This window comes from Acinetobacter thutiue (genome assembly GCF_030385805.1).
GTDB classification, from domain to species: domain Bacteria; phylum Pseudomonadota; class Gammaproteobacteria; order Pseudomonadales; family Moraxellaceae; genus Acinetobacter; species Acinetobacter corruptisaponis.
Genome location: NZ_JAUDZE010000001.1, coordinates 580910 through 638580, shown reverse-complemented (window position 1 = coordinate 638580; position 57671 = coordinate 580910). Strand labels below are relative to the sequence as shown.

Sequence of the window (57671 nt, the reverse complement as noted above, 5' to 3'; positions counted from 1 at the left end):
ATTCCCAGGCATCTGCTGTCTATGTCACTATCAATGGAGATGCCTTATATCCATTTTGTCTGTTAAAAAGAGCAAGTTTGGCAGTACTGGAGCAACAGATCGCAGCCAATCGATTAAGTTTGCGTGACTGCTTTAAGCAACTGCATGCGCAAACAGTTGCATTCCAGAAACAAAGCTTATTTTGTCATAGCATCAATTCAATGGATGAATTACAGCAATACCAGCAAATGAAAGCATTTAGACAAATATTTATTTCGAATTAACTCCTTTTCTCTTTAAAGATTCTGACGAGCATTCTTGACCTTTGTTTAATTAAGTTCTATTTTGGAACTTAATAAGTGTGCAATCTAGCAATCATGTTGTGAGAAGATGTTCAAACAACATTAATGTAATGAAAACAAGGTTAGAAAAATAAAGGGAATAGGAGCTATATATGTTGGCATTGCGTTATCAGCAAATTCCATTGCAGTTTTTATTTGAGCATCAGGCAACTTTGGCAGGACTTGGGAAAATAGCAATACGAAGCTTAAAAAACACAAAAGGAAATCAAGCCGATTGGCGGGCGCTTGCGGCGATTAATGAAGTGATTGAAGCACCGAGTCATGAGTTGGTGGAACATTATGTACAGTGGAGTGGTGCGCAACCACATAAATATCAGGATTCTATTCCCCCACACATGGTCTCTCAATGGGGACTTTCATTTGCAACAGGTTTGCTCTTACAAACCAGCTATCCACTCAGCCAAGTCATCAATCAAGGTGTTAGCCTAAAGATTCATGGCAAGATTCCTCGTAATGAAAAGTTATTGATTCAAGCCAAGATTGTCCACGTTGATGAACGCAATGGTTTAGCACGTGTTTCCGTTCAGATCATCACGGGTACAATTGCTCAACCTAATCTGGTTGAGGCAGTGTTGCATATGGCATTTATTTTGCCGCATTTTGAAAAAACCAAACGTGCTGAAACTACCGATGATAAAAACTGGCAAATATTAGGGCAATGGTCAACAACATCAGATGATGGCTTTAAATTTGCCTTACTGACAGGTGATTTTAATCCAATTCATTGGGTTGGTTTCTTGGCAAAACTCTCTAGTTTTGGTCAAAAAGTACTACATGGCTTTGGGGTGTTTGCACGTAGTTTTGAGTTTTTACCTGATCCTATCGAACAAATAGATGTCCGATTTTTAAAACCTGTAAAATTACCATCGCAAGCCAATAAAGTTGAGTTGGCAATTGAGCAGGATCAAAAGTTGATTCGTGTTGTGGGGTCAGCAGGACAAATCTGTTTAATGGGTCAATATTCATAATAAGCATCAGGTGAAAACAATGACAACTCCAAACACAATGCTAAAACAGGATGTAACGGCCTGCATTTTATGCTCACGTAATTGCGGATTGAGTGTGGAAATCGAAAATAACCAGTTCAAAAAAATTAAGGGTGATGATCAGCATCCTTTCTCGCAAGGTTATATCTGTCAGAAAGCTGCACGTTTGCAGCATTACCAACAACATGCTGATCGCTTGACTTCTCCATTAAAACGTCAAGCCGATGGTTCGTTTAAGGAAGTGAGTTGGGAGCAAGCCATTCAAGAGATTGCTGATCAGCTTGTACATATTCGAAATAGCTATGGTGGAACTGCATTTGCTTCGGTTGGCGGTGGTGGACAGGGTAATCACCTTGGTGCAGCCTATGGTCGTCAGTTACTTTATGCCATGAAAAGTTTCTATGCCTATAATTCGTTGGCTCAGGAAAAAACAGGCGATTTTTGGGTCAATGGTCGTTTGTTTGGCAGTCAGGCCTGCCATACCACAGAAGATGTGGAGCATGCTGATTATGTGTTGTTTATTGGAACAAATCCATTTCAGGCGCATGGTATTCCCAATGCACGGGACACCTTAAAACATATCAAAAAAGATCCCAATCGAACCATGGTAGTGTTTGATCCGCGTGTCACCGAAACTGCCAAGCAAGCTGATATTCATGTGCAACTCAAACCAGGTACAGATGCTTATTTGATGTCGGCTATGATTGCGATCATGCTGCGTGAAGGTCTTTATGATCAGCAATTTATTCAACAGCATACACATGGTTTTGATGAGGTCAAACAGGCTTTTCTTGCTGTTCCAATCGAGGAGTATATTCAGAAAGCTGATGTTTCGGTTGAATTGATCTACCAAATTGTACGTGATTTTGCTCAGGCAAAACGAGGCTGTGTTCGGATAGATTTAGGTATTCAGCATACTTTAAATACCACGTTAAATGGTTATTTGGAAAAGCTTCTTTATTTATTGGCTGGGCATTTTGGTAAACAGGGAAGCAATAATCTACATACCATGTTTATTCCAATTTTAACCAATACCGATGAACGTAACTCTAAATACCGCCGTACTGTACATCATAAAATGTTCCCAATTTCAGGATTTTTCCCACCGAATATTCTGCCAGATGAAATTTTGAAAGCAGGTGAAAAGCGGGTACGTGCAGTCTTTGTTGATAGCTGTAATCCTTTACTGACCTATCCAGATACGGCTGCTTATGAACAGGCTTTTCAGTCACTTGATCTATTGGTGGTGGTCGATGTTGCCATGACCGAAACAGCGCGTTTGGCACATTACATCTTGCCAGCCCATAGCCAGTTTGAAAAATGGGAGTTTACGGGCTTTAATCTGGAATTTCCAAAAAATGGTTTTCATTTACGTCATCCCTTGTTTCAACCACAAGGCAATACCTTACCTGAAGCAGAAATTTACACACGTTTACTTGAGGCGATGAAAGCCATTCCTCAACAATTTCCAATCCTGAGTAAAATTGCGGAAAAAGATTCAGCAAATACCGCTTATCTTGGGTATTTTGCTGCTCTAGGTGCTAATTTTGCGAAAAACAAGAAGCTTATTCCATTTGCCGCCTCAATTGTCTATCGCACTTTAGGCAAGACTTTGCCAAATGATGCGGCTGCCACGGCTTTGCTATTGCCATTATGCATGCAATATGCTGCCCAGCATTATCAGGCAGTTAAACAGGCAGGCTACGAGGGGAATCGTCTCAATCTTGGGGTAAAGCTGTTCCAAACCATTCTAAAACAACGTTCAGGTGTCATATTGTCACAGCATGACTATGCTGATGTATGGAACCTGATTGCATACAAAGACAAAAAAATTCGTTTGGCCATTCCTGAAATGTTTATTGAACTTGCTCAACTAAGACAACAGCCATTGGTTGTAAAAGAGGATTATCCTTTTATCTTATTGGCAGGTGAGCGCCGTAGTTACAATGCCAATCAAATTTATCGTGATCCTGCATGGCGTAAAGTCGATGCAGATGGACGTTTAAGGATTAATCCAGAGGATGCCTTACAGCTCGGTGTGGAAACAGGTCAGATCTTGCAATGTATTTCTGAACATGGCGCAATTCAGGTCACGGTTGAACTTGATGATGGCATGCGTAAAGGTGTAGTGTCATTACCACATGGTTATGGACTGCGTTATGGGAATAGTGAACCGATTGGGCCGCAAATTAATCGTTTAACCTCTACGCGGCATTGTGATCCATTGTCCAAGACACCATATCATAAGTATGTCCCAGTACGATTGGAACGTTTAAGCACTTAAATGATAGGTCGTATTGAATGAATAGATGACTTGCACCAAATTCTTTCATTGCAAACAAGGGTGGTTGCAAATGGTGCAAGATGATTTCAACAAAAATATGCAAGACAGGCGCCATTTTTATTTGTAGATTGAAAGGGTTGCCTGTTTAAATATATGAATATCCTTAAGCCAGGATGTTTGTTTATAGTTGGAATAATTATTGCTGTAAAAACAGTTCTCTGTGATGAGTAAAGCAAGGATGCACAGAACCTGTGCTAAACCCAGTCAGAAGATTCACAAAATGAGTGCGTATGATGAAGCATGAAATACAAGAAACGGCGATACCGATCCTACAGGATCAGTATGGTCGTGTTAAGCGTAAGCTACGGATTTCCGTAACTGATCGCTGTAATTTCAAATGCATTTATTGTATGCCTGAGCATCCAGAATGGATGAAAAAACAAGAGCTGCTTAGCTTTGAAGCCTTGCTGGTTTTTTGTCGATATATGGTTGGGCAGGGGATTGAGAATATCCGTATTACGGGTGGTGAACCACTCATGCGTCAGGGTGTGGTGCATTTTATTCATGATTTACAACGTTTAAGAGCTTTGGGATTGAAGCGGATTTCGATCACCACCAATGCACACTATTTAGCCAAGTATGCTGAACAACTCAAACAAGCGGGTCTGGATGATCTAAATATTAGTTTGGATAGTCTGGACCCAGTTCAATTTAAGCAGCTTACTAAAAAAGAATTAGCACCTGTTCTTGGTGGAATCGAAGCGGCAAAAAAAGTAGGGCTGCCCTTTAAAATCAATTGTGTATTGATGAAAGGTCAAAATGATGAGCAAATTATCCCGATGGTGAAATGGGCAAAACAGCACAACATTCCATTACGTTTTATCGAGTTTATGCCTCTGGATGGTGATCAGCATTGGACTGATCAGGCTGTGGTCAGTGAAGCAGAAATTTTAGAACAACTGCAACCTTATTATGATATTCAAGTGCTACAACAGCAGCATGAGCCTGCACGTTTATATCAGCTTGATGGGCACTATCATCTTGGCATTATTTCAACGATAACCCATTCATTTTGTGGAGACTGTGACCGAATTCGACTGACTGCCCAAGGTGAATTGTATAATTGCCTGTTCGCACAACAGGGTTTAAATATAAAACCTTATTTACTACAAGTGATTAAACAAAATGCTGAATTAAAACAGCAAGCATTGTTGCAGCTTGATCAACAGATTAAGCCTTATATTTGGCATAAAGCCAAAGGCTATCATGCGATACAACATCAGCAAGCACGTAAAATTAGCATGCACATGCTTGGTGGTTAAATAGAAAGTGGTCTGGAGAAAATATGCAAACCATTGAGATAAAAATAGAAGCTTTTGGTGCGATAGAACGGTTATTACCCAAAGCACTTGCATTTGAGTTTGCAGAGGATCGAATGGTTAACGATGTATTGACGCATATTGTGACGCTTTATCCAGATGCAAGTAGCGCGATGGAAAAGTGTGCCTGTGCCATTGGTGAAGATATCGTGACACGTCAAACACCGTTGAATCAGTCATGTACTTTAGTGCTGTTGTCACCTGTGGCAGGAGGATAGACATGCGTGAATTTGCCAGAGTCCAGGATCAGGCACTCAGTTTAGAGAGCTTTGACCCAATCCAGTCTTTCCCAGAATGTGGTGGAATTGATATTTTTATTGGTACGGTACGAAATCACCACGAGCGTAAAGCAGTCAAGGCACTGAAATATACCTCTTATACACCTGTTGCTGAAAAGATGATTCGTGAAATTGAACAGCAAATTAAAGAGAAATATCAGGTGTCTTATGTTCGTGTTATCCATCGTATTGGTTATCTGGATGTCAGTGAAACTGCCATTATTGCAATTGCCTATGCGGCACATCGCCGTGAAGCTTTTCAAGCCTGTGAAGAAGCGGTTGAGCGGGTAAAGCATGAAGTGCCGATCTGGAAAGAGGAGTTCTTTATGGATGGAACCAGTCAATACGTTGAGGGTTGTTGTATTCGTAAAGATACTGCTGAGTCTCAAGCAAAGGCGCAGCAACATACACACCATCAACACGAACACTGCACACATGAGCATACACACGAATAAGCTTTTAGGAAGTTAAGATGAAAAATGTTGGGATGAAACCTGAGAGTTACCGTGTTGCAGAAGCGCAAGCGATCTTATATGCGCCAGCACATTGTATCCAGTTGCTCCGTGACGGAAATACTGAAAAAGGTGATGCCTTAAAAACAGCACGTATTGCAGGCATTCTGGCAGCAAAACGTACCGATGAACTGATTCCGCTGTGTCATCCCTTACCGATTTATCGGGCTGATGTAGACTATGATTTGCATGATGACCATGTGGTGATTCTTACAACGGTTGAAACGATTGGGCCAACAGGCGTGGAAATGGAAGCATTGACAGCGGCAAGTCTGGCGGGTTTAACCCTTTATGATATGTTGAAACCACATTGTGAACCTGAGGAACTCTGTTTAGACCAATGTAAATTGCTCAAGAAAAAAGGGGGGAAGTCGCACTTTAAGCGCACTTTACGTCAACCTGTTTCAGCGGCCGTGATTGTATTATCTGATACTGTAGCAGCAGGTCGTAAGCCTGATACCGCAGGTAAGTCTGTAGTAGACACATTAACTGAAGCAGGTTTTGACCCGATTCATTATCAGATTATGGCGGATGAGGCTGATCAACTCAAAGATTTGGTGTTAGAACTGACCAAATCTTATGCATGTATCATGACGGTCGGTGGTACAGGCATTGGTAAGCGAGATATTACCGTGGATACATTGGAACCGTTATTGGAAAGAAAGCTGGACGGTTTGATGGAGGCGGCACGTTCCTTTGGGCAAAAACGTACCCCTTATGCAGCCATGTCTCGTGGCGTGGCAGGCTTTATTGATCGTTCTTTGGTGGTGACTTTGCCAGGCAGTCGTGGTGGTGCCAGCGAATCCATGGCAGCAATTTTACCTGCTTTGGTGCATATTTTTGATGTCTGTCGTGACTTACCACATCCAGGAGGCTATGAATAATGTCAGGATGTGGTGCTGAAAAAGGTCTGATCAGTATTGATGAAGCGCTAGCACTGATCCAAACCAAAGTGAAAGCATTAGCGGTCGAGACGTTGCCTTTAGCAAAGGGGCTACATCGTTATTTAGCCAAGGCAGTTTATTCAGATGTAAATTTACCTGGCTTTTCACAAAGTGCGGTGGATGGTTATGCCATTAATACCACATTGGAAAATCTGCAAGATACTGTCTTTGATGTGGTGGGTGAGATTAAGGCGGGCAGTGGTTTGGATCATCAACTTGCAGATGGACAATCCATTCGTATTTTTACAGGTGGAAAAATACCTGAGGGAACAACCCATGTTGCCCGACAGGAAATTGTCGTAGTTGAGTCTGATAGCCAGATTCGACTGGTTGAACAGCTCAAACCGCAGGCTGATATTCGTTTTACTGGTGAGGAAGTTCAGTCAGGTCAGCTATTGGCAGAGGTCGGTCAGAACATCAATATTGGTGCGCTGGCTGCTTTGAGTATGGCTGGTGTAAAAACAATTGATGTATTTCAACAGCCTAAAGTAGCGATTGTCATTACAGGTGATGAGGTTGCTGAAACACCAGAAGATTTGCAAGCAGGCAAGGTGTTTGATGCAAATGGTCCATTGTTAAAAGCATGGTTGCAAGACTATGGGATTGATGTTGATATTTTGCATATCGAAGATGATGCTGAACAAGTCACACAATGCTTTGAACGTCTAAAACAGCACTATGATGTGATCATTACAACAGGTGGTGTTTCTGTGGGGGATTATGATTTTGTTCGTCCCTGTGCTTTTGAAAATGGTTTTAAGCAAATTTTCTGGAAAGTAAAACAAAAACCAGGTAAGCCATTATTTTTTGCTGAATATATAGGACAAAACCATCATTGCTATTTACTGGGTTTGCCAGGTAATCCTGCTGCGGTCTATGTCTGTATGCAGATTTATGGCAAGACATTATTGGATACACTACAAAACCAGCGTCAATCCTTAGCGTGGTTTAGTGGACTGCTCACCCATGATTTAAAATCAGATAGCCGTGAACGATTCCTAAGAATGCATGCCTATTTTGAACAGGGTCAACTCAAGCTACAAAGTCTGGCAAAACAGCAATCACATATGTTGAGTAATTTGATGCAGGCAAACTGTCTAGTGCGTATCCCAGCCAATATCAAACTGGAAGTTGGGCAAGAAGTTTCAGGTGTGTTTATTCACAATTAAATTGTTGATGGATTGATGCAAAATTGACTATTTTATCGTGTTTAGCTTAAAGCCAATTTGTATCTGGTGACCAAGATAAATTAGTGTATATTTTATATTGATTTGCTTTTTAGTATTACGGTTCAAGGTGTCGATTGCATACCTTATAAGCTTGAAAAATGATGGGTGATAATAATGAAATGGGATGAGATTGGCGATCAGCCATGTTCAGTGGCGCGAACGCTTTCAGTATTGGGTGATCGTTGGACCATGCTGATCTTGCGCAACGCATTTATGGGTATACGCCGTTTTGATGACTTCCAGCGTAGTTTGGGACTCACACGTCATGTCCTTTCAGAACGGTTAAAGCGTTTGGTTGAGCATGGGATTTTAACCAAAGTTCCTTATGTGGAGCGTCAGGAACGTTTTGAATATCAGCTTACCGATAAAGGTTTGGACTTGTACCCGATTATTCTGGCAATGGTGCAATGGGCCGATAAATGGATGGACATGGGCTTGGGTAAACCGATTGAATTTACCCATAAAACCTGTGGTCATAAATTTAACTCAAAGGTTGTTTGTTCAGAATGTAATGAACCCATTGATGTGAAAGAGGTAAAGGTGGCTGCTGGCCCAGGTTATTTTGCATTTGTTGAACAAAAGCAAAAAAGCGCCTGATTCATCATTCTGAGTGTTCTATCTCCTGTTGAATGGCATGGGATAGAACTTCAAAAATTCTTGAATCCTGGCATTGTGCAACATTAAAACGAATAAAGTTTTTAAAATTCTGGCTTTGGCTAAAGGCATTGCCAGGCGCCAAGATCACACCTCGTTCCAGACAGGTCTGGGCAATTCTCGCTGTATCTAAATGTTCAGGCAATTTACACCATAAAAACAATCCTACTTGTGGTTTCATCCAGATTTCGATCCCAAGTTTTTCTAACCGCTTGATGGTCGAATCCATGGCTTTCGCCAAACGTATTTTCAACTCTTCCAAATACTTACGGTAATGACTGTCGGTTAACGCAGCAAACAAAATTTCAGCAGATAAATGGTTTCCCCCAAAACTGGTTGCAATTTTGATATCGGTTAGGTCCTCAATCCATTCGGGTTTTGTCGCAATATAACCTGTACGCACTGAGCCTGATAAGGTTTTGGAAAAACTGCCAATATGAATAACCCGAGATAAACCATCCAGTGCAGCGAGTCGTGGAGCGGTATGTCGTTCCAGATCTGCAAAAATATCATCTTCAATCACAATTAAGTTAGACTGTTCCACAAGCTTTAAAACCTGATAAGCCGTTGAAGCAGTCAGTACCGCACCCGTTGGATTATGAATGCCTGAATTGGTGATATATAAACGCGGATTATAATTTTTAATCGCATCTGCAAATGCTGGCAAATCTGGCCCTGTTTGTGTGTAGGGAATACCAATGATTTGAACCTGATGAACCTTGAGTAAGGCATGGAAATTAAAATAACAAGGGTCATCAACCAGCACTACATCATTCGGTTTTAAGAAATAGCGACAAATGAGGTCAATGGCCTGTGTACCTGAATCCGTAAGTAGAATTTGATTGGGAACAACCTCAATGCCTTTAGCCAGAATTCTACGGGACAGTAACTCACGTAATGCGGGCAGACCAAGCGGGGTTGAGTAATCAGTCAAGATACTATTATTGGCCTTGGATATTTTTCGAATCGCCTTACGAATGTTTTCATGTGGCATCCAGTCATCAGGTAACCAGCCACATCCAGGCTTTAAAACGTCTTGTTTTGCTTCCAAAGCCTGTCTTGAAATCCATAACGGGTCAATACTTCGGTCAATCTTGGGATGAATCTCAGAAATTGATAAAGGTGCAAGTGGCCCAGCGACAAAGAAACCTGAACCCGTTTTTGCCTCAATCAAGCCTTGCGCCGCAAGCCGTTCGTAGGCTTCAACAATGGTGGAGATAGACAGGTTTAACAAGCCAGCCAAAGCCCGTACAGAGGGAAGACGAGAACCTGGCATCAATGAGCGATTCTTGATTTGTTGATTGATATGCTGGATAACGAAATCAATTTTTGTGGTTTTCATCTTGGCCTATTCTAACTGTGTGGGTATATATACCAGTACAGTTATTTAAAATTGTACTGTATTGTGTATGGTGAACTCACCATATCACAGTTTAAATTCTCCATACAAATTTGGAGAATGAAAATGAAGAATACGAGTCAGGGCTGGTTAAATGGTTTGATCGGGATCATTATCTTCTCTGGAACATTGCCAGCTACACGTGTGGCTGTGATGGATTTTAGCCCTACATTTTTAACAGCTGCCAGAGCTGCAATTGCAGGGATGCTGGGTTTAGTGTTGATTTTATTATCGCGACAGAAATTGCCTGAGAAAAAAGACTGGCTTGCTTTATTTTATGTTGCAATTGGAGTGGTAATTGGCTTTCCACTATTTACCTCTTTGGCACTTCAATATATGAGTTCTGCACACTCTATTGTTTTTATTGGTTTATTACCTTTGGTAACGGCAATTTTTGGTGTCTTGCGTAGTGGTGAGAAACCAAGTTTAGTATTTTGGCTATTTGCTATTTTAGGTAGTTCACTGGTTTTTGGATATATGTTGATTCAAGCAGGAAATTGGTCATTCAACTATGGTGATATTTTTATGTTGGTTGCAATATTACTTTGTGGCTTTGGCTATGCAGAGGGTGGAAAATTATCAAGGCATCTGGGCGGTTGGCAAGTCATTTGCTGGGCATTGATTATGACTTTGCCATTGATGTTGTTGATTTCATGTCTATATATGCCAGTTAATTTTGATCAAATTTCATTTTCATCAAAACTTGGGCTGGCTTATGTTTCGCTATTTAGTATGCTGATTGGTTTTTTCTTTTGGTATAAAGGCTTGGCCCAAGGCGGTATTGCGACAGTGGGGCAATTACAACTATTGCAGCCTATATTGGGCTTGATGATTGCCGCCATTTTGTTGAATGAGCAAGTCAGTCCAGCCATGTTCGCGGTCACCATAACCGTAATTGCCTGCGTTGCCTGTGCCAAAAAATTCGCTTAATTCGTAGATTCAAAAATTATAAACAATTGGCAGGTTTGGGAACGCCAGCCAAGCGACTTAAATGTCGGGCGACTAGACCTGTATTAAACTTTTGCTGTAGCTCAGCATTATTGATTTCAGGATCTACCGTCTTCATCAAAAACTTGATCAGGGGACGGGTTGCTGGTGAGTGTCCAAACTGCTGATAAAACTGCCGTACAGCATTGAGAATATCAAAATGCCAATCTGTCAGCTCTAAATTGAGTGATTTGGCAAGTTCCTGAGCAACTTGCTGATTCCAGATGGTGTAATCGACCAAATGACCGTCTTGGTCTAACTCTAACTGCATAAAATAGCCTAAGTAGGGGCGTATTGTTACGCCCAATGATTTATGGGTATCACTAAATTAACGATATATTCATTTCAACGTAATACAACGCTGAAACTGTAATACTAAATTTGCAAATTGAGCATATTCCAGAATGTTTACACGCTCTTTCAGGTTATCCTGCAATAGGCTTTGTTCATTGCTTAGAAAATAGATATTTGGGTAAGTATCCACAACTGCATCTGTGACTTGTAAGACTGAATCACCCATCATCACAATATGGTCATCCACTTTTGCCATGTGTGCTAACTCATCTAAAATTTTATTGACATTGTTATAAGGAGATTGGATGAGAAACAAGGTTGAATTTTTCATGAGCGAATCCCTTACCAATACAGTATATGATCAAATGACTGAATAAATTCAGGATGAATATCAATAAATTCAATGTCCTGATCTGTATTTTTGACGATAGTCAATTGTTGATTTTTGCTTTCAACCAAAATTGGGGTTAAATCGTAAAACTCAAAACTTTCCACCATATTGGCGGCAATTTTAAAGGCCTGCGTGAACTGGTCGAACGCTAATTGATTGTTCAGTAAACTCAGTGCGGCATCCTTTAATAATACTTTGACAGAAATACCAAAGGTTGCTAAAACCATAGTTGCAGACAAGCTTTCATTGACCTGCAAACTGGTTAAATTGGGCTGCGTTAGGATGACGAGTACAGTTTTCACACAATTTACCTTTTAAAAGCAACACGCTATATAAAGAACTTGATCTAGAATTGAATTAGACGAGAACAGCTTTGTACAGCATCGGCAAGTTCTCCAAGCCCAACCAGCTCAAAACCCTGTGCCAGGTTGTGCTGTTGAAGTGAATGACGTTGTGCATTGCTGGCATCAGTGATTCCCCGAGCAAGGGCAGCACTGACACAGACAGGGAGTCGAATGCCAAGCTTTTGCCATTCCAGTTTTAGGTTGCGCTGATCATCAGGAAACCACTGTAAATCGTTCGCAACCTGAACACCGTCCTGGTAAAAGAAGACACGAAATTCCTCGTGCTTATTTTGTAATGCCTGTGCTAAACCAAATGCATGCCAGGCCATCATTGAAGTAGGTGCTGAGGTAATTAACAGTAGTGTACTCATGGAACATTCACTATGGTCATAGGCAAAAATAAAGATGGACATATTAAAAAGAAGGTAATTATACAATGATTTTGGTGACAGGTGGTTTAGGCTTTATCGGTTCACATATTGCTTTGAGTTTACTGGCTCGTGGGCACGAAATTGTCATTGTTGATAATCTGGCCAATTCAACATTACAGACTCTGGAACGTTTGGAATATATCTCAGGCATGTATATTCCTTTTGCAAAGCTTGATGTACGCAACACGCCTGCCTTAAACAAGGTGTTTGAACAATATTCCATAGATGCGGTGATTCATACTGCAAGCTTTAAATCGCTGGAGGAATCGGTTTTAAAACCTCTTGAATATTATAATGATAATGTCAGTTGTATCATGAGCTTATTACGTGCCATGCAACGCATGGGGGTGAGACAGCTCATCAACCTATCCAGCGTGGCGGTCTATGGAAAGTCTGATTCGGAACTTTCCGAGGAGACTGAATTTAATTATCACTATGCCAATCCCTATATTCGTACCCAGCAAATGGTGGAGGATATTATTGCGGATACCTACAGGGTTGACCATGAATGGAAGATCATTAACTTGCGGTTGTCCAATATTGTCGGTGCCTTTGAACATGGGGTACTAGGCGAATATGTCGTGCAATTACCGAAGAATATTGTGCCTCTAGCCTTGCAGGTCGCCGCAATGCAGCGTGAGTGCATTGAGTTGCAAAATCAGGCACAGACTAAAGATGGTACGGTTGAACGAAGCTTCTTGCATGTACTGGATGTCTGCGATGCTGTACTGGCAGGCTTAAAGTGGCTGGAAACACAGGTTGGCTGTTTGGAGGCCTTTAATATCGCCCAGTCAAAAACCACCTCTATTCAAGGTTTGTTAGATGAAGTTGCCAAAGTAACCCAGTCCGAAATTCGGGTTCAGCCCGCAGTTTATCAACATGAGGAATTGGCTCAACTGGGGGCAAACATTGATAAGGCAGAAAAGGTGCTTGCATGGACGCCGAAACGATCCTTAACACAAATGATTGAAGATGAATGGCGTTTTTACTTGAATACGCTAAAAGGTAACTAAGTCTACTGTCACTTTATGACTACGAATACAGTCCATTAAAATTGGCAATAGATTTTAGATAATGATTATTATTTACATCTTTAAGCCATTTGGGGATAATACGGCGGTTTGTTGAATATCCTTGATGAACATCAATATGAGCTAGCCAAGGCATCTATTTGCTTCAGCCCGTGAAAATTCTTACCAAGATAGAGCAGAGGTTGCTATGCACATGCGAATTGAACACGATACCATGGGTGAAATTGAGGTTCCAAATGAAGCCTTGTGGGGTGCGCAAACGCAAAGAAGTTTACAAAACTTTAAAATAGGTCAGGAACGCTTACCCCGTGCGATGATTCGTGCAATGGGTCTTGTAAAAAAAGCTGCTGCCATCACCAATGCAGAACTTAAACAACTGCCTGAAGAGTTAAGTCAATATATTGTGGGTGCTGCTGAAGAAGTCATTGCTGGGCAATGGGATGCTCAGTTTCCATTGGTGGTATGGCAGACAGGTTCTGGTACGCAAAGCAACATGAACTGTAATGAGGTTATTGCCAATATTGCCAACCAGAAATTAGGGCAAGCTTTGGGTGCGCAAAAACCTGTCCATCCAAATGATCATGTCAATCGTGCGCAATCGACCAATGATTCTTTCCCAACCGCAATCCATGTTGCCGCAAGTCTACAAATCAATGAATTACTGATCCCTGCGGTTGAGAAACTCAAACAAACTTTACAACGTAAATCAGAAGAGTTTGATGATATTGTCAAAATTGGACGTACCCACTTACAGGATGCGACCCCATTAACGCTAGGACAGGAATTTAGTGGTTATGTGTCACAACTGGATCATGGCTTAAAGCGTCTACATCAGGCACTTGCAGGTTTGTATGAATTGCCTTTAGGTGGAACGGCGGTGGGTACAGGACTCAATGCTCATCCAGATTATGCCGTAAAAGCCGCAGAACAGTTAGCTGGGCTGACAGGCTTGCCATTCGTAACTGCACCCAATAAGTTTGAAGCCTTGGCAGGGCGTGATGCGGCGGTATTCGCTTCTGGTGCATTAAAAACTTTGGCTGCTAGTTTAAATAAAATTGCCAATGACATTCGCTGGTTGGCAAGTGGTCCTCGTTGTGGTTTCGGTGAAATCCGTATTCCTGAGAACGAACCAGGTTCAAGTATCATGCCTGGTAAGGTGAATCCGACACAAAGTGAAGCCATGACCATGGTGGTGGCTCAAGTATTGGGCAATGATACGACTATCAATATTGCTGGTGCGTCTGGTAATTTTGAGCTCAACGTGTTTATGCCAGTGATTGCCTACAATTTATTGCAATCAATCCAGTTGCTTGGTGATGCATGTAATAGTTTCAATGACCATTGTGCAGTAGGAATTGAACCAAATCGTGAGAAGATTGATTATTTCCTGCATAACTCGCTGATGCTGGTGACTGCATTAAACCCTGTCATTGGTTATGAAAACTCTGCCAAAGTCGCTAAAACAGCGTATAAGGAAAACAAGACACTAAAACAGGTTGCAGTTGAGCTTGGCTTGGTGACTGCGGAACAATTTGATGAAGTGGTTCGTCCTGAGCAGATGATTGCGCCGAGTAGTAAATAATTATGAGTGGTAGGGGCGTATTGTATACGCCCTTATTGTTTTGAGAAGCGTGGGATGGTTGCCCTTGCAAAGTGTACTTCTCGCCTGCAAATGCGTACAATATCCGTTTGATTGACTAGACCATTGCTTTATTATGCTTAATATTTATTTGACAGATACTCAAACTCATATTCAATATTCTGGTCTGTCTCATGAAAATCCTGTCAAGTTTTTGTTGAATCTAAAGAAAATTTTTCCAAGTACGGCGGACCTGTTGTTACCTGTGTTGCCAGAAGACAATAATCTGGAAAATGTGACATGGGAAGCAACTGCCAAAGATTTTGAAGTTTTTAAAAAATTACTAGAGGGTTGGGGCATTATTGAACTTCGTTTAAGTGCAATTACCACCTATAAAGATAAAAACTTTGCCAATGAATTGGTGAAAAAAGCTCAAGTTAGACGCAAGCAAATTTCCCAGAAACATCCTGAACTCTCACTTATTGCTTTGGATTATATACTCATGCATGAAATTCATGCCTTGATTGATGCGGAATTGGTCATGATCGGTGAAAAGTTCTATTTACCTACTTTACGTGAACAATGGAAAAGTCTGTTCTCAGAGCAAATTCTGCAATGTAAGTTATAAGATGGGTAAGCAGACATTAGGTCTGCTTTTTTATTGACTCATCTTTATAAAACCACATGGTTATTGTTCTACAAACAATTACAAGGTTTTAGTGGCTGTATGTTTAGGCGGCATATATATTGCTTATTATGAAATGCCTTGCATTTCAAGGAGTTTGCTATGCCTCATATTGTTGTGATCGGTGCGGGAATTACAGGCGTTACCTCTGCCTATGAATTAATAAAACTGGGTTATCAGGTCACGGTCATTGACAGACATCTCTTTCCTGCAATGGAGACTTCTTTTGCCAATGGTGGGCAGTTGTCCGCCTGCAATGCTGAAGTCTGGAATCAGAAAGCAACGGTACTCAAAGGTATCAAGTGGATGAGTAAAAAAGATGCACCATTATTGCTCAACCCATCTTTTAGTCTGCATAAGTACCGTTGGCTGGTTGAGTTTTTAACCCATATCAAAAATTATAAAGCCAACACCATTGAAACTGTTCGGTTGGCGTTATTGGCAAGACAACGGCTATTTGAAATTGCCGAAAAGGAAAATATTTCTTTTGATCTGGAAAAACGTGGCATTTTGCATATGTACCACACTGAGGCAGAATATCAAATTGCCAAGCAGGTCAATGATGTTCTGGTTGAGGGAAAGCTGGAACGTTATGCAATTACACCTGAAGAAATGAAAGCAATCGAGCCGACCTTGACAGGTCAGTATTTTGGCGGTTATTACACTTCAAGTGATGCAACAGGTGACATTCATAAATACTCAGTTGGGCTTGTGGAAAAAACGCAGCAATATGGTGTGATCTATCGTTTTGGCCTAGATGTGGTCAATGTTAAATATATGCAGGATAAGGTGATCATCCACTGTAAAAACAGCTCAGAAAATATGCATACAGATGCTGAGGAATATACGGAAATCGAAGCAGATGTAGTGCTGGTATGTGGTGGCGTTGGAAGTTATCAACTGGCGGATATGCTGGGAGATCGGGTCAATGTTTATCCTGTAAAAGGTTATTCGATTACAGTGCAACTTAAAGATGAGCGTAGTATCAATAATGCGCCGTGGGTTAGTTTGCTGGATGAAAGTGCAAAAATCGTGACCTCGCGTCTAGGGGTAGATCGTTTGCGTGTTGCAGGAACGGCTGAGTTTAATGGCTATAACCGTGATATTCGGGCTGACAGAATCCAACCGTTGATCAACTGGGTAAATCAAAACTTTGATATTTCAACTGAGCATGTTGTTCCCTGGGCAGGCCTACGTCCCATGATGCCAAATATGATGCCAGTCGTAAAACAGGGAAATCATCCGCGAGTATTCTATAACACAGGTCATGGTCACTTAGGCTGGACACTATCGGCTGCAACAGCAGTCATCATCAGTCAGGAAATTGCACAAAAATTTCCATGTTAAAGAATAAAAGCCGATGTATAAAAACATCGGCTTTTGAAATTCAATCATTCAAGTTTAGTCATATAAACGATAGATGCCTGTAAAACGTTCGCAGCCTTTTTGATCTGTTTTGACAATCAGCAAGGCCTTTTGAAAATCAAACTGGTATTGGCATTTCTTTTCATTATCAGTGATCTGATTTTTTTGTTCAGGTGTGCTGTAGGCAAGCAATGACAGTATTTGGGTTTCCAGCCGATTGTTTGGGTTGCGATAAGCAATACCCTCAATTTTAAGCTTGTCTTTATCCAGTTGATGAATCTGTAAATGAATGGGTTGAGCGGCTAATTTTCCCTGTTCATATTTCAGATAATGCTGGGTTAGTGTCTGGTTCATTGAGGTATAAAAATTCAGGTCATCCAAACGCGATTCAAACTGTTGTTGATAGCAGGTTTTGGATTTGCATTGCTGTAACTGTTTTAACCATAATCGCTGGGTATCATGTAATAGCTGTAAGGGGGCATCGGTCACCAAATAAGCAGTTAAAAACTTATTGTTGAGTTTAATTCGCTGTTCATCATATTGCTTGGAACATATCTTTTTAAGGTCAAGTGTACGATCTGAGCAATCGATTGATTTCGCAAATGTAAATGTTGAGCAAAAACAACTCAATGTGATGATATAACCGACGTTCTTTAATTGATTTCTTACCGTATTCAACAGCATAATGACGCATACTTTCAGTCTAATTTGCTCAATGTACTATAGCGAAATAGAAAGCCAGAATACAAGATTTGTTCAGTATATTGTAAAAGGAAAATCATATGGTTGCTCACATTCGTATTGGACAGGGAATGGATGTACATGCTTTTGAAGAAGGCAGCTTTGTTACCTTGGCGGGTATTCAGATTCCCCACACCCATGGTTTAAAAGCCCATTCTGATGGAGATGTGGTGCTGCATGCGCTGTGTGATGCATTGTTGGGCGCATTGGCTTTAGGCGATATTGGGCAGCATTTCCCTGACACTGATCCAGAATATAAGGGTGCAGATAGTCGGGTATTACTTAAGCATGTATATCAGTTGATTTTAGATCGTGGTTATCATCTCAATAATGCTGACATTACTGTGGCCTGTGAACGGCCAAAACTTGCCAGGCATAATCTGGAAATGCGTCAAAGCATCGCAGATGTGATGGATGTGGATGTTACACAAATTAGTATTAAGGCGACCACAACTGAAAAACTAGGTTTTACTGGCCGTCAGGAAGGCATTCTGGCAACGGCGACAGTGCTTGTTTCCCATCAGGCAAAATGATCTGCATTGATCAATGACTGCTGTAATTCCTGTGTTGCTTTACGACCTTGCAGTTGTAAAGTAATGCTGTGAATCAGGCCTGTCCAGGTCTCATTCGGTTCCCAAATTTGATGAAGCAACTCTTGGGCAATCGGCAATTCAATATTCATATAAAACTGCCGATATAAATACATCAAGCAACTGACACGCATATTCTGGGCACAATGTAGCCAGACAATTTCATTTTGAACCAGATGGTCAATTAAATCCAAAATAAAAAGACACTGTTCTGAGCAGGGAATATCCCAGTCAATCGGGATATGAATATAGTTTAGCCCCAAACCCAGACAAATTTGATCCTGTTGGGATAAGTGATTTTCAGACTTACTCGTCGCAAGGTTAATGACTGTACTACAACCATATTCTTTAATCTGCTGCAACTGCTCAACCGAGGGCTGGGCAGAGCTAAACAGGTGCTCATGCACCAAAGAAAAACCTGGTATCTGAGATAAAGCTTGTTCGAGTGAAGTCATAATGTTCGCTATACAATGATTGAAGTTCTCATGATATGAGAAACTTATTTTTAAAATGATGGCTTTACTATAAGTGTTTTTATTTCAGTGTTCAATTTAGATTGGATAAATAAAAACAGCATCACTTGGATGCTGTTTTTTGTATTTAGTCTTTGTTTAAATTCTCATTGAGCAGGAATTCCATTAATGCCTTTTGAGCATGCAAACGGTTTTCCGCTTCATCCCAGACCACTGCATTTTTATGATCCAGCATGTGTTCAGAAATTTCTTCACCACGGTGTGCTGGTAAGCAATGCATAAATAAACAGTCAGGATGAGCTAAATCCATGAGCTTTTCATTGACCTGAAAATCGGCAAAAGCTTTTTCACGCAATTTTTGTTCTTCTTCCTGTCCCATGCTTGCCCAAACATCTGTTACGATCAGGTCTGCATTAACCGCTGCATCTTCAGCCTTGTTGAACACTTCCACACAGTCCGCAAACTCGGCGAGAAACTCAGGTTTTGGCTCATAACCCTCAGGAGAGGCGATCTTGAGTTTAAAACCCATCAGATGTGCCGCTTCAACATAAGAGTTACACATATTGTTGCCGTCACCAATCCAGGCTACTGTCTTGCCTGCAATGTTGCCACGATGTTCCTGATAGGTTTGTAAATCAGCAAGTAACTGGCAAGGGTGGTGATCATCCGTAAGGCCATTGATGACAGGTACTTTAGAATAAGAAGCAAAACGCTCTACGATGTCATGCCCAAAAGTACGGATCATCACAATATCAAGCATGCTCGAAATAACACGGGCAGAATCTTCAATTGGCTCACCGCGACCCAGTTGGGTGTCACGTGGTGAAAGAAAAATCGCATTACCCCCAAACTGGCAGATGCCTGCTTCAAAAGAAATACGGGTACGTGTACTCGATTTTTCAAAAATCATTCCTAAAACTTTACCAACAAAAGGTTGATATACCGTATTGCTGTGCTGCATACGCTTGAGTTCTTGCGCACGATCTAAAATGCGTTGCAGTTCTAATGAGGATAGGTCACGTAAAGTTAGGAAATGCCGAAGCGCCATAGCTACTCCCACAATAATTATTGAATAAAAACAATAATTAATTGTTGTTTGACGAGTGGTGAATAAAAAGGAATTGACTACTATACTATACGCTCAGGAAAATGCAAAAGAATTAAGGGCCTGTTGCCATTTTATCTATGGTTGCGACAGAGGACGTTTTTTAGACGATACAAGGCATGTTTTGCGAAATTTAGTGATCTAAATGAGAGAAACATAACGCAGTAGCGGCAAAAAATGTCCCTGTCCCAAAGGGTTGTGGCTAAAAATCCCTCATACTTCGTTATGAAACTTGGCAAGGGAATAGCCATTGCCTGCATTTCATGCCTTGTCTGATGAATTTTTAGCCTACAACGCAACTCATTTATAAAGTGGCAACAGGCCCTGGATTTTGGTGAGCTTTTAGGAATAAATCTACAGAATAATAAATATAATCAAATATCTCAGTGTCATTGGCTGGCATATTCAGGCCCATTAAAATACGCCATTCAACATCACGTAAAATGCCAAAGTACATTGTGGCTGAAAATTGGGGATTGCTACAAAAGATATTCTGGTTTTGATGTGCATGTTCAAGCGCAAAAGCAATGGTGTTTTGAATGTTTAAAGCACATTGATCATAGAAGTAGTGCGCCAGTTGCATATCTTTCTGTGACTGCTCTGTGAACATGCGCATAAAGGCAATGTTCTCAGGTTGGATGATATGTTGATAGAAACGAATCAAGGTCTGGTTTAAATAGTTCTTGAGATCAATCTTTTCTGGAATATAGGGTACACAGACCCCCTTAAAAAAAACTTCTCGACGATAATCACAAATGGCGGTAAACAAGCCTTCTTTATTACCAAAATATTTATAGATAGACGTTTTTGATCCACCTGCATGATTGACAATATCATCCAGCGAAACAGCATCATAACCGCGTTCCAGAAATAGATCGGTTGCACAAATGAGCAAGGCAAGACGACGTTCCTGTCCACGGCGAGTTTGAGGCTGTTCACAACTTGGGTAACAAATATCAGTCATTGTATTCAAGAGAAGTGGGTTGGATGATCTGTATTATAGCAAAAACCATATACATTGTATGGCTATGAAGTTGATGAGTATTGCAAATCCTCTTGATAATAAAAAAGCGAGACATGATTTGCTCGCTTTTTTAATGACTTAGGGTTGTTAGGCTGAACGAACTTCCTCGTCATCATCATCTTCAGATGAATCCATGCCAAGCTCCTTGAGTTTACGTGTCAGGGTATTGCGTCCCCAACCCAAAAGCTCAGCGGCATGGCGTTTACGTCCACGTGTTTGCTGGAGTGCGGCATTAATCAATGTGCGTTCAAACATCGGTGTGGCAATATCCAGAATTTTCATTTCACCATTTTTGAGCTTTTGAATGGCCCATTGCCCCAACAACTCATCCCAATGATGCACTGCAATACGTTCAGACAGTGCTGGGCTGGCCGCTGTTGGCAGCACAGCATCACTTGTTGCTTTCTGGATCGAGACCTGTTTAAGCTCGGCAGGTAAATCCTCAGGATAAACCTCACGACCCGTGATCATCACTGTCAACCAGCGGCAGGTATTTTCTAGCTGACGAACGTTGCCTGGCCACGGTAGCTGTTGCATATAATCCGTTGTTTCAGTGCGTAGGATTTTTGGACTTACGCCGAGTTCCTTGCCTGCACGCGCCAGAAAGTGCTGTGCCAGCATCGGAATGTCTTCACTACGATGGGCAAGTTTAGGAATGTGAATACGGATTACGTTGAGGCGATGATACAAGTCTTCACGGAAACGGCCTTCGTTGACCAGCTTTTCCAGGTCCTGATGGGTTGCTGCGACAATACGCACATCGACTTTTACTGGAATGTGACCACCAACACGATAGAACTCGCCATCTGCAAGCACACGGAGTAGGCGTGTCTGGGTTTCAAATGGCATATCACCAATTTCATCCAGGAATAATGTGCCACCATTGGCTTGCTCAAAACGCCCTTGATGCTGGGTGTTTGCACCTGTAAATGCACCTTTTTCGTGACCAAACAACTCGGTTTCAATCAAGTCTTTTGGAATTGCCGCCATATTCAGCGCAATAAAAGGTTTGGCACGGCGTGGTGAATGCTTATGCAATGCATGGGCAACCAGCTCTTTACCTGTACCTGACTCACCATTAATCAATACAGTGATATGCGATTGTGATAAACGTCCAATGGCACGGAACACTTCCTGCATTGCAGGTGATTCACCGATAATCTCAGTGGATTGTAATGGTGCAGCCGCCGCCGCTTTGGTGGCTTCCTGTTGTTGAAGCTTGGTGATATGCAAAATGGCACGATTGACCAATGCCAATGCCTCATCAATATCAAAAGGCTTTGGCAGGTACTCAAAAGCACCAGTCTGGTAACTTGATACCGCTGACTCCAAGTCAGAGTGGGCAGTCATAATAATCACAGGCAGATCAGGATGGGTATTCTTCACTTTGGATAGAAAAGTTAAACCATCAATTCCTGGCATGCGAATATCAGTTAAAATGACATCAGGAGCGTCATCATGTAAACGTTCCATTGCTGTTTGTGCTTCTTCAAAATTGGTAACGTCAAAACCTTCTTCTTTAAAGGTCTTTTCGAGTACCCAGCGCATGGCACGATCGTCATCTATTACCCAAATTTTATTTCGTGACACGGTCTGACTCCCAAGGTAGATATAAGCTAAATACGGTTTTTCCTGGAACGGACTGACATTCGATCATTCCGTTATGTTGATGCATGATGTTTTGCGCGATACTGAGGCCAAGCCCTGTTCCCTTTGCCCGCCCAGTCACAAGTGGATAAAATACTGACTCCAGGATACTTTCTGGCACACCAGGCCCATTGTCCTCAATATCAACACGAACTGTAGAGCGATTGAGTACACCATTAATAGTGACTAAACGTTGAATACGTGTTCTTAGGATTAATTCAGGTTCTGAATCGACAAAAAAACTTTTATTTTCGGTCATGGCCTGTACCGCATTGACACTGATATTCAGCATGACCTGAATCAGTTGATCACGATCTGCCATCACATCAGGCAGGGAAAGGTCATAATCGCGGGTAATCTTAATTTTTTTCTTGGTCTGGTTGACAATAAGCGAACGAACACGTTCCAGTGGCTCATGTACATTGACCAGCTCATAGCTTGGTAACTGACGTGAACCAAGCATGGTGTCTGCCAGATTGGTTAAGCGATCCACTTCACTAATAATAATATCCGTGAATTCCCGATAGCTTTCATCACTTAAACTACGTGCCAGCAACTGTGTTGCACCACGTATCCCTGCCAAAGGGTTCTTGATTTCATGTGCCACACCACGGACAAGCTGGCGGGCAACCTGATGCTGCTGAACCAGATTTTCTTCCTTGGAAATTTTTAGCATCCGATCAATTGGGTTCAGCTCAATCAATAACAGGGGGTGGTAGTTCTTTCCTGTATTAAGCTGTGAAACTGTATAGTCCACATGAATCGGTTTGAAATTTACATTGATTACCGCTTCGCGACGTGTGTAATGTTGTCCACTTTCTAATGTGTTGAGTAAAGCTTCGTGGGTATTAAAGGTATCATCGTGGGCATGCAGTAAATTTAAGACAGGTTGACCTGATGCACGGAGTAAGCTGACATCAAATAACGCTTCACAAGCGGAGTTCAAATAAAAAATATTAAGCTTACTATCGACCAATAAAATGGCAGTCGTTAAATTATCTACTAGGAGTCGATAGTCGATAGTGTTGTGTTGATCCATTTGTGAATCGTCCTGTATTAAAATGGCGCAATAAATATATGTATAAATGAATAGCCATTCATGTCTAAGCTTTATGTAATGCAAAATATAAGCCAACTTTTGATAGGCTAAATTTCAATAACTTAGTTAAAAGATATGCCGTTTATGCTGTATTTTTCACATAGATGCGGTTTTATCTGGATTTTATAATGTTCTAAATTGGTGCAATGTAGGATTTTATTTAAAATATTGGTTGTATTTTGGTGCATTGATTAAACTGTGCAATCCCCACCTGTTTTTATCACTCGAAAAGTCATACAATACGCCGATTCAAGTGGAGCGCAGATTCATGAAGACCCCCAAAGTCGGTTTTGTATCTTTAGGTTGTCCTAAGGCATTGGTAGATTCTGAACGAATTTTAACCCAGTTAAAAACTGAAGGTTATCAAGTGGCATCAGATTATGACGGTGCGGACCTGGTTGTTGTTAATACCTGTGGTTTTATTGAGTCTGCGGTACAAGAGTCGCTGGATGCGATTGGCGAAGCCATGAGTGAAAATGGCCGTGTGATTGTCACAGGTTGTTTGGGCAAAGACGAAGATAAAATCCGCCAAATGCACCCAAATGTACTGAAAGTGACAGGCGCGGCGGCCTATCAGGATGTGATGGAGGCAGTGCATGAGTATGTGCCTGCACCACCGAAGCACAACCCGTTTATTGACCTGGTTCCTGAGCAGGGTGTGCGTTTAACACCGAAGCATTATGCCTATTTAAAAATATCAGAGGGCTGTAATCACCGCTGTACATTCTGCATTATTCCAAGCATGCGTGGAGACCTTGTTTCGCGTCCAGTTGGAAAGGTGCTGGATGAAGCGGCAGCACTAAAACGGGCGGGTGTAAAAGAAGTTCTGGTCATTTCCCAGGATACCTCCGCTTATGGTGTCGACACCAAGTACAAGCTGGATTTCTGGAACGGCCAGCCTGTTAAAACCAAGTTCTATGATATGTGTGAAGCATTGGGTCAGCTCGGAATTTGGGTGCGCTTACACTATGTCTATCCCTATCCGCATGTCGATGCAGCCATTGACCTGATGGCGCAAGGTAAAATTCTGCCTTATTTGGATATCCCTTTTCAACATGCCAGTCCGCGCATCTTAAAATTGATGAAGCGACCAGCCCATAGTGAAAACACCTTGGAACGCCTTAAATTGTGGCGTGAAAAATGCCCTGAATTGGTGATTCGTTCAACATTCGTGGTTGGCTTCCCAGGTGAAACTGAAGAGGACTTCCAAATATTGTTGGAGTGGTTGAAAGAAGCACAGCTTGACCGTGTCGGTTGCTTTACCTATTCACCTGTAGAGGGTGCGACAGCCAATGATCTTCCAGACCATGTGCCTGAAGAAATCAAGCAAGAACGCTATGAGCGTTTTATGGAAGTTCAGCAGGAAATTTCAGCGGCAAAACTGCAAAAGCGTATTGGCCAGACGATGACTGTCTTGGTGGATAGCCTGGAAGAAGAATTCCCAGTTGCGGTTGCCCGTTCTTATGCGGACGCACCAGAAATTGATGGCAATGTGTTCGTTGAAGATATTGATAAAAGCGTGATTAAGGCAGGTGACCTGCTTGAAGTCGAAATTACTGATGCGGATGAATACGATTTATTTGCAAGGTTAATTCAGGTTAAATCTGCTTAACACAAGATATAAAGAAAATTTTGAGATTGATCGGTTTGGAGTAAAGGTATGTCAGCTTCTAAGAATCCACGTTATGCACGCATTTTGCTCAAGCTTTCTGGTGAGGCTTTAGCTGGAAATAAAGATATGGGTATTGATGCCCAGGTACTGGATCAAATGTCACTTTCTATTGCCCACCTGGTTGGTTTGGGTGTGCAGGTGGGTATCGTTGTTGGTGGTGGTAACTTATACCGTGGTAGCCAGTTACAGAAAGATGGTCTGGTTGGTCGTGTAACAGGTGACCAAATGGGTATGTTGGCAACTGTGATGAATGGTTTGGCAATGCGTGATGCATTGGTACGCCGTAATATCAAGACCCGTTTAATGTCAGCATTGTCAATTGGTACGGTGGTCGAATCTTATTCTAGCCGCGATGCCATTCGTCATTTAAGTCAGGGTGAAGTTTGTGTGTTTGTTGCGGGAACAGGTAATCCATTCTTCACCACTGACACAGCCGCTTGTTTACGCGGTATCGAAATTGAAGCAAACTTGATTCTGAAAGCAACCAAGGTTGACGGCGTTTATAACAAGGACCCAAGTAAATATGAAGATGCGGTTAAATATGACAATTTAACTTTCGATCAGGTCTTGGATGAAAAGCTAGGTGTTATGGATTTAACCGCAATTTGCCTATGCCGTGACCATAATGTGCCATTGCAGGTGTTTGATATGAACAAGTCTGGTGCATTGCTTTCTGTTGTGATGGGTGAAAAAGAAGGGACTCACGTTACGAATTAATATACGTGAGCCAGAAAGCTCTTTATACTACGTTAAATATTTTGTAATACCTCAGGAATAAGTAAGGAAGATCATATGATTAACGATCTCAAAAAAGACAGCGAACAGCGCATGCAGAAAACCCTTGAGTCTTTGGAACAGGGTTTTGCAAAAGTTCGTACTGGACGTGCTCACCCATCTATCTTAAATGGCGTGATGGTTCCTTACTATGGTTCGGATGTTCCATTGAATCAGGTGGCGAACGTGGGTGTTGAAGATTCACGTACCTTAATCGTTCAGCCATTTGAACGTAACATGGTGTCTGCGATTGACAAGGCAATCCGTGAAAGTGACTTGGGCTTAAACCCGATTACCACTGACTCTATTCGTGTGCCATTGGCTGCTTTAACAGAAGAAACCCGTCGTGACATGCAGAAAGTTGCCCGTTCAGAAGCGGAGAATGCCAAGGTTGCCATCCGTAATATCCGTCGTGATGTTTTAGGTGATATCAAGGCCCTACTGAAAGAAAAAGAAATTTCTGAAGATGACGAGCGCCGTGCAGGTGAGGATATCCAGAAAATCACTGACAAGTTTGTTGCGGAAGTGGACAAACGTCTTGCAGCCAAAGAAGCAGAATTGATGAAGGTCTGATTATATGACCTCGCAAGAAGAACAACTTCTTCCCCAGCATGTTGCCATCATTATGGATGGCAACAACCGTTTTGCCAAAAAAAATCAGATGCAAAAAGGCGATGGGCACCGTGAAGGAAAAAATATCCTTGACCCCATTGTTGAGCACTGTAAACACGTTGGTGTAAAAGCCTTAACTGTTTTTGCATTCTCAAGTGAAAACTGGAAGCGTCCGCAGTACGAAGTCGATTTACTCATGAAATTGTTGGAAGAAACCATTCATGAGCAATTGCCACGTATGGAGAAATTCAACATTTCACTTCGCTTCATTGGAGACCGTACCAAGCTCTCCAGTGAATTACGTGACTTAATGCAATATGCAGAGCAGAAAACAGCAACTTTTGATTCCATGACGCTGACCATTGCGATCAGTTATGGTGGCATGTGGGATATGGCCCATGCAGCAAAAACCATTGCTCAGGATGCACTTGCTGGAAAACTCCAAATAGATCAGATAAATGTTGATTTATTTGATAAATATGTCAGTCTAAATGATCTACCTGCTGTTGATTTGTTGATCCGTACAGGGGGAGATTATCGTTTGTCTAATTTCCTGCTTTGGCAGGCGGCCTATGCTGAATTGTATTTTACCGATACATTGTGGCCAGAATTTACCATTCAAGAGTTGGATCATGCATTTCGTATTTTCTCAGGGCGTGAGCGACGTTTTGGCAAGACATCCGAACAGATTCAACAAGCGAAAATAGAGAATTAATAATGTTAGAGCGGATAATTACCGCATTGGTATTAGTTGCAGTTGTTCTAAGTTGCATGTTCGCAACGCAATCACATTATCCAATGTTTATGCTTATGATTTTAGCGGCAGGGGTTGCAGGCTACGAGTGGTTTAAATTGATGCCACAGGCGTCAGCGACTGTCTCAAAACCTAAGGCCTGGATATATGGTGGTTGTGTTGCACTGGTATCAACACTGGCATTGTTTTTTAATGATGTTGCCTTGCTGCTTTGGGCTGCATCCATTCTTACCTGGCTGGTGAGCATTTACTGGGTTAAAAACTTCCCTGACTCAGATAACTGGTACAACATTTCACTTCACTTGATTGGATTTATTTTAATTTCAGCCGCTGTTACCGCAATTTATGCTGTATGGCATAGTTCACCGTGGTGGCTGATGTATTTATTCCTATTGGTTTGGGGCGCTGACAGCGGTGCCTACTTTGTTGGCCGTAAGTTTGGTAAAAAGAAACTTGCCCCGAAAGTCAGTCCAAATAAATCTGTTGAGGGTTTATACGGTGGTATCGCCACAACAGTGATTATTATGCTGGTTGTACAATATTCCTATTTAAATTTAACTGCATTGCAGCTTATTTTATTCCTGATTCTTTCAGTTATTACCGTGTTTGCATCAGTGCTGGGTGACCTGTTTGAATCCATGATCAAGCGTCGTGCAGGGATTAAGGATTCTGGCCGTGTGTTGCCAGGTCATGGTGGTGTGCTGGACCGTATTGATTCACTGCTTGCGGCAGCACCTATTTTTGCTACGGGTATATATATTTTAAAACTCATTGGTGTAGATCTTTAAATGACTCAAGCTGTTTGCATATTGGGTGTAACGGGTTCAATTGGAAAAAGTACTTTAAAAGTATTGGAACAGCATCCAGACAAGTACACCGTATTTGCAGTTTCTGCATATAGCCGTTTGGATGAACTTTTAGAAATTTGTAAAAAATACCATCCCAAAATTGTTGTGGTGCCGAATGAAAAAGCATTTGAGTTGCAACAACGTTTAAATCAAGAAAACTTAAAACATATCGAAATTTTGACTGATGAAGCGGGTTTAATCAGCATCGCTGAGCATGCCGATGTTGACATCGTCATGGCTGCGATTGTTGGTGCGGCAGGCTTATTGCCAACCCTTGCCGCAGTCAAGGCAGGTAAGCGTGTCTTGCTTGCCAATAAAGAATCTTTGGTCATGTCTGGTGACATCATGATGCAGGCTGCCCGTGAGCATAATGCACTGTTACTGCCCGTTGATTCTGAACATAATGCGATTTTCCAGTCCTTGCCGCATGATTATTTAAATGCTGAAAGGACAGGCCAGCCCCAGTTGGGTGTTTCCCGAATTTTACTGACCGCTTCTGGTGGGCCATTTCTCAACCATTCATTAGAACAATTGCATGATGTAACGCCACAACAGGCATGTAAACATCCAAACTGGTCTATGGGGCAAAAAATTTCGGTTGATTCTGCGACTTTAATGAATAAAGGGCTGGAATTGATTGAAGCGTGTCATTTGTTTTCAATATCAGAACATTTTGTTACAGTCGTGGTTCATCCACAAAGTATTATTCATTCCATGGTGCAATATGTGGATGGATCAACTTTGGCACAAATGGGTAACCCTGATATGTGCACACCAATTGCACATGCATTGGCTTGGCCAAAACGTCTGGCAACAGATGTTCCTGCGCTAAATTTATTTGAGACTGCTCAATTGAATTTTCAGCAACCTGATATTGTTAAGTTTCCAGCTCTGGAGCTGGCTCGTCAGGCCATGCGGGCAGGTGGTCTTGCACCCACAATATTGAATGCTGCGAATGAGATTGCAGTGGCAGCATTCTTAAAGCAAAAAATTCGCTTTACTGAGATTGCTCAAATTGTCGAGAACACCTTGCAAGCTGTACAAAATGCCAAAGCAGAAAACATAGACATCATTTTACAGACTGATATGATCGCTAGACAGGTCGCAGAGAAGTATATTGTGGATATGGGAGGCTAAATCGTATGAATGCACTATTTATGATTGTTGCAGCGATTTTATTACTTGGTCCACTGATTGCAATTCATGAGTTTGGCCATTATTGGGTGGCGCGTAAACTTGGCGTCAAGGTTCTGGTGTATTCGATTGGCTTTGGCCCAACCTTGCTGAAATGGCAGTCTAAAAAATCTGGAATCCAGTATCAGCTTTCGGCATTGCCTTTAGGGGGCTATGTCAAAATGCTGGATGAGCGTGAGGGCAATGTCGCTGAAAAGGACTTGCCTTACGCCTTTAACCGTCAGTCTCCGTGGAAACGTATTGCCATCGTTGCGGCGGGTCCATTGATCAATCTTGTTTTTGCCGTGTTGTTGTTCTGGGTTTTATTTTTACCAGCCCAGGAACAGTTGAATACCCGTATTGGCAAGATTATGCCCAATACTCCCGCAGCGCAGGTTGATTTGCAAGTGGGTGACAAAATTCTGGCAGTTGATGGTCACACAACGCCAACATGGGAAAAACTTAATTATACCTTGGTCAATCGTGTGGGAGAGACAGGGCAAGTTTCCATCAATGTTGATCGTGCAGGTACTGAAAAGCAGTTTAGTTTACCAATCAAGGATTTCCTTAAGGATCAAAGCCAGTCACCTTTAGATGTATTGGGCTTCTTGCCTTATCGTCCAGTCATTCCTGCAACCGTGAAAGAGTTAAGTGCAGATGGTGCCGCTTCACGTCAGGGAATGAAAGTCGGTGATCGTATCGTGGCAATTGACAATGTTGCCATGAAAGACTGGTTTGATGTGGTTGATGTGGTTCAGAATTCACCTGAAAAACTTTTAAACATTGATGTGATGCGTCAGGGACAACTGGTGCATTTGCAGATAATGCCACAAGGTCAGCGTGACAATATGGGCAATATCACAGGCGTGCTGGGGGTGAAAAGTGACGCGGGCAAGATCACCATTCCTGCTGAATACAAGCAAACCATTCAGTATTCACCGATCGAAGCGTTGGGGGTTGCAGTAGATAAAACCACACAGCTTTCGGGTATGATCTTTAACTCAATCACCAAGATGGTGCGTGGCTTAATTGGACTGGATAATTTGTCAGGACCAATCACCATTGCCAAAGTGGCTGGGCAAAGTGCTGAAATGGGATGGCAAACCTTTATCTCATTTATGGCCTTGATGAGTGTCAGTCTGGGTATCCTCAATTTACTTCCAATCCCAATGCTGGATGGTGGTCACTTGGTGTATTACTTTATTGAAGCCATTCGTGGCAAACCTGTTTCTGAACAAATACAGATATTTGGTCTAAAAGTTGGTATGGTACTGCTCGGTAGCATGATGCTTTTGGCTTTATTTAACGACTTCATGCGTTTATAAAAACGCAAATGGAATTTAACTTACTGGAAAATATATGGGCATGCGTCACACACATTTATTAATGCCTTTGGCACTGGTTAGTGCGATGGCAGTGGTACAACAAGCATACGGAGCAGATGAGTTTCTTGCACGAGATATACGAATTGATGGCTTAGTGCGTTTAACACCTGCAAGTATTTATTCGATGTTACCAATAAATAGTGGCGATAGAGTAAGTGATCCAATGATCGCTGAGGCAATCCGTACCCTATATGCTTCAGGCTTGTTTGATGATATCAAGGCTTATAAAGAAAAAGACGTTCTGGTGTTTAAGGTTGTTGAACGTCCTGTCATTTCCAAGCTTGAGTTCAAGGGCAATAAACTCATTCCGAAAGAAGCTTTGGAACAGGGCTTAAAGAAAATGGGTATTGCTGAGGGTGAGGTCTTTAAAAAATCAGCCCTGCAAACCATTGAAACGGAGCTAGAGCAGCAATATACCCAGCAAGGTCGTTATGATGCTGATGTGACTGTGGAAACGGTAGCTCGTCCAAATAACCGTGTTGAGTTGAAGCTAAACTTTAATGAGGGTACGGCTGCAAAAGTTTTTGACATTAATATTATTGGTAATACTGTTTTTAGTGACAGTGATATCAAACAGGTATTTGCCGTTAAGGAAAGTGGCTGGGCCTCTGTTGTGACCCGTAATGACCGCTATGCGCGTGAGAAAATGGCGGCAAGTCTTGAGGCCTTACGTGCCTTATACCTAAACAAGGGCTATATCAACTTTAATATTATTAACTCTCAACTTAATATCAGTGAGGATAAAAAGCATATCTTCATTGAGGTTTCAGTTGATGAGGGTAGCCAGTTCAAGTTTGGTGAGACCAAGTTTCTGGGCGATGCACTATATAAGCCAGAAGAATTGCAGATGCTTAAGCTGTATAAAGATGGTGAGACCTATTCACAAGAAAAAGTAAACGCGGTTAAGCAACTATTGCTCCGTAAATATGGTAATGCAGGCTATTACTATGCTGAGGTAAACATCGTACCTGAGATTAACAATCAGACAGGTATTGTCAACCTCAATTACTATATCAACCCAGGTCAGCAAGTCACTGTACGTCGTATTAACTTTACAGGCAATAGCAAAACGGCTGATGAAGTGTTACGTCGTGAAATGCGTCAAATGGAAGGCGCATTGGCAAGCAATGAAAAAATTGACTTGTCCAAAGTGCGTTTAGAGCGTACAGGCTTCTTTAAAACAGTTGATGTCAAACCTGTTCGTGTACCAAACTCACCTGACCAGGTTGACTTGAATGTCAATGTTGAGGAGCAACATTCTGGTACAACCACACTTGCGGTTGGTTATTCTCAAAATGGTGGTGTGACATTCCAGGCTGGACTCAGTCAAACCAACTTTATGGGAACAGGTAATCGTGTTGCGATTGACCTGTCCCGTTCAGAAACACAGGATTACTATAACCTCAGTGTGACTGATCCATACTTCACCATCGACGGTGTGAGCCGCGGCTACAACGTTTATTATCGTAAAACCAAGTTAAACAAGGACTATAACGTCAATAACTATGTCACTGACAGTGTTGGTGGAAGTTTGAGTTTCGGTTACCCGATTGATGAAAACCAAAGTTTAAGTGCGTCTATTGGTATTGACCAAACCAAGGTTAGAACGGGTCCAAGCGTTTCAACCTATATTCGTGACTATTTGTTGGCAAATGGTGGTAAGTCGACAGGTAGTGCGACGTATTGCCCTGAAGACCAATGGGCAAAAGATGCTGATGGAAAATATACAGGTGAGTGTAATCCAGGTGGGGAAATTACTTACGATAATGCCTTTGAAGGTGAGTTCCTGACCTATACCTTAAACTTGGGCTGGTCATACAATACCTTGAACAGACCAATTTTCCCAACCTCAGGTATGTCACATCGTGTGGGTCTTGAAGTTGGTATTCCAGGCAGTGATGTGGATTACCAAAAACTTACTTATGATGCTCAGGCATTCATGCCATTATGGGGCGGATTTGTACTGCGCGGTTATGGCAAGCTGGGCTATGGTAATGACTTGCCATTCTATAAGAACTTCTATGCAGGTGGTTATGGATCGGTTCGTGGTTATGATAACAGCTCACTGGGACCTAAATATCCAAGTGTAATTTTCCAGGAAACTGGTCAAAGCGATCCAGATCCTGAGGAAGTGGGTGGTAACGCACTGGTTCAGTTTGGTACAGAGTTGGCGTTGCCATTACCATTTAAAGGTGACTGGGCACGTCAGGTTCGACCAGTATTGTTTGCCGAAGGTGCGCAGGTATTTGACACCAAGTGTGATGTGCCAAGTGGTAACATTTTGGTGAACAGTAGCAATGTTGATATCAAGCAGTACTGTAAGGACAACTACAATTTTAATTTTGACAACATGCGCTACAGTGTGGGTGTTGGCTTTACATGGATTACCATGATTGGTCCATTATCGTTGAGTTATGCATTCCCACTGAATGACAAGAAAGGCGATGATACCAAATCAATCCAATTTGAAATCGGTCGTACATTCTAAGTACGACCTCAGTTTGAACTCTGCAAAACAGATAAGGGATGTAATAATGAAAACATTAACAATGCTTATGTTAGGTTTAGGATTAACGGTTTCAGCAGTTGCAAATGCGGGCGGTATAGGTGTTGTGGACCTGGCTAAGGTCGTTGAAAGCAGTACCTATTTAAAACAGCAAAATGACAGCCTGGGTCAATCAGTTAAACCAACTTCAGCTAAACTGGAACAGTTGGGTAAAGAGATTGAAAGTTTGCAGCAAAAAGCCCAGTCTGCCAATCAGGCTGATTTACAGAAATTAAGTGGTCAGTATCAGGCCAAGGTCAATGAGTTCAATACGACTCAACAAGGTCTACAGACCAAAGTACAGACGACTTTGCAAACGATGAATACAAATTTTGAGAATCGTGTGAAGCAGGCCGCTGAACAATTAAGAAAAGAAAATAACCTGGATTTTATTTTAAATAAAAATTCTACGATTGCCTCTGACGCTCAGTATGATTTAACTGATAAAATGATTCAAAAGGTTAATGCAATGAAATAATCAATGAATAGACGTAGTTATCGTTTAGAAGAAATTGCTCACCTTGTCAAAGGTGAGTATCTCGGTGAAAAAGATTTTCAGGTTTTTAATTTAGCGAGTTTAGAACAGGCACAAAATCAGCATATCTGTTTTGTGAATGGGGATAAATACCTATCGCAAGCAGAAGCAAGCCAGGCAGGTGCCTACATTGTCACCGCAGCGCTCAAGCAACAGCTTTCCTCAAAAAATAACTTTATTGTCGTTGATAATCCTTATCTCGCGTTTGCGACTTTGACCCATATATTTGAAAAGAAAGTTACCCAAAGGGGAATTTCAAGTACTGCTAAAATCCATCCCTCTGCCATCATCGCTGATGATGCCTATATTGGTCATTATGTGGTGATTGGTGAAAACTGTGTGGTGGGCAGCAATACCATTATTCAGGCCCATGCCTTTATTGATGATCAGGTTGAAATTGGCAAGGACTGTTTTATTGATGCACATGTCGCCATTACAGGGGCTGCCAAGCTTAAGGATCGTATCCGTATCCATGCCAGTACAGTGATAGGTGCAGAAGGTTTTGGCTTTGCGCCTTATCAGGGAAAATGGCATCGCATTGCACAACTGGGTTCGGTTCAGATTGGTAATGATGTCCGTGTTGGTTCAAATTGCAGCATTGACCGTGGTGCATTGGATGATACCATTCTGGAAGATGGTGTCATTATTGATAACCTTGTGCAAATCGCGCATAACGTTCAAATTGGTCAACATACAGCCATCGCTGCAAACACGGCAATTGCTGGAAGTGTCAGAATTGGCAAAAACTGTATTATCGGTGGTGGCAGTGCCGTTGCAGGGCATTTAAATATTGCGGATAATGTGACACTTACTGGAATGTCAATGGTCACAAAAAGTATTTCTGAGGCGGGAACCTTTTCTTCGGGAATTGGACTGTTTGAAAATAGTCACTGGAAAAGAACTGTGGTACGCCTTAGACAATTAGCAGATGTGCCATTGACCCAGATCACCAAAAGGCTTGATCATATGCAAGCTCAATTAGAGTCCCTTGAATCAACCCTTAAGTTACGTAAATAATTTATTATGACCGAGTCAACATTTCCAGCATTTACAATGCCTGAATTACCGATGGATATTCTTACCATTCGTGAATATTTACCGCATCGTTATCCTTTCCTGTTAGTCGATCGAGTTACGGGAGTCACTGAGAACAGTATTGTCGGTTATAAAAACGTATCTATCAATGAAGAGTTCTTGCAGGGGCATTTCCCAACCTATCCAATTATGCCTGGTGTACTCATTATTGAAGCACTTGCCCAGGTTTCAGGTATATTGGGTTTTGTTTTGACAAATCAGAAGCCAAGTGAGGGTTCCTTGTTTCTTTTTGCTGGTGCGGAAAAAATAAGATTTAAGAAACAGGTTGTTGCAGGTGACCAGCTTATCTTAAAATCTGAACTTGTGATGCAAAAACGTGGTATTTACAAGTACAATTGTACTGCCAGTGTTGACGGTATTGTTGCTGCAACAGCCGAGATCATGATTTCCCACCAAAAAATTGAGCAGACATGACTAGTCAAAATTTAATACATCCTACAGCAATAATTGACCCGTCTGCAAAAATTGCCTCTGACGTACAGATTGGCCCATATTGTGTGGTTGGGCCAAATGTCAGTATTGATACTGGTACAAAGTTACATTCGCATGTGGTCATTGGTGGTTTTACACGAATTGGTAAAAACAACGATATTTTCCAGTTTTCCAGCATTGGAGAAATTTGTCAGGATTTAAAATACAAGGGTGAAGAAACCTGGCTGGAAATTGGCGATCACAACTCTATTCGTGAACATTGTACCTTGCATCGGGGTACGGTACAGGATCAGAGCCTGACCAAAATTGGTAGTCATAACCTGTTGATGGTGAATACCCACATCGCCCATGACTGTATGATTGGGGACCATAATATTTTTGCCAATAATGTCGGTATTGCAGGGCATGTGAATGTCGGTAACCATGTGATTGTTGGTGGGAATGCAGGCGTTCATCAATTCTGCCGTATTGATTCATATAGCATGATTGGCGGGGCTGCGCTTATTCTTAAAGATGTACCAGCTTATGTACTGGCTTCTGGTAATCCAGCACATGCACATGGTTTGAACATTGAAGGGATGCGACGTAAGGGCTGGTCACGGGATACGATTCAGGGCTTAAGAACAGCCTATAAACTGATTTATAAATCAGGTTTGACCACTGAACAGGCTATTGCACAGATTCGTAATGAAATTTTAGATAATGTGCCAGAAGCCCAACTGTTGATTGATTCTTTAGAGAAATCGACACGTGGGATTGTACGTTAGGTTTAATTTCAATATAAAAAAAGACACTTCGGTGTCTTTTTTATTGGCTTAGTTTTCTTCCTCAACAAACTGTTGTCGGTATTGTTTGGGAGACAGTTCAAAGGTGCGTTTAAACGCCTGGCTAAAAGCGGTTTCTGAAGAATATCCCACTTTATTGGCAATTTGCTGAATGGAATAATTGCTTTTACGCAAGTATTGACTCGCCAGACGCATACGATGTTGCTGCAAATAGGCAAGTGGTGATTCGCCAATAACTTCATGAAATAAGCTGGCAAACTTTGAGCGTGACATACAACATTGTTCAGCAAGGGTTTCAACAGTCCAGGCATCTTCTGGATGGTTGTGAATCGCGGCAAGGCTATTGCTGAGTTCGGGGTGGTTTAAGGCACTCAGCCAGCCATGTTGAGTTGAGATTTGCTGGATATGATCCCGAATACACTTGATGAGTAAGATATTCACCAGATGGTCAATGATAATGTCCCGTCCAGCCTGAATATTCTGCGTTTCCAGTGCAAGAAAGTGCAGGCCGATCTGTAGCCATTCAGGTGCAGTGGTATCTCCGTGCTGGATATGAATCAGCGATGGCAATGCCTGAATAAATGGACGTGCCATGATGGTATCAATTTGGCAGCGTACTGCTAAAATCAGGTTTTTTTCTGCCGATTCAGTGCCAAATTCAACAGCATCATCCTTATGTCCATTAAAGAATTTTGAAATATCTACCGCATTTACCAGCTTGGTCACGGCATTATCTGCACCTGTATGGGCTTTTCCAGAGGGAATCACCACAATTTCACCCGCCTGGGCCGTTAAGCTGTTGTGTGTGTCAATCTGGATATAAACGGAACCCACCAGAACAATATAAACAATCAGGGCCGTTTGATCCTGACAGATAAAACTCCATTCTCCCTGAGTTTTCAAATAGATATATTCAGTGTGATTTAAATGTATATCAGCAAATATTTTACTTAAAGCATCCATATGATTTTAAAACTATGTATTCATTTTAAATTATAGAGAGCTACTGCAAGAACACAATATGTGTTTATAGGACAAAAACAGGGGTGATGATGCCAAAGACTTTGACATAGGTTTTTTGGACGCTTGCAACTGTCATGAAAGCCATAATTCCTCAAAATATGCATATATATACAAAGACATGGATATGATGATGAATGCGCCAGTAAATGTGAAGCAAGAACTTACGCCAGTAAGCATTCCAAAATCAAAAACTGAATTGGATCGTAAACGTTATTTATGGGCAATTAGTCCAGCTTTACCTGCAATCGGCATTGGTATTTTAGCAGGTTATCAATTTGCTCCTCGTCCATTCAAAAAGATTTTTGCGCTGGGTGGTCCAATCGTTCTACATATTGTGATCCCAACCATTGATACTCTTATTGGTAAGGACGCAAACAACCCAACAGATGAAGACATTAAACTGCTAGAGAAAGACCCATATTATTCTCGTTTAGTTAAAAGTTTTATCCCGTTGCAATATGCAGCCAATGTGTATGCATGTTATCTATCAAGCCGTAAAGAAACATCTTTCATTGATAAGGTTTTGCTTGGCATTTCAATGGGAGCAGTGAATGGTATTGCGATTAATACCGCACATGAACTCAGCCATAAGCATGACCGTATAGACCATATTCTGTCGCATTTGGCCCTTGTGCCTACTGGATATAACCATTTCCGTGTAGAGCATCCTTATGGGCACCATAAACGTGCTGCAACACCAGAAGATCCAGCATCTTCCCAGATGGGTGAAACATTCTATGAGTTCTGGCCCCGTACAGTCATTGGTTCTTTTAAATCTGCTGTTGAGATTGAAACCAATCGTTTAAAACGTAAAGGTAAGGAATTCTGGTCTACTGAAAATGAATTGTTGCAAGGCTGGGGAATGAGTGCCGCATTTCATGGCTCAATGATTGGTCTGTTCGGTAAAGGTGTCATTCCTTATTTAGCCACTCAGGCATTCTATGGGATTAGTCTGTTCGAGATTATTAACTATATTGAACACTATGGTTTGAAACGCCAGAAAGATAAGAATGGTAAATATGAGCGTACTATGCCAGAGCATAGCTGGAACAATAACAATATCGTGACCAACTTGTTTCTGTATCAGTTACAGCGCCACTCTGACCATCATGCTTATCCAACACGCCCATTTCAGGCATTGCGTCACTTTGATGAAGCACCTGAACTGCCAAGTGGTTATGCAAGTATGCTGTTGCCTGCATTAATTCCACCACTATGGTCAAAAATGATGGATAAGCGTGTATTTGATCATTACAAGGGAGACCTGAATAAGGCCAATATCTATCCAAAACGCCGAGCAAAAATCTTTAAGAAATTTGGTGTGGTGGATCAGTCTTTAGAGCAAACTTCGGTTGAAGCTGTAACAACTGAATAACCCAAAAGCTTTCCCAAAGCAGGGCACTGATGAGTAATCGTCAGTGCCTTTTTAGTTTCTTGTATAAAAAGCTTAACCAAATACAGATTTTGAATATTATTGCTGTATATCTATGTATAACTTAAAAATAATCTTGTAATTGATTTATGAGGCAATAATGACAAAACATTATGACTATATTGCGATTGGTGGTGGAAGTGGTGGAATTGCATCTGTAAATCGCGCTGCAATGTATGGAAAGAAATGCGCCTTGATTGAAAAGGCTGAGATTGGCGGAACCTGTGTCAACGTGGGCTGTGTGCCTAAAAAGATAATGTGGTATGCAGCACAAATTGCCGAAATCATTCAAAAATATGGTCCTGATTATGGGTTCAATAGCAAGCTGGAATCTTTCGATTGGCAAACCTTGATCAAGAATCGACAAGCTTATATTGAGCGTATTCACCAATCCTATCAAAATAGCCTAAGTAAGAATCAAGTCGATCTTATATATGGCACAGCAACTTTTATTAATTCATATACCATTGAAGTAAATGGAGAAAAATTAACAGCAGATCATATTCTTATTGCGATTGGAACACAGCCAGCATTACCTGAAATTGAGGGAGTTGAGCATGGAATTGATTCTAATGGTTTCTTTGAACTACCTGATTCACCTAAAACAGTTGCAGTGATTGGGTCTGGTTATATTGCGGTTGAGTTGGCTGGCGTATTGAATGCTTTAGGTTCTCAGGTTGGGCTGTTTATCCGTAAGGACTTGCCTGTACGTCGTTTTGAGCAGTTCATCAGTGAAACGCTGGTTGAGGTGATGCAAACGGATGGCATCAAGGTATATACACAAGCCACGCCTAAAAAGGTGACAAAGAATGCTGATGGTTCGGTGATGCTGCATTTAGAAAATGGTGAAAATCATACAGTAGATTGCTTAATCTGGGCAACTGGACGAGAGCCGAATACAGCAAGCCTAAATCTGGACCAAGCCAATGTTCAGCTTGATGAACGAGGTTATATTCAAGTGGATCAATTCCAGAATACATCACAGGTAGGAATCTATGCAGTGGGTGATATTACGGGGAAAATGGAGCTTACGCCTGTAGCAGTCGCAGCAGGTCGAAGATTATCCGAACGGCTTTTTAATCATAAGCCTGATGAATATTTGGATTATGACAATATTCCGACAGTGGTGTTTAGCCATCCACCTATAGGGACGGTTGGGATTACCGAAAAAGAAGCCATTGAACAATATGGTCAGCAATCGGTAAAAGTTTATCACTCATCATTTACATCTATGTTTAGTGCGGTGACACAACATAGACAGCCTACTAAAATGAAACTGGTTTGTGTGGGTGACGATGAGAAAATTGTCGGTATTCATGGAATTGGTTTTGGGATGGATGAGATTCTTCAAGGTTTTGCGGTGGCCTTAAAAATGGGTGCGACTAAAAAAGATTTTGATAATACAGTTGCGATTCATCCAACTTCAGCGGAAGAGTTTGTGACGATGAGATAATGATAGCTGCCTAATCTCAGTTTAATTTACGATTGTATCGTAAATTAAACTGGATTTAAATAAAGTTAAAAGGTAACGCGAGTAAGTTTTCGGCAAGCCATAGCTTTTGTGGATATTGATTAATGATTGTGCCATGGGCAATGGTGAGTTCATTGTGAGGTAAATGATTACGCAAAATATCAAATGCCTGTGCCATACGTTTATTGGGATTGGCAGTCATCTTGATTTCTATTGGATATAAGGTTTGGTCATATTCAATCAGTAAATCAATTTCCTTTTGATTGGTATCTCGGTAAAAGTAAATAGGTGGTTCTTTACCTTGATTATAGAAAGATTTAATAATTTCAGTCACCACAAAGCTTTCAAAGAATTGCCCATTTTTTGCCCCTTGTTGAATGGTTTCAGGGGTTAACCATTTGGTTAGCCATGCCATCAACCCAGTATCTAACATATAGATTTTTGGAGTCTTAATGGCACGTTTAAGATGATTATTGCTATAGGGCTGTAGTAAATAAACAATACCTGAGGTTTGTAAAATGGTTACCCAACGTTTTACGGTATCGACTGAAATCCCGACATCTTGAGCCACACTGCTATAGTTAAGCAACTCACCACTTCGTGCAGCAATTGCAACCATGAACCGCGTGAAATCAGTAATATTACTGATATGGGTCAGTTGACGTACATCTCGTTCAATGTAGGTGGAAACGTAAGATGCATAATAAATGTCCCAATCTGTTTCCTGTTCATACAGCCGTGGCAAGTAACCTTGATGAATGGTTTTCCATACATCGACTTCCTGTAAATGAGGTTCACGTTGTTGGATATAGTCTAAACTTGGGACAAAAGCTTGATCAAATGTAATCTTTTGGATTTCTCGTAATGATAAACCTGATAATTTTAAAATTGCAATCCGTCCTGCCAAGGACTCACTGACATTGTGCATCAATTCAAATGCTTGTGAACCTGAAAGTAAAAACATACCATTTTGTTTCTGTTTATCGATTGCGAGTTTTAATAGAGAAAATAATTCAGGGGCATATTGCACTTCATCCAAAATCACATTATTTGGATAATTGAGTAAAAATAGATTAGGTTCTTGCTTGGCTTGGTCGAGTAATAAGGGATCATCGAAACTGACATAACGATACTCATGTGCTGTATGCTGCAAAAGTGTAGATTTCCCTACTTGTCTTGGACCAGTAATCAATACAGCAGGGAATTGCCGCATGAGTTTGGTAAGCGTATTTTGTAAATGACGGGGGATATACATGGGAAATCTAGTTTAATTTACGATTAAACCTAATATTAAACTAGATTTTAACGTGTGTCTTCGCTTTTTGTGAACATGAATAATTAGAAAAGACTCGAAAGCCTTTTCTAACTGAATACCTTTATAGATTTAGACTACTTCAACTCACTTGAAGATTTGCCTAACTCACGGCGGGCAATAATCAATTGCTGAATTTGCTGTGTACCCTCGAAAATATCCAGAATTTTTGAGTCACGTGACCATTTTTCCAGTAGTTCATCCTCACTATAGCCAACACTTGCAGCGAGCTCGACACATTTCAGTGTAATTTCATTGCCTACACGTCCAGCCTTGGCTTTGGCAATTGAAGCTTCTTTGGAGTTAGGTTTCTTATTGTCAGCCATCCATGTTGCCTTAAGTACCAATAAACGGGCAGCTTCCCATTCGGCTTCCATACGGTAAATCTGTGCAGCTAAATTGGAAGACTGTAAATATGGTGTTTTGTATTCAGCATCTAACTGGTCTTTGAAAATTTCCTTGATGCGCTCCAATGAAGCTTTGGCACAACCAACCGCCATAGCCGCAACCAGTGGACGCGTATTGTCAAAGGTTTCCATCACACCAGCAAAGCCTTTGGCGACATCAATTTCAGGATTTCCCAATAGATTGGCAGCAGGCACACGACAATCCGTAAAGCTAATCACCGCCGTATCTGAGGCTTTAATCCCGAGCTTGTGTTCCAGACGTTCAACTTTCATGCCTGCCGTACCTTTAGGCACAACAAAGGATTTAATTGCGGCACGACCCAGTTTCTTATCCAGTGTGGCCCATACCACCACTGAATCAGCACGTTCACCAGAGGTAACAAAGATTTTCTCACCATTCAGGATATAATCATCACCATCCTTGGTCGCAGTAGTACGGATTGCAGCTGAGTCTGAACCACAGCCTGGTTCGGTGATTGCCATTGCTGCCCAAGTGCCTTTGAAACGTTCAAGCTGTTCGTCATTGGCAACCGCAGCAATAGCTGAGTTACCTAAACCCTGACGTGGCATGCTCAGCAATAGGCCTGTATCGCCATAGCACATTTCAATAATGCCGAGTGCAGCCGACATATTACCACCGTTGACAATCGCATCAGGATTGGCTGAACCACGTTTACTGGCATTGGCAGCGCCTACACCTTCACCACTTTCATTCATACCATCCAATAGGGCAGCCAGCATGTCCAATTCTTTTGGATAGGCATGTTCAGCTTTATCGTATTTACGGGAAATCGGGCGTAATACATTGATTGCAGTTTCATGAGCCTGATCAACCAGCATTTTAAATTTCTTCGGATTTTGTAAGTTCATTATTATTCTCCAAAATTAAGCATGTAAGCCAGAATGTAAAATTGCGGTTGCACGTAGGTCACGATACCAGCGTTCAACAGGATGTTCTTTGGTAAAGCCATGTCCACCTAGAATCTGAACGCCATCTGTACCCATCTTCATTGATTTTTCAGCGCAGAGTAAACGTGCCAGATAGGCTTCACGATGAAACGGTTTGCCTGCTTCTGCCAGACTTGCGGCATTGAGTACCAGCATACGCATTGCATCAATCTCAATTGCCATGTCTGAAATCATGAATGCCACGCTTTGACGATGTGAGATTGGCTCACCAAAGGCGGTACGTTCATTGGCATATTTGATACAGTAGGCTTTAATCGCTTCACAAGTTCCAATTGCCATTGCACACCACATCAGATTGCCAAGGTCAACAAATGCGGTGTAGTCAAAATCGGCATCGCCTAGACGTAAGGCAGGGGTCTGGTTGAATTGTAACGTTGCTGTTTCTGCCGCTTTTAAACCCATTGCAGGATTGGTTTTGATGGAAATGCTTTCATCACACTGCACCACGAAAATATCAGGCTGACCATTCAACTCAGCACTGACAAGGAAGACATCCGCTGTATCACCCAAAATCACCAAAGTTTTTTCACCTGTAATGGTAATATGACCATTATTTTCAGTGGCTTTGGTTTTTAACTGGAAAGGGTTAAATGCAGGAGTCGCTTCTTGAAAGGCAAATGTCGCCGTGACATCAGTATCTTCTGCAAATACAGGCAAATACATGGATTGTACTTGAGTTGAACCCCAGCGAGTTATTGCATTAATTACGCTAAAGGTGCTGAGTAAACCTGCTGTTAAACTGAAATCACCTTTTGCCAAGCTTTCAGCGATCAGAATATTACTGACAATATTTTGTTCTGCTGCAACACCACCTAATGCTTCAGGAAGTGCGTAGTAGTTTAAGCCTAGATCAACCAAATGCTGCCAAAGTTCTTCTGGGAACTGGGCATTATGGTCAGCATCATGGGCCAAGGTATATAAAACTTCCTGAGCAAACTGTGACATTGCATCAACAGTCATTTGCTGTTCTTCAGTTAGGCTTAGATCAAATAGATTTTTGTTGGCTTGACTTGGGAGACGTTGCTTATCAAGCGGTTGCGGCTTAAACGCTTTCTGTGTTTTGGTCAGAACTTTAAAGCCTGTTTTTGAACCTTGATAGAGTGATTTCTCTACAAATTTTCTTAATTTGAGTTGGTCAAGTACTTCGCTTCCTGCAATTTTTGTGATTAAAGATAGCCCGAAACCTTGAGCCTTATTCATCATATTCGACATGACTTTATCCTAGGGGATGATTGTAAAATTATGCTGACATGCTCTGGTTAAAAAAACTATGTCTTGTTTGACATGCTCATTTGAGAATGATAAAGGGTAATATAGAGGGATTAAACGAATTATCTTTTTGTTTTTTAATTATTTTAAAAAATATTAAAAAAATACCTGTTAAAAAAATTGACCAAACTGACAAATCAGATTGGTCAAAATGACTTTTATAAATAGGCGTTACGCAAACTCGCGAATCATTTTACGCACATTGGTCTTTGCTTCAATCACTGTCATAAATGTATAGGCACCAATAAACTTACGGCTAATGAACATAAATTCCTTGGGTGGAACAGAGAAATAGCGAGAGGCCATCGACTGTGCAGCCTGCTGCATGACACGGCTATGAAGCTGGCTTTTCTTCCAGTCATAACGATCCTGCTCATCCATAACGCCTGCTGGCATATCTGGATTATTGGCTGGACAGCTAAAAGCTTCTGTTGCGATCAGGAATACATCCGCCATACCTGGTTTGATACTTTCAGGCATTGCATCAAAAAACTCGTAGCCTGTCATCGCTTTCACCATTTCATCTTTGTTGTGGTTATAACCAGCATGGATCAGGTTACGTGCGACGGTCAATAAATTGTCATCAAACTGGCGAATTGCACCAAAGTCGAGGAGAACAATTTTGTCCTTTATATCATCACCATTACCCAAACGAACAAGATAATTACCGAAGTTTGGGTCGGTTTGCATTTCACCCCATTCAAACAGCTCTCGTACTGCAATTTCTAAAGAAGCTTCACCAAGTTGGTTACGACGTTCCTGAGGAAGAGAGAGCATCACAGGGCTATTGACAGGCACACCACGTTCAAATGTCATGCAGAGCACTTTTTCAGCGCAGAATTCATCGACAATTTCAGGAACGATATAGCGAGGGTCATCTTTCAGACGTTCAGCAAAGCGACGAGTTGTTGCTGCCTCAATCCCGTAATCCACTTCACGATGCATCATTTCACGGACTTCATCAAACCACTGATCAAATTCACGCGTTTGCGGCACCATACGGGTGAGTTTTAGCATGTTTTTGAAAAGATTCATGTCTGAGTCAATTGCTTCAGCGACACCTGGGTATTGAATCTTTAAGACAAGCTCCAAACCATCCGATTTACGTGTGGCACGGTGTACCTGAGCCAGTGAGGCCGTTCCGATAGGTTCATGGTCAATGGTCAGTTCATCGAGTTTTGAACCCAACTGTTCCTGTAAATGTGCCTTAATTGCTGGCCAAGCGAGGGCAACAGTCTGGTTATTTAGCGTGTTTAGCGCCTGTGTGATTTCTTCTGGCAGAAAATGTTCGCCGTATAAAGCCATCATTTGCCCAATCTTTACGATTGAACCTTTTAATTTCCCAATCTCAGAAACTAAATAGTGTGCCTGTTCAGCCATGGCTTTTTTACGTTTCTTCTCTTTTTCTTCTTCACTGGAGAAAATGGAAGTCGCACTTGCAGTTGCCCAACGTGTTCCAGCAAGTAAAGAGGCTTTTGCAATAGATAAGCGGCGATCCACCGATGAGGTTTTTAGGTTCTTAAGCTTATCGTTCTGATCTGACATGAAAGAAAAATCCTATGCTGAAATCGGAGGGGAGGGAAGCCGAGAGTTAAATTGTAGTGGATATTACAGCTTTTGAACGTATTAAAATAGTTCAATCGCTTGAATTATCAGTCTAAATTTGTGAAATAGATCAATATTATCAAAATAGCCTAAGTAAGATTTTTATCTTTAAATCGGTTTTGATATACATTTGTCCTAAATCTTAAACTGAATTTTCAATGATGACTTTCGCATTAAAGCTGCTCTATTGGTATGAATATGCTTGATTAGCATACGTTTCACATGACTATGATGAAAACCCAGTGCATGGGCTTTGACAATAATAATACTGGGGAGGGTGAAGAAAAAATACTTGGTATCGTCTAAAGTCGCATCCTTAAAAATGCCTTCTTCAATAAGCATATCTCTCAGAAATTGCTTTTCAGCCTGTATTGTAGAAGATTCATCATCCCAATAATTCTGGCGCATTGCCATTAAATTATTATGTTTGTAACTCATAAAATGACTTGAGCCTTGTGTATTTCACCTTGAATCAATATATGAGGCTCATTGCCCAATTATCAAGATATGGATTTATATCAAAATAGCCTAGGTAAAATTTAATTATCTATCCAAATTTGCTACACTTACACCCATTTTAAACCCAGATTTAATTGACCTGAAAAATATGACCCCAGCTTGCAAGTTATTAGAAAAGAATAAAATCCCGTTTTCAATTCATGAGTATGAACATGATAGCAATGCTAAAAGCTTTGGTCTTGAAGCGGCAGAAAAATTGAATCTTCAGGTAGAGGAAGTGTTTAAAACCTTACTGGTAACTGACGAAAAAAACTTTTTCGTTGCCATTTTACCTGTCAATCATCAACTTAATTTAAAGAAAGTTGCCACAGCAGTTGGATGCAAGAAACTACAGATGGCCAATCCAAAAGATGCGGAGCGTTTGACAGGTTATCTGGTGGGGGGAATTAGTCCTTTGGGACAGAAGAAACGCCTAAAAACGGTGATTGATGAAACGGCGAAAGTGTTGACCAAAATTTATGTGAGTGGCGGGAAAAGGGGATTGGATATAGGTCTGGACCCGCAAGATTTGGCAAAACTGCTTGGCGCAACTTTTTCAGATATTTTGGATCAGTAGATATATGGAATGGTAGAATTTTAGGGCTGTTTATGCTTGGGTATTACTGAAAATGTTGATATAAGATGATCAATAAAATCTATCATAGAAGAGTTTTCTCCTATAAATTAACGCTAGAACGATTAAAAAAGAATCATATTTTTTAAATTGATGCAACTGTTCTGATCAATAAATAGATATTTATATATAAATTAAAACACATTTGATTGTTTTTTGTTCAAATTTATTTCATTTATTTACTATTTGAATTTTAAGCCTATTTTTTGGTTACCCTATAAAACGTATAACAAAACAAAGGAGTAACAATGCTGATTTTTCATGATTATCCTGTCCAGGGGGCAATTTTTGATATGGATGGAACAATGTTTGATACAGAGCGACTACGCTTTCAGACATTAAAACAGGCCTCTCAGGAACTCATTGGACAGGAATTTTCAGATGATTATTTGATGCAGTGTCTGGGTTTAAGCGCCAAAACTGCTGAACAACTTGCAAAAAAATATTATGGAGACAACATCTCCTATCAAGAGATTCGTCAACGTGCCGATACCTTGGAACTTGAATTGATTCGTCAAAATGGTGTTCCAGTCAAGAAAGGGTTGATGCAGGTTCTGGAACGCTTAAGAAAATCTGGTTTAAGAATGGCTGTGGCGACTTCAAGCCGTCGGGCAATTGCGGAAGAATATTTAATTAACGCCAATGTCTATAAATTTTTTGATCTATTGGTCTGTGGTGATGAAGTTGAACGGGGCAAGCCACATCCAGAAATTTTTATACAGGCAGCACAAAAACTAAATTTACAGCCTGAACAATGCCTTATGTTTGAAGACTCTGAAAATGGAATTTGTTCAGCCTGTGACGCAGGTGGTATTACGCTGTTATTTAAAGATATTAAAGAACCCAATGATCAGATGCTCTCTAAAGCAAAGTTTTATTATCAGGATATGTACGAGTGTCTGAATGCTTTGGATCAGTATATTCCTGAAATGGGCATGCCACAGCTACAGGAACCGTTTCCACAAAGCCTGAACCAGTTGATTGTGGGGATTCATGGTTTTGGCGCGATTGGTGGTGGATATATTGCCCAGATTTTATCTCACTGGGATGGATTTACCCGACCACAGCGAATTTTGGCATCGACCCGAAATCGTTTATATCTTGAGTCAGTCAATAGTTTTGCCAGCTATAGCATCCGCTATGGCCAGTGTTCTTACGATGAGCGGATTGAGAATCTAACAGTGATCAATGCTGACAATGAACAGCAGATGTTGGATATGTATATACAATCCAGTTTGATTGCACTGTGTCTACCTGAACAGGCGATTGCATCTGAAGCAAAAATCATTGCCAAAGGTTTACTGGCACGTTTTATGTCACAGGACACACAGAACGATGAACCGATTACATTCCTAATCGTGTTGAACAAGGTTGGAGCCAAGTTCCTGATTCTGAAATGTCTCCGTGAAGCATTGCTTGAAATCACGGATGAGGATATTGCCGAGCATATTTTAAGTGAACACTATTTCTGTGACACAGTGGTTAATCGGATGGTGTCCAAGCTCAGCGATCAGGCACTGTATCGCCAGTTGAACATCAAGCACCGTTTATTTAAGCAATATCAGAATGATTTAAATCAGGACACCATAGAATTGTCAGATGAAACGGCGTTGTCTGAAAAACAAGAACAGCAACTCACGGTGTGTCTGGAGGATATGCGCGGACAATTTCAAGCAGGGCAATTTTTACAGAATATGGACTTAATTTTGTTCAATAGCGAAGTGGATATGCCGATTTATGTGGAAAATCGCAGTCCGTTGCTCAGCAAAATGCGCCAAATGATTTTGGTTGATCATATTTCTGATATTCAGATCATCAAGAACCGTTTGTGGAATGGTTGTCATGCCATGCTGGCGTGGCAGGCGAGTCTAGACGGACATGAAACCATCGGTATTGCCTTAGCCGATTCAGGGCTTAAAAACTTTATGACTCAATTGGTTGATGAAGTTAAGTTGGGTTTGGGAAGTATTGTGCCAAACCAGTCGAAAGAGTTGGATCGTATGGCTGAAAGTTTTTTAAATTCTTGTCGATCAGCTTATAAAGATCCGTGTGAACGTGTTGCAAGAAATCCCTTATGCAAGCTGAATGTGAATGAGCGGGTTTTGGGCAGTATTGAGAATCATATTCAGCAACAGCTTCCTTATCAGAACCTATTAACAGGTGCAATTGGTGGTTATGTCTATGCATTGACCATACTGGCATTGGATGAAATTGAAATTGTGCAGCATCTACAGGGAAATGTTGCAAAACTGGACATTTCAGATTCCCAGAAACAGGCCTTGCTTAACTTGTTATATGAGGGAATTCAGCAACAACTTCAAAAAACTCCACTTTATTCCAATATTCAAAAAGCCTGGATGACTTCGGCTGAATATGTCTAAATTCAATATTCAGCCTTAAGTTTTTTGGCAAATTATGTTTGAATAGCACAACTTTAAAGTCATTCTAAATGTTGTGTTATTACAAGCATCCAGTCAACTGATCGCCACTGAAATCCGAGACTATCCTGAATGGCATCGTGGACGTTCTGATTATGGGGTGTGGTATATTGAGATTTACCAACCTGAACTCATCAGCTATTTAGATGGTATCAGGGCACAATTTTCAGATTTATTGATTGAATCGAATCAACGCCAATATCACATCACGCTATTTGTCTGTGGTTTTCTAAATTCTCATCATCCCAATTTTGATGATGATTTTGAAATTAAGACCTTAAACCATCAGATTGAATTACTTCAACAACTACAGCTAGAACCTTTTGAGCTTGAAATTACCAAGATTGATAGCTTTAGCAGTGCATTATTCCTGCATATCCATGATCAAAAGAATATCCTGAGAAAAATCCGTAAGCAACTTGCACAAAGTTCAACGGAGATTGCAGCAGTTGATTATTGTCCGCATATCACATTGGGGCTTTATGGTGATACTTGGCCTAGTGATTTAGTTCTGCAACGTATTCAAAAACTGCCACTAAAAAACATGAAAATTCAGGTGAACCAACTCACTTTTGGCTATTATAAAGCCCAGATTTTACAAGGATTACTTTATCCTTATCATCAAATTCAATTAGGTTAAATATGTTGCAACTGATTTTAGGTGGCGCACGTTCAGGTAAAAGCCGTCTGGCTGAACAGATTGCTAAAGACAGTGGTTTATCAGTTGTCTATATCGCAACGGCGCAGGCATTGGATGAAGAAATGCAGCAACGCATTCAACATCATCAGCTACAACGTCCAAGTCATTGGCAACTCTGTGAAGAGCCAATTTTTCTGGCAGATCAATTGCTGCAACTTGATCAGGAAAATCAACTCATTTTGGTTGATTGCCTGACCTTATGGCTGACCAATTTATTATTAGTTGAAGATACAGCATTACAGCAGCAACAAACCGAAAAATTACTCAATGTATTGCCTCAGCTAAAATCAGACATCATTTTAGTGAGTAATGAAACAGGGCTTGGTGTTGTGCCGATGGGAGAAATCAGCCGACGTTTTGTGGATGAGGTAGGGCGTTTACATCAGGCTTTGGGTCAATTGGCGGATAAAGTGGTGTTTTGTGTGGCAGGATTCCCAATGATTTTAAAAGGTGAAAAATAATATGGCTGAACAAATTCATTGGTATTTAGCGCCAGTTCAGCATCCTGATCTGGATGCAAAATTGCAGGCTGAGCAACGTCAATTACAACTGACCAAACCGACAGGTGCATTGGGTGATTTAGAACAGATTGCAATTACCTTGGCAAGTTTACAGGGTACGGTTTTTCCAAAAATCAATAAACCGTGGATTAGCATTTTTGCAGGCGATCATGGCGTGGTGGAAGAAAATATTTCAGCGTATCCGCAGGCAGTCACCCGCCAAATGCTGCAAAATTTTGCATCAGGTGGTGCAGCGATCAGTGTGATTGCCAAGCATCATCAGGCCCATTTACAGGTGATTGATTGTGGAACTGTTGGCGATGTTTATGAGTATGCAGGGGTTGAACGTCACTGTATTCGTGCAGGTACGGCAAACTTTGCCAAACAGGCTGCAATGACTGAACAAGAGTGTCAGGCTGCATTACAATTGGGTAAAAACAGCGTAGACCTAGCAAAATCGAAAGGGGCTGATATTTTTATTGCAGGTGAAATGGGTATAGGCAATACCTGTTCAGCTTCGGCACTTGCCTGTTTACTGCTAGATGAATCAGCACAACAGCTTACAGGTGTGGGTACGGGGATTAATCACGAGCAATTACAACACAAGATTAACGTGATTGATCAGGCGGTGAAATTACATAAAAATGATGTGACCAATAATCCGTTGAAAATTTTGGCAGCGGTCGGTGGGCTGGAAATTGCCGCCATGACAGGCGCATATCTGCGTTGCGCACAAATGGGGTTGCCAATCGTTGTTGATGGTTTTATCAGCTCGGTTGCTGCTTTATGTGCGGTTCGTATTCAGCCACAGGTCAGGGAATGGATGTTATTTGGTCATCAATCGGCTGAATATGGTCATCAACGTATTTTAAAAGAATTGAATGCCCAACCGATTTTAAACATGAATCTGCGTTTAGGTGAAGGCAGTGGTGCAGGCGCAGCACTTTCAATGATTCAACTTGCATGTGTGTTGCATAATCAAATGGCAACCTTTGCAGAAGCTGCGATTTCAGGTGATAAAGTTGGCTAAGTTGCGTCTGGACTTGTTGCGTCACGGCGAGACAATTTTAGGTCATACCTTGCGCGGCAGGCTAGATGATGAACTGACAGAACAGGGCTGGTCACAAATGCAGGCGACCATTCAGGAAAATTTAAATCATCCTGAAAAAAACTGGGATGTTATTGTAAGTTCACCCTTACAACGTTGCCGATTATTTGCCGAAAAATTGGCAAATGATTTACAGCGACCTTTATTAATTAATGAACAGATTCAGGAAATGCATTTCGGGGATTGGGAGGGCGTTTCAACTCAAACCATCTATGCAACATCACCTGAGTTGTTGGCAAATTTCTGGCAATTTCCAACCCAATATCATACGCCAAACGGGGAATCTTTAGCCGAGTTTCATCAACGTGTCTTCAATGGTTTTCAGCAGATTGCTGAATATATGCAGCAACATCAATATCAGTCTGCATTGGTAGTGACACATGGCGGTGTGATTAAATTATTAAGTTGTTTGGCACAACAACAGAGTATGGATGACCTGCTTAAAATGTCTGCTGAACTTGGGCAATTACATTCCTTCAGGTTGTCTCATCAACCAGCACAATTATCTTTTAAAAGGGTTGAGTAATGTTGCCATTTTGGATTGCCCTGCAATTTCTCACCATTGTTCCTGTGCAATTAAAGCAAATCCCCACGGCAAGGCAAAATTCACAATCCTTATTATTTTATCCTGTAATTGGTTTATTGATTGGGTTGGTTTTATTTGGATTATCATTTGTTCTGATCAAGCTACCCGCCATTCTGTTAGCCAGTATTGTCTTGGTCGTCTGGATTTGGCTGACTGGTGGCCTACATTTGGATGGTCTTGCCGATACCGCAGATGCATGGGTTGGCGGTTTCGGAGATCGAGAACATACCTTAAAGATTATGAAAGACCCAGCATGTGGGCCAATTGGTGTGCTCAGCCTCATTATAGTATGTTTGTTAAAATTTGCAGCACTTTACGTTTTAATTGAACAGCATTTGAATGCATTTTTGATTCTGATTCCTATGCTTGGGCGTAGTGTTCCCTTATTTTTGTTTTTGACCACAGCCTATGTTCGAGACAAAGGCTTGGGACGTTCAATGACAGATTTTCTTCCAAAAACTATTGCATGGATGGTATTTGTCATTACATTATCATTGCTTTATCTATTCAAATGGTATGGCTTAGCTGTACTTATTAGCTTTTTACTGTTACTTTTTTATTTGCGTTCACTATTTATCAAAAGAATTGGCGGAGTTACGGGCGATACCATTGGCGCAAGTATTGAATTAATCGAAATGAATGTACTGATTACATTTGTGGTTGCCTATTTCTATATTTCTTAACGTGTAAAAACAGCTTGAGATAATGATTAAAAAATCTTGAATATGTCCTAGAAATGCTTGTTCAACTTAACAAAATTGTGAATACTCAAGCCCGAAAATTTCAGGTTTTAAAATTATCTTTTGGGGTTGTGCAATTACTGTGAAAACGTATCCATTTTCTCGTTTACAAAAGGCATTACTGGCGGTTGGTTCATTTTCATGTTTAGGCCTGACCTCAGGAGTGGTACATGCCGAAGTCAAGAATGAAATATCACGGCTTGCAACCATCACAGTAACGGCGCAAACACCACAAACTGTCTATGATCAACCCAAGGTGAATTTATCGGGTTTCACCCAACAAAATCTTGTTGAAATTCCTGCCTCCATCAGCACAGTCACAGCACAACGCATAGCGGATCAACATGCAAAAACGTTAACCGATGTTGTTAAAAATGATGCTGCTGTAGGTGATGGTTATGCACCAATTGGTTATTACCCAAACTTTATGATGCGTGGCTTTGCCTTGAATCTAGGTTCAAGTTATTTGCTCAATGGCAACCTGTTGCGAGGTGAGCAAAATGCGGCACTGGAAAACAAGGAACAGGTCGAGATTTTAAAAGGGATAAGTGCAATCCAGAGTGGGATGTCAACGCCTGCTGGTGTAGTTAATTATGTCACCAAACGTCCGAAAGATGTTCGGTCCATTACAGTTGAAACAGATAGTCATGGTGGCAATCGTGTGGCAACCGACCTCGGTGGATTGCTCGGTGAAAATCATCAGCTTGGTTATAGGGTAAATCTCGCTACAGAACAAATTCATCCCTATGTTGACCATGCTGATGGTAAGCGCCTGTTTGGTTCTTTAGCTCTGGACTGGAGAATTTCAGATCGTTCAAAACTAGAGTTTGATATTGAGTCGCAGCGCCAACGTCAGCGTTCAGTTCCAGGTTATCAGTTGTTGGATGGTAAAGCCGTACCAACGAATGTCGAATGGGATCGATTATTGGGTTATCAAAGCTGGGGCAAACCTGTCACCAATGAAAGCCTGAATGCCAGCTTAAAATATAATTACCAGATCAATGACGATTGGACAGTAAATTTGGGTGCTTCACAAAGCCGTGTCGTGGTTGATGATTATTCAGCATTTGCTTGGGGTTGCTACAGTGATGGATGCCAGATCACAGGTTTGGGCAATAGCTTTGACCAAAATGGTCACTATGATATTTATGATTTCCGCAGCCCAGATGACAGCTATCTGACCAATCAATTTAAAACAGGGTTAAACGGTAAATTCAACACAGGAACCTGGCAACATCACCTTAATTTAGAGTTATCGTACACCTATAAACGTCATGCACAGTACGACGCAATAAATGAGTGGATAGGGACAGGAAATATTTATACGGATAGCGTGGATTATGCACCATCCAGTACAGCTTTGGGCAATCATTACAAATCATTGGACAGTCAGCAAACGGCATTAAATCTACTCGACCAGATTGATTTTAATGCTGATTGGTCAGTCTTAGTGGGTGGGAAACTGCTGCATTTAAATGAAAACGCCTATGATGCCGATAGCAATAATATTCGGGACACCAGCTTTAATCGCTTTCTGCCCCAGTTTGCGCTGATGTATCAGCCTTGGACAAATACCCATTTATATGCCTCTTATGCCAAAGGCCTGAGCGATGGTGGACAGGCACCCTGGTATGCCAACAATGCATTTGCAACCTTGGCACCAAGGCATTCATCCCAGTATGAATTGGGAATGAAGCAGCAGTGGCAAACATTACTGTTTACGGCGGCACTGTTTGACCTAAAACAGGATAATCAATATACCAATTCTGCCAGCGACTATGTGAATGATGGTGAACAGCATAATCTTGGTTTGGAACTTGGTTTGCAAGGGCGCTTAGGTCAACATCTGGATATAAGCTCTACCATGGCACTGATCCGTTCGCGTTTAAGTGATATACAGGTGCCTGAGTATCAGGACCATCAAACCCAGAATATACCAATGGTACGTTTTGCCAGCCATCTGTCTTATCAAGTACCACAAGTGGATGGATTACGTTTATTGGCAGGCATGCAATATAGCAGTGCTAAATATGCTGACAGAACGGGTACGGTAAAAGTACCAGCCTATACTGTCTTTGATGTAGGTGCAGCCTATAATTTCCGTGCCTATGGCTATGGAAATACGCTTCGATTCAACGTTGACAACCTGTTCAATAAAAAATACTGGCGTGATGCAGGTAGCTTCTTTGGGGATGATTACTTATTCCTTGGTGCGCCACGTACAGTGCAGCTATCTTGGACGATGAACTTTTAAATAATCAATATCTTTTTCTCAATGTAGCTTTGAAAGAATATTAAACAGGCAAATATAAAACCAGAATACCTTGGGTAATAGAAATATTGCCCAAGTCCTCTAAAGTTATACATTTCAATCTTTTTGCTTTTTCTCACGAAATTGAATTGGAGTCATTCCACTCCATTTTTTAAAGGCACGTGCAAAATTAGCGGGCTGGATATAGCCAAGGTAAAGTGCAATCTCTTGTATTTCCATATCACCATTGAATAACAGTTTTTTCGCTTCTTGATATTTTATTTCATCCAATAGGGCCAAATAAGAAACACCAGTTAGGTTGAGATGTCTTCTAAGCGTACGACTTGACATATGCAGCCGTTGGGCAACGGTTTCCAAAGATGGATAACCCTTTTGTGGTACAAGTACCAATTCCGTTTTCACTCTTAAAATAATGTCTTGAATTTGTTCTGAGAAACGAATTTGTTCAGCTTCACATTGGGCTAGAGCTTGCTGAAAAGCAGTCTGATCTGCCATTTTAGTGGGTAAATCAATAATTGAAGAGGGATAGCACACCTGGTTCTTGGCCTGATTAAAAAGAATCCTAGGCAATTGATGCTTAAATTTTTCATGATAGGGTGGCTCAGGCCAGTCAACTTGCAGCTCGACATTGGAAAAATCATGCTCAGCCAAGGATTGAGCAGTTTGAACAACACCTATCATCAAACATTCATAGAAAAAGCGCCTTAGAGTTTCTGCCTGTTCATGATGCTGGCTTATCACAGGATGAGTTTGTTTTATTTCAATAATAGATCGCTGTGTTTCTTCATAAAAGTCGATTTTATAATCTTTTAACCGCATATTAAAAAACTGGGTTGCCAGCTCAATGGCATAACGCAATGAGGGACTACTCATTAAGGCATATCCCATTGGACCATGGGCAGTCAGCCGAAGTTTTAAACCATATTCATATCCCAACCCCAAATCCTGTGCCAAGGTTAAACTTACCCAAGCCAGTCTTGACCATTGTATAGGGGTGATGCGGGCATCCAACTGGTTGAATAGTGTTAAAGGTATTTTGCTTTGATGCAATATCTCGGATGCCGAAAAACCCTTTTCAACCATAATCTCCAATAATAAATGGGCATAGGAAATAGGAATACTGGCTTTGGATAACCCATACGGATCTTTCATTTTTGTATGATATTGGCCGAAAATGATTAGTAGTATGTCTGAACTCCATCTCACGCTCAAGTTTTACATCCTGAATACTGAGATCATTCTGTTGATATGAGTATTGATGATGGGTTTACCGCCTCCCTTAAAAGAATCTCCTGTTGTAATTACTGGCGCATCTTCTGGTATTGGTGAAGCACTTGCCAAAGAATTTGCGGCACGCGGCTATTCACTCATTTTGGTTGCGCGGCGTGTCGATAAACTGGAGCTTCTCGCTGCAACCTTAAGTGAAAAGTATCAAGTTGAAGTCAGCCTACGTCCATGTGATCTTGCGAATCGTGAAGAAAGAACCAGATTCCGTAAGGAATTGGAAAAAACCAGTATTTCTATTTTATGTAATAACGCTGGCTTTGCCACCTTTGGTCGGCTGCACCAACTAAATGCGGATCGGGAGCGTGAAGAAACGGAGGTGAATGTCGTTGCGGTACAGGATCTGACTTTAGCGGTATTGCCTAACATGATTCAGCGTAAAAGTGGCGCAATCTTAATTGTAGGTTCCACATCAGGTCATCAACCAACTCCAGCCAATGCGACATACGCAGCTACAAAGGCTTTTGCAAACTCATTCGCTGAATCACTACACAGTGAACTGAATGGGACGAGCGTAACCTGTACCTTGTTGGCCCCAGGTCCAACCATAACAGGTTTCAATGAAGTTGCAGGTATCTCAAAAATTGATGGTATGGGGGGCAGCTTTGTGTGGGTAACGGCAGAGCGTGTTGCCAAAGAAGCGATTCAGGGGATGGAATGTAATCGTCGTATTGTAATTCCAGGATTGGTCGCACAGGCACAAACCTTGGGAGGACGATATACACCGAGAGTCATTTTACTACCCATATTAAAACAAGCGTTTTCGAGGTTAAAAGCATGAGACAACTTATTCATGATTTGCGCACCCCAATTGGTTTGGCGAACCTTGGCAATAAGCTTTATCACAATGCTCATTATCTAACGGCTGTACTTGAGGTGGATGAAAAGAAGATGGTGCGCTGGTTGCCAGCAGGCATGAAATTGGCAAAACCAGCCAGGGCTGATCTGTTTTGTGCCTATTTCCCTGAGAATGTATATACAGGGACCTACCATGAGGCTGGCCTATTTGTACATATTCAGG

At 41.3% G+C, this 57671-nt stretch carries 57 protein-coding genes (2 of these 57 running past the window's edge); 39 read left to right on the top strand and 18 right to left on the bottom strand.

The genetic code is table 11. The features are described from left to right. From mobA to QTA56_RS03065, 9 genes are all read left to right on the top strand, one after another. On the top strand, nt 1-263 hold the 3' portion of the coding sequence (gene mobA, locus QTA56_RS03105; protein ID WP_267979483.1) for a molybdenum cofactor guanylyltransferase. Its footprint begins 367 nt before the window's first position; the window shows 263 of its 630 coding nt (coding positions 368-630); its start codon lies beyond the left edge, outside the window; it ends in the stop codon at nt 261-263. Between the two features lie 170 nt (nt 264-433). Then, the gene (locus QTA56_RS03100) at nt 434-1309 is read left to right on the top strand and encodes a MaoC/PaaZ C-terminal domain-containing protein (RefSeq protein WP_267979482.1); all 876 of its coding nucleotides are present in this window, start codon (nt 434-436) and stop codon (nt 1307-1309) included. Nucleotides 1310-1328: 19 nt separating this feature from the next. Continuing rightward, a complete protein-coding gene (locus tag QTA56_RS03095; protein ID WP_267979481.1) occupies nt 1329-3611 on the top strand; it encodes a molybdopterin-dependent oxidoreductase in 2283 nt (760 codons plus the stop codon). 290 nt (nt 3612-3901) lie between these two features. Continuing rightward, nucleotides 3902-4933, top strand: a complete 1032-nt coding sequence (gene moaA / locus QTA56_RS03090) for a GTP 3',8-cyclase MoaA (RefSeq protein WP_267979480.1) — start codon at nt 3902-3904, stop codon at nt 4931-4933. 23 nt (nt 4934-4956) lie between these two features. After that, a complete protein-coding gene (locus QTA56_RS03085; protein ID WP_267979479.1) occupies nt 4957-5208 on the top strand; it encodes a MoaD/ThiS family protein in 252 nt (83 codons plus the stop codon). A gap of 2 nt (nt 5209-5210) precedes the next feature. Further along, nucleotides 5211-5723, top strand: a complete 513-nt coding sequence (locus QTA56_RS03080; protein ID WP_267979478.1) for a molybdenum cofactor biosynthesis protein MoaE — start codon at nt 5211-5213, stop codon at nt 5721-5723. A gap of 17 nt (nt 5724-5740) precedes the next feature. Then, nucleotides 5741-6664 carry a bifunctional molybdenum cofactor biosynthesis protein MoaC/MoaB gene (gene moaCB, locus QTA56_RS03075; RefSeq protein WP_267979477.1) on the top strand — a complete coding sequence of 308 codons (924 nt, stop codon included), beginning with the start codon at nt 5741-5743 and terminating at the stop codon, nt 6662-6664. Beyond that, a complete protein-coding gene (locus QTA56_RS03070) occupies nt 6664-7893 on the top strand; it encodes a molybdopterin molybdotransferase MoeA (RefSeq protein ID WP_267979476.1) in 1230 nt (409 codons plus the stop codon). The genes moaCB and QTA56_RS03070 overlap by 1 nt, the downstream gene beginning before the upstream one ends. Before the next feature lie 174 nt (nt 7894-8067). Continuing rightward, nucleotides 8068-8550 carry a winged helix-turn-helix transcriptional regulator gene (locus QTA56_RS03065; RefSeq protein WP_262574140.1) on the top strand — a complete coding sequence of 161 codons (483 nt, stop codon included), beginning with the start codon at nt 8068-8070 and terminating at the stop codon, nt 8548-8550. Nucleotides 8551-8554: 4 nt separating this feature from the next. Here QTA56_RS03065 and QTA56_RS03060 read toward each other — a convergent pair whose 3' ends face one another. After that, nucleotides 8555-9949, bottom strand: coding sequence for an aminotransferase-like domain-containing protein (locus tag QTA56_RS03060; protein WP_267979475.1), 1395 nt, complete (start codon nt 9947-9949; stop codon nt 8555-8557). Between the two features lie 123 nt (nt 9950-10072). On the opposite strand from QTA56_RS03060, the gene QTA56_RS03055 reads away from it, so the two are divergent. Then, nucleotides 10073-10936 (top strand): DMT family transporter, encoded by an 864-nt coding sequence (locus tag QTA56_RS03055; protein ID WP_267979474.1) that lies wholly within the window; start codon nt 10073-10075, stop codon nt 10934-10936. A gap of 16 nt (nt 10937-10952) precedes the next feature. On the opposite strand, the gene QTA56_RS03050 is transcribed toward QTA56_RS03055, so the two are convergent. The 4 genes from QTA56_RS03050 to tusD form a co-directional block, all read right to left on the bottom strand. Next, nucleotides 10953-11264, bottom strand: coding sequence for a TusE/DsrC/DsvC family sulfur relay protein (locus tag QTA56_RS03050; protein WP_267979473.1), 312 nt, complete (start codon nt 11262-11264; stop codon nt 10953-10955). 69 nt (nt 11265-11333) lie between these two features. Then, nucleotides 11334-11618, bottom strand: a complete 285-nt coding sequence (locus QTA56_RS03045) for a hypothetical protein (protein WP_267979472.1) — start codon at nt 11616-11618, stop codon at nt 11334-11336. 11 nt (nt 11619-11629) lie between these two features. After that, nucleotides 11630-11980, bottom strand: a complete 351-nt coding sequence (locus QTA56_RS03040; RefSeq protein WP_267979471.1) for a hypothetical protein — start codon at nt 11978-11980, stop codon at nt 11630-11632. Between the two features lie 44 nt (nt 11981-12024). Continuing rightward, the gene (gene tusD / locus QTA56_RS03035; protein ID WP_267979470.1) at nt 12025-12393 is read right to left on the bottom strand and encodes a sulfurtransferase complex subunit TusD; all 369 of its coding nucleotides are present in this window, start codon (nt 12391-12393) and stop codon (nt 12025-12027) included. Nucleotides 12394-12458: 65 nt separating this feature from the next. On the opposite strand from tusD, the gene galE reads away from it, so the two are divergent. The 4 genes from galE (at nt 12459) to QTA56_RS03015 (ending at nt 17095) form a co-directional block, all read left to right on the top strand. After that, nucleotides 12459-13466 carry a UDP-glucose 4-epimerase GalE gene (gene galE, locus QTA56_RS03030; RefSeq protein WP_267979469.1) on the top strand — a complete coding sequence of 336 codons (1008 nt, stop codon included), beginning with the start codon at nt 12459-12461 and terminating at the stop codon, nt 13464-13466. Nucleotides 13467-13671: 205 nt separating this feature from the next. Beyond that, nucleotides 13672-15066, top strand: coding sequence for a class II fumarate hydratase (fumC, locus tag QTA56_RS03025; RefSeq protein ID WP_267979468.1), 1395 nt, complete (start codon nt 13672-13674; stop codon nt 15064-15066). A 133-nt stretch (nt 15067-15199) separates the two neighbouring features. After that, nucleotides 15200-15691 (top strand): hypothetical protein, encoded by a 492-nt coding sequence (locus tag QTA56_RS03020; RefSeq protein ID WP_267979467.1) that lies wholly within the window; start codon nt 15200-15202, stop codon nt 15689-15691. Between the two features lie 159 nt (nt 15692-15850). After that, nucleotides 15851-17095 carry a D-amino acid dehydrogenase gene (locus QTA56_RS03015; RefSeq protein ID WP_267979466.1) on the top strand — a complete coding sequence of 415 codons (1245 nt, stop codon included), beginning with the start codon at nt 15851-15853 and terminating at the stop codon, nt 17093-17095. 54 nt (nt 17096-17149) lie between these two features. Here QTA56_RS03015 and QTA56_RS03010 read toward each other — a convergent pair whose 3' ends face one another. Further along, nucleotides 17150-17797 (bottom strand): A1S_1983 family putative colistin resistance protein, encoded by a 648-nt coding sequence (locus QTA56_RS03010; RefSeq protein WP_267979465.1) that lies wholly within the window; start codon nt 17795-17797, stop codon nt 17150-17152. A gap of 98 nt (nt 17798-17895) precedes the next feature. Here QTA56_RS03010 and ispF point away from each other — a divergent pair, with 98 nt between their 5' ends. Beyond that, nucleotides 17896-18387: a 2-C-methyl-D-erythritol 2,4-cyclodiphosphate synthase gene (gene ispF / locus QTA56_RS03005; protein WP_267979464.1), complete on the top strand. Its 492-nt coding sequence runs from the start codon at nt 17896-17898 to the stop codon at nt 18385-18387. Here the strand turns inward: ispF and QTA56_RS03000 are convergent. The 5 genes from QTA56_RS03000 to glnL form a co-directional block, all read right to left on the bottom strand. After that, nucleotides 18375-18899 (bottom strand): protein tyrosine phosphatase family protein, encoded by a 525-nt coding sequence (locus tag QTA56_RS03000; protein WP_267979463.1) that lies wholly within the window; start codon nt 18897-18899, stop codon nt 18375-18377. The genes ispF and QTA56_RS03000 overlap by 13 nt on opposite strands. 145 nt (nt 18900-19044) lie before the next feature. Continuing rightward, nucleotides 19045-19965, bottom strand: coding sequence for an ornithine carbamoyltransferase (argF, locus tag QTA56_RS02995; protein ID WP_267979462.1), 921 nt, complete (start codon nt 19963-19965; stop codon nt 19045-19047). Nucleotides 19966-20326: 361 nt separating this feature from the next. Beyond that, on the bottom strand, nt 20327-20986 hold the full coding sequence (locus QTA56_RS02990) for a TetR/AcrR family transcriptional regulator (RefSeq protein ID WP_267979461.1): 660 nt from the start codon (nt 20984-20986) through the stop codon (nt 20327-20329). Nucleotides 20987-21133: 147 nt separating this feature from the next. Continuing rightward, complete coding sequence (gene glnG, locus QTA56_RS02985; RefSeq protein WP_267979460.1) at nt 21134-22636, bottom strand: nitrogen regulation protein NR(I); 1503 nt, start codon at nt 22634-22636, stop codon at nt 21134-21136. After that, nucleotides 22623-23732 carry a nitrogen regulation protein NR(II) gene (gene glnL, locus QTA56_RS02980; protein WP_267979459.1) on the bottom strand — a complete coding sequence of 370 codons (1110 nt, stop codon included), beginning with the start codon at nt 23730-23732 and terminating at the stop codon, nt 22623-22625. The genes glnG and glnL overlap by 14 nt, the downstream gene beginning before the upstream one ends. A 328-nt stretch (nt 23733-24060) precedes the next feature. On the opposite strand from glnL, the gene rimO reads away from it, so the two are divergent. The 12 genes from rimO to lpxA all read left to right on the top strand — a co-directional run bounded on the left by rimO (nt 24061) and on the right by lpxA (nt 36384). Continuing rightward, nucleotides 24061-25404, top strand: a complete 1344-nt coding sequence (rimO, locus tag QTA56_RS02975) for a 30S ribosomal protein S12 methylthiotransferase RimO (RefSeq protein ID WP_267979458.1) — start codon at nt 24061-24063, stop codon at nt 25402-25404. Between the two features lie 48 nt (nt 25405-25452). Next, complete coding sequence (gene pyrH, locus QTA56_RS02970; RefSeq protein ID WP_004677620.1) at nt 25453-26181, top strand: UMP kinase; 729 nt, start codon at nt 25453-25455, stop codon at nt 26179-26181. A 75-nt stretch (nt 26182-26256) separates the two neighbouring features. Beyond that, the gene (gene frr, locus QTA56_RS02965; RefSeq protein ID WP_004677618.1) at nt 26257-26811 is read left to right on the top strand and encodes a ribosome recycling factor; all 555 of its coding nucleotides are present in this window, start codon (nt 26257-26259) and stop codon (nt 26809-26811) included. Nucleotides 26812-26815: 4 nt separating this feature from the next. Continuing rightward, on the top strand, nt 26816-27565 hold the full coding sequence (gene uppS, locus QTA56_RS02960) for a polyprenyl diphosphate synthase (RefSeq protein WP_267979457.1): 750 nt from the start codon (nt 26816-26818) through the stop codon (nt 27563-27565). 2 nt (nt 27566-27567) lie between these two features. Then, nucleotides 27568-28392 carry a phosphatidate cytidylyltransferase gene (locus tag QTA56_RS02955; RefSeq protein WP_267979456.1) on the top strand — a complete coding sequence of 275 codons (825 nt, stop codon included), beginning with the start codon at nt 27568-27570 and terminating at the stop codon, nt 28390-28392. Then, nucleotides 28393-29589, top strand: coding sequence for a 1-deoxy-D-xylulose-5-phosphate reductoisomerase (gene ispC, locus QTA56_RS02950; RefSeq protein ID WP_267979455.1), 1197 nt, complete (start codon nt 28393-28395; stop codon nt 29587-29589). A 5-nt stretch (nt 29590-29594) separates the two neighbouring features. Continuing rightward, entirely contained in the window at nt 29595-30950 is a 1356-nt protein-coding gene (rseP, locus tag QTA56_RS02945) for an RIP metalloprotease RseP (RefSeq protein WP_267979454.1), read from the top strand. A 34-nt stretch (nt 30951-30984) separates the two neighbouring features. Then, complete coding sequence (gene bamA / locus QTA56_RS02940; RefSeq protein WP_267979453.1) at nt 30985-33498, top strand: outer membrane protein assembly factor BamA; 2514 nt, start codon at nt 30985-30987, stop codon at nt 33496-33498. Between the two features lie 46 nt (nt 33499-33544). Further along, complete coding sequence (locus tag QTA56_RS02935) at nt 33545-34033, top strand: OmpH/Skp family outer membrane protein (RefSeq protein ID WP_267979452.1); 489 nt, start codon at nt 33545-33547, stop codon at nt 34031-34033. 3 nt (nt 34034-34036) lie between these two features. After that, on the top strand, nt 34037-35107 hold the full coding sequence (lpxD, locus tag QTA56_RS02930; protein ID WP_267979451.1) for a UDP-3-O-(3-hydroxymyristoyl)glucosamine N-acyltransferase: 1071 nt from the start codon (nt 34037-34039) through the stop codon (nt 35105-35107). Between the two features lie 6 nt (nt 35108-35113). Next, a complete protein-coding gene (gene fabZ / locus QTA56_RS02925) occupies nt 35114-35599 on the top strand; it encodes a 3-hydroxyacyl-ACP dehydratase FabZ (protein WP_010589348.1) in 486 nt (161 codons plus the stop codon). Then, nucleotides 35596-36384 carry an acyl-ACP--UDP-N-acetylglucosamine O-acyltransferase gene (gene lpxA, locus QTA56_RS02920; protein WP_004758128.1) on the top strand — a complete coding sequence of 263 codons (789 nt, stop codon included), beginning with the start codon at nt 35596-35598 and terminating at the stop codon, nt 36382-36384. The genes fabZ and lpxA overlap by 4 nt, the downstream gene beginning before the upstream one ends. A gap of 48 nt (nt 36385-36432) precedes the next feature. On the opposite strand, the gene QTA56_RS02915 is transcribed toward lpxA, so the two are convergent. Beyond that, complete coding sequence (locus QTA56_RS02915; protein ID WP_267979450.1) at nt 36433-37365, bottom strand: AraC family transcriptional regulator; 933 nt, start codon at nt 37363-37365, stop codon at nt 36433-36435. Nucleotides 37366-37555: 190 nt separating this feature from the next. Here QTA56_RS02915 and QTA56_RS02910 point away from each other — a divergent pair, with 190 nt between their 5' ends. Beyond that, nucleotides 37556-38800, top strand: a complete 1245-nt coding sequence (locus QTA56_RS02910; RefSeq protein WP_267979449.1) for an alkane 1-monooxygenase — start codon at nt 37556-37558, stop codon at nt 38798-38800. A 157-nt stretch (nt 38801-38957) separates the two neighbouring features. Then, complete coding sequence (gorA, locus tag QTA56_RS02905) at nt 38958-40310, top strand: glutathione-disulfide reductase (RefSeq protein WP_267979448.1); 1353 nt, start codon at nt 38958-38960, stop codon at nt 40308-40310. Between the two features lie 55 nt (nt 40311-40365). Here the strand turns inward: gorA and QTA56_RS02900 are convergent, their stop codons facing one another. From QTA56_RS02900 to QTA56_RS02880, 5 genes are all read right to left on the bottom strand, one after another. Beyond that, a complete protein-coding gene (locus QTA56_RS02900) occupies nt 40366-41583 on the bottom strand; it encodes an ATP-binding protein (RefSeq protein WP_267979447.1) in 1218 nt (405 codons plus the stop codon). Between the two features lie 134 nt (nt 41584-41717). Beyond that, nucleotides 41718-42917: an acyl-CoA dehydrogenase family protein gene (locus QTA56_RS02895; RefSeq protein WP_267979446.1), complete on the bottom strand. Its 1200-nt coding sequence runs from the start codon at nt 42915-42917 to the stop codon at nt 41718-41720. A gap of 15 nt (nt 42918-42932) precedes the next feature. Next, on the bottom strand, nt 42933-44219 hold the full coding sequence (locus QTA56_RS02890; protein WP_267980028.1) for an acyl-CoA dehydrogenase family protein: 1287 nt from the start codon (nt 44217-44219) through the stop codon (nt 42933-42935). Nucleotides 44220-44456: 237 nt separating this feature from the next. Beyond that, nucleotides 44457-45830 carry an ABC1 kinase family protein gene (locus QTA56_RS02885; protein ID WP_267979445.1) on the bottom strand — a complete coding sequence of 458 codons (1374 nt, stop codon included), beginning with the start codon at nt 45828-45830 and terminating at the stop codon, nt 44457-44459. Between the two features lie 195 nt (nt 45831-46025). Next, complete coding sequence (locus QTA56_RS02880) at nt 46026-46328, bottom strand: hypothetical protein (RefSeq protein WP_267979444.1); 303 nt, start codon at nt 46326-46328, stop codon at nt 46026-46028. Between the two features lie 169 nt (nt 46329-46497). Between QTA56_RS02880 and ybaK the strand changes: the two genes are divergently transcribed. From ybaK to QTA56_RS02840, 8 genes are all read left to right on the top strand, one after another. Further along, entirely contained in the window at nt 46498-46965 is a 468-nt protein-coding gene (gene ybaK, locus QTA56_RS02875) for a Cys-tRNA(Pro) deacylase (RefSeq protein WP_267979443.1), read from the top strand. 305 nt (nt 46966-47270) lie between these two features. Continuing rightward, a complete protein-coding gene (mtlD, locus tag QTA56_RS02870) occupies nt 47271-49403 on the top strand; it encodes a bifunctional mannitol-1-phosphate dehydrogenase/phosphatase (protein ID WP_267979442.1) in 2133 nt (710 codons plus the stop codon). A gap of 73 nt (nt 49404-49476) precedes the next feature. Continuing rightward, entirely contained in the window at nt 49477-50100 is a 624-nt protein-coding gene (locus tag QTA56_RS02865) for a 2'-5' RNA ligase family protein (RefSeq protein ID WP_267979441.1), read from the top strand. Between the two features lie 2 nt (nt 50101-50102). Beyond that, the gene (cobU, locus tag QTA56_RS02860) at nt 50103-50621 is read left to right on the top strand and encodes a bifunctional adenosylcobinamide kinase/adenosylcobinamide-phosphate guanylyltransferase (protein ID WP_267979440.1); all 519 of its coding nucleotides are present in this window, start codon (nt 50103-50105) and stop codon (nt 50619-50621) included. A 1-nt stretch (nt 50622) separates the two neighbouring features. Then, nucleotides 50623-51690, top strand: coding sequence for a nicotinate-nucleotide--dimethylbenzimidazole phosphoribosyltransferase (gene cobT / locus QTA56_RS02855; protein ID WP_411956076.1), 1068 nt, complete (start codon nt 50623-50625; stop codon nt 51688-51690). Continuing rightward, a complete protein-coding gene (locus QTA56_RS02850; protein WP_267979439.1) occupies nt 51683-52294 on the top strand; it encodes a histidine phosphatase family protein in 612 nt (203 codons plus the stop codon). The genes cobT and QTA56_RS02850 overlap by 8 nt, the downstream gene beginning before the upstream one ends. Continuing rightward, entirely contained in the window at nt 52294-53037 is a 744-nt protein-coding gene (locus QTA56_RS02845) for an adenosylcobinamide-GDP ribazoletransferase (RefSeq protein ID WP_267979438.1), read from the top strand. Before QTA56_RS02850 ends, QTA56_RS02845 begins: the two co-directional genes overlap by 1 nt. Before the next feature lie 139 nt (nt 53038-53176). After that, nucleotides 53177-55348: a TonB-dependent siderophore receptor gene (locus QTA56_RS02840; protein WP_267979437.1), complete on the top strand. Its 2172-nt coding sequence runs from the start codon at nt 53177-53179 to the stop codon at nt 55346-55348. A 114-nt stretch (nt 55349-55462) separates the two neighbouring features. Here the strand turns inward: QTA56_RS02840 and QTA56_RS02835 are convergent, their stop codons facing one another. Then, the gene (locus QTA56_RS02835) at nt 55463-56518 is read right to left on the bottom strand and encodes a helix-turn-helix domain-containing protein (protein ID WP_267979436.1); all 1056 of its coding nucleotides are present in this window, start codon (nt 56516-56518) and stop codon (nt 55463-55465) included. Nucleotides 56519-56627: 109 nt separating this feature from the next. On the opposite strand from QTA56_RS02835, the gene QTA56_RS02830 reads away from it, so the two are divergent. Both QTA56_RS02830 and QTA56_RS02825 read left to right on the top strand, forming a co-directional pair. Next, entirely contained in the window at nt 56628-57431 is an 804-nt protein-coding gene (locus QTA56_RS02830; RefSeq protein WP_267980026.1) for an SDR family NAD(P)-dependent oxidoreductase, read from the top strand. Beyond that, nucleotides 57428-57671 carry the start of an acetoacetate decarboxylase family protein gene (locus QTA56_RS02825; RefSeq protein ID WP_267979435.1) on the top strand. 503 nt of this gene lie beyond the right edge of the window, so the window shows 244 of its 747 coding nt (coding positions 1-244); it begins with the start codon at nt 57428-57430; its stop codon lies off the right edge, out of view. Before QTA56_RS02830 ends, QTA56_RS02825 begins: the two co-directional genes overlap by 4 nt.

Bases quoted from the DNA above. Each gene is read 5' to 3' on its own strand.
- glnL (WP_267979459.1), bottom strand. From the start codon at position 23,732: ATGGATCAACACAACACTATCGACTATCGACTCCTAGTAGATAATTTA.
- ispF (WP_267979464.1), top strand. From the start codon at position 17,896: ATGGTTGCTCACATTCGTATTGGACAGGGAATGGATGTACATGCTTTT.
- cobU (WP_267979440.1), top strand. From the start codon at position 50,103: ATGTTGCAACTGATTTTAGGTGGCGCACGTTCAGGTAAAAGCCGTCTG.
- moaA (WP_267979480.1), top strand. From the start codon at position 3,902: ATGATGAAGCATGAAATACAAGAAACGGCGATACCGATCCTACAGGAT.
- QTA56_RS03100 (WP_267979482.1), top strand. From the start codon at position 434: ATGTTGGCATTGCGTTATCAGCAAATTCCATTGCAGTTTTTATTTGAG.
- QTA56_RS02880 (WP_267979444.1), bottom strand. From the start codon at position 46,328: ATGAGTTACAAACATAATAATTTAATGGCAATGCGCCAGAATTATTGG.
- mtlD (WP_267979442.1), top strand. From the start codon at position 47,271: ATGCTGATTTTTCATGATTATCCTGTCCAGGGGGCAATTTTTGATATG.
- QTA56_RS03085 (WP_267979479.1), top strand. From the start codon at position 4,957: ATGCAAACCATTGAGATAAAAATAGAAGCTTTTGGTGCGATAGAACGG.
- QTA56_RS03055 (WP_267979474.1), top strand. From the start codon at position 10,073: ATGAAGAATACGAGTCAGGGCTGGTTAAATGGTTTGATCGGGATCATT.
- QTA56_RS03060 (WP_267979475.1), bottom strand. From the start codon at position 9,949: ATGAAAACCACAAAAATTGATTTCGTTATCCAGCATATCAATCAACAA.
- QTA56_RS03050 (WP_267979473.1), bottom strand. From the start codon at position 11,264: ATGCAGTTAGAGTTAGACCAAGACGGTCATTTGGTCGATTACACCATC.
- ispC (WP_267979455.1), top strand. From the start codon at position 28,393: ATGACTCAAGCTGTTTGCATATTGGGTGTAACGGGTTCAATTGGAAAA.
- QTA56_RS02845 (WP_267979438.1), top strand. From the start codon at position 52,294: ATGTTGCCATTTTGGATTGCCCTGCAATTTCTCACCATTGTTCCTGTG.
- bamA (WP_267979453.1), top strand. From the start codon at position 30,985: ATGGGCATGCGTCACACACATTTATTAATGCCTTTGGCACTGGTTAGT.
- ybaK (WP_267979443.1), top strand. From the start codon at position 46,498: ATGACCCCAGCTTGCAAGTTATTAGAAAAGAATAAAATCCCGTTTTCA.
- QTA56_RS03095 (WP_267979481.1), top strand. From the start codon at position 1,329: ATGACAACTCCAAACACAATGCTAAAACAGGATGTAACGGCCTGCATT.
- QTA56_RS02890 (WP_267980028.1), bottom strand. From the start codon at position 44,219: ATGATGAATAAGGCTCAAGGTTTCGGGCTATCTTTAATCACAAAAATT.
- QTA56_RS02910 (WP_267979449.1), top strand. From the start codon at position 37,556: ATGAATGCGCCAGTAAATGTGAAGCAAGAACTTACGCCAGTAAGCATT.
- QTA56_RS02955 (WP_267979456.1), top strand. From the start codon at position 27,568: ATGTTAGAGCGGATAATTACCGCATTGGTATTAGTTGCAGTTGTTCTA.
- QTA56_RS02900 (WP_267979447.1), bottom strand. From the start codon at position 41,583: ATGTATATCCCCCGTCATTTACAAAATACGCTTACCAAACTCATGCGG.
- QTA56_RS02935 (WP_267979452.1), top strand. From the start codon at position 33,545: ATGAAAACATTAACAATGCTTATGTTAGGTTTAGGATTAACGGTTTCA.
- fumC (WP_267979468.1), top strand. From the start codon at position 13,672: ATGCACATGCGAATTGAACACGATACCATGGGTGAAATTGAGGTTCCA.
- QTA56_RS03065 (WP_262574140.1), top strand. From the start codon at position 8,068: ATGAAATGGGATGAGATTGGCGATCAGCCATGTTCAGTGGCGCGAACG.
- QTA56_RS02885 (WP_267979445.1), bottom strand. From the start codon at position 45,830: ATGTCAGATCAGAACGATAAGCTTAAGAACCTAAAAACCTCATCGGTG.
- QTA56_RS03020 (WP_267979467.1), top strand. From the start codon at position 15,200: ATGCTTAATATTTATTTGACAGATACTCAAACTCATATTCAATATTCT.
- galE (WP_267979469.1), top strand. From the start codon at position 12,459: ATGATTTTGGTGACAGGTGGTTTAGGCTTTATCGGTTCACATATTGCT.
- QTA56_RS02830 (WP_267980026.1), top strand. From the start codon at position 56,628: ATGGGTTTACCGCCTCCCTTAAAAGAATCTCCTGTTGTAATTACTGGC.
- QTA56_RS03015 (WP_267979466.1), top strand. From the start codon at position 15,851: ATGCCTCATATTGTTGTGATCGGTGCGGGAATTACAGGCGTTACCTCT.
- fabZ (WP_010589348.1), top strand. From the start codon at position 35,114: ATGACCGAGTCAACATTTCCAGCATTTACAATGCCTGAATTACCGATG.
- moaCB (WP_267979477.1), top strand. From the start codon at position 5,741: ATGAAAAATGTTGGGATGAAACCTGAGAGTTACCGTGTTGCAGAAGCG.
- pyrH (WP_004677620.1), top strand. From the start codon at position 25,453: ATGTCAGCTTCTAAGAATCCACGTTATGCACGCATTTTGCTCAAGCTT.
- rseP (WP_267979454.1), top strand. From the start codon at position 29,595: ATGAATGCACTATTTATGATTGTTGCAGCGATTTTATTACTTGGTCCA.
- frr (WP_004677618.1), top strand. From the start codon at position 26,257: ATGATTAACGATCTCAAAAAAGACAGCGAACAGCGCATGCAGAAAACC.
- QTA56_RS02835 (WP_267979436.1), bottom strand. From the start codon at position 56,518: ATGAAAGATCCGTATGGGTTATCCAAAGCCAGTATTCCTATTTCCTAT.
- QTA56_RS03080 (WP_267979478.1), top strand. From the start codon at position 5,211: ATGCGTGAATTTGCCAGAGTCCAGGATCAGGCACTCAGTTTAGAGAGC.
- QTA56_RS02990 (WP_267979461.1), bottom strand. From the start codon at position 20,986: ATGACTGATATTTGTTACCCAAGTTGTGAACAGCCTCAAACTCGCCGT.
- rimO (WP_267979458.1), top strand. From the start codon at position 24,061: ATGAAGACCCCCAAAGTCGGTTTTGTATCTTTAGGTTGTCCTAAGGCA.
- tusD (WP_267979470.1), bottom strand. From the start codon at position 12,393: ATGAGTACACTACTGTTAATTACCTCAGCACCTACTTCAATGATGGCC.
- gorA (WP_267979448.1), top strand. From the start codon at position 38,958: ATGACAAAACATTATGACTATATTGCGATTGGTGGTGGAAGTGGTGGA.
- QTA56_RS03010 (WP_267979465.1), bottom strand. From the start codon at position 17,797: ATGCTGTTGAATACGGTAAGAAATCAATTAAAGAACGTCGGTTATATC.
- QTA56_RS03045 (WP_267979472.1), bottom strand. From the start codon at position 11,618: ATGAAAAATTCAACCTTGTTTCTCATCCAATCTCCTTATAACAATGTC.
- lpxA (WP_004758128.1), top strand. From the start codon at position 35,596: ATGACTAGTCAAAATTTAATACATCCTACAGCAATAATTGACCCGTCT.
- lpxD (WP_267979451.1), top strand. From the start codon at position 34,037: ATGAATAGACGTAGTTATCGTTTAGAAGAAATTGCTCACCTTGTCAAA.
- uppS (WP_267979457.1), top strand. From the start codon at position 26,816: ATGACCTCGCAAGAAGAACAACTTCTTCCCCAGCATGTTGCCATCATT.
- cobT (WP_411956076.1), top strand. From the start codon at position 50,623: ATGGCTGAACAAATTCATTGGTATTTAGCGCCAGTTCAGCATCCTGAT.
- argF (WP_267979462.1), bottom strand. From the start codon at position 19,965: ATGGCGCTTCGGCATTTCCTAACTTTACGTGACCTATCCTCATTAGAA.
- QTA56_RS03000 (WP_267979463.1), bottom strand. From the start codon at position 18,899: ATGACTTCACTCGAACAAGCTTTATCTCAGATACCAGGTTTTTCTTTG.
- QTA56_RS02895 (WP_267979446.1), bottom strand. From the start codon at position 42,917: ATGAACTTACAAAATCCGAAGAAATTTAAAATGCTGGTTGATCAGGCT.
- QTA56_RS03070 (WP_267979476.1), top strand. From the start codon at position 6,664: ATGTCAGGATGTGGTGCTGAAAAAGGTCTGATCAGTATTGATGAAGCG.
- QTA56_RS02915 (WP_267979450.1), bottom strand. From the start codon at position 37,365: ATGGATGCTTTAAGTAAAATATTTGCTGATATACATTTAAATCACACT.